General features: G+C 74.9%; 40 protein-coding genes and 1 pseudogene (1 of these 41 running past the window's edge). 15 read left to right on the top strand and 26 right to left on the bottom strand.

Annotated elements, in window-relative coordinates; all coding sequences use genetic code 11:
* The 3 genes from ABT345_RS17890 to ABT345_RS17880 form a co-directional block, all read right to left on the bottom strand.
* A protein-coding gene (locus tag ABT345_RS17890) for an MBL fold metallo-hydrolase (RefSeq protein ID WP_345076791.1) crosses the window boundary here: on the bottom strand, window positions 1–88 show its 5' portion. The gene continues 1,016 nt to the left of window position 1, outside the view; the window shows 88 of its 1,104 coding nt (coding positions 1–88); it begins with the start codon at window positions 86–88; its stop codon lies beyond the left edge, outside the window.
* Between the two features lie 154 nt (window positions 89–242).
* Window positions 243–1,460, bottom strand: coding sequence for an aminotransferase class I/II-fold pyridoxal phosphate-dependent enzyme (locus ABT345_RS17885; protein WP_345077240.1), 1,218 nt, complete (start codon window positions 1,458–1,460; stop codon window positions 243–245).
* A 314-nt stretch (window positions 1,461–1,774) separates the two neighbouring features.
* Window positions 1,775–2,215 (bottom strand): GNAT family N-acetyltransferase, encoded by a 441-nt coding sequence (locus tag ABT345_RS17880; protein ID WP_345076794.1) that lies wholly within the window; start codon window positions 2,213–2,215, stop codon window positions 1,775–1,777.
* Between the two features lie 189 nt (window positions 2,216–2,404).
* Here ABT345_RS17880 and ABT345_RS17875 point away from each other — a divergent pair, with 189 nt between their 5' ends.
* The 3 genes from ABT345_RS17875 (at window position 2,405) to ABT345_RS17865 (ending at window position 5,307) form a co-directional block, all read left to right on the top strand.
* Window positions 2,405–3,889 carry a bifunctional phosphatase PAP2/diacylglycerol kinase family protein gene (locus ABT345_RS17875; protein ID WP_345076797.1) on the top strand — a complete coding sequence of 495 codons (1,485 nt, stop codon included), beginning with the start codon at window positions 2,405–2,407 and terminating at the stop codon, window positions 3,887–3,889.
* Between the two features lie 152 nt (window positions 3,890–4,041).
* A complete protein-coding gene (locus tag ABT345_RS17870) occupies window positions 4,042–4,857 on the top strand; it encodes a class I SAM-dependent methyltransferase (protein ID WP_345076800.1) in 816 nt (271 codons plus the stop codon).
* Window positions 4,858–4,956: 99 nt separating this feature from the next.
* Window positions 4,957–5,307 (top strand): VOC family protein, encoded by a 351-nt coding sequence (locus ABT345_RS17865; protein WP_345076803.1) that lies wholly within the window; start codon window positions 4,957–4,959, stop codon window positions 5,305–5,307.
* A gap of 69 nt (window positions 5,308–5,376) precedes the next feature.
* Here the strand turns inward: ABT345_RS17865 and ABT345_RS17860 are convergent, their stop codons facing one another.
* The 8 genes from ABT345_RS17860 to ABT345_RS17825 form a co-directional block, all read right to left on the bottom strand.
* Window positions 5,377–6,372: a TIGR03571 family LLM class oxidoreductase gene (locus tag ABT345_RS17860; protein WP_345076806.1), complete on the bottom strand. Its 996-nt coding sequence runs from the start codon at window positions 6,370–6,372 to the stop codon at window positions 5,377–5,379.
* 103 nt (window positions 6,373–6,475) lie between these two features.
* Window positions 6,476–7,300: an aldo/keto reductase gene (locus ABT345_RS17855; protein WP_345076809.1), complete on the bottom strand. Its 825-nt coding sequence runs from the start codon at window positions 7,298–7,300 to the stop codon at window positions 6,476–6,478.
* Between the two features lie 29 nt (window positions 7,301–7,329).
* Window positions 7,330–7,674, bottom strand: a complete 345-nt coding sequence (locus tag ABT345_RS17850; RefSeq protein ID WP_345076812.1) for a nuclear transport factor 2 family protein — start codon at window positions 7,672–7,674, stop codon at window positions 7,330–7,332.
* A complete protein-coding gene (locus ABT345_RS17845) occupies window positions 7,671–8,090 on the bottom strand; it encodes a GlcG/HbpS family heme-binding protein (RefSeq protein ID WP_345076814.1) in 420 nt (139 codons plus the stop codon). The genes ABT345_RS17850 and ABT345_RS17845 overlap by 4 nt, the downstream gene beginning before the upstream one ends.
* A gap of 63 nt (window positions 8,091–8,153) precedes the next feature.
* Window positions 8,154–9,401: an MFS transporter gene (locus ABT345_RS17840; RefSeq protein ID WP_345076817.1), complete on the bottom strand. Its 1,248-nt coding sequence runs from the start codon at window positions 9,399–9,401 to the stop codon at window positions 8,154–8,156.
* 264 nt (window positions 9,402–9,665) lie between these two features.
* Window positions 9,666–10,160 carry a VOC family protein gene (locus ABT345_RS17835; RefSeq protein ID WP_345076821.1) on the bottom strand — a complete coding sequence of 165 codons (495 nt, stop codon included), beginning with the start codon at window positions 10,158–10,160 and terminating at the stop codon, window positions 9,666–9,668.
* A gap of 249 nt (window positions 10,161–10,409) precedes the next feature.
* On the bottom strand, window positions 10,410–10,868 hold the full coding sequence (locus tag ABT345_RS17830; protein WP_345076824.1) for an AQJ64_40280 family protein: 459 nt from the start codon (window positions 10,866–10,868) through the stop codon (window positions 10,410–10,412).
* Window positions 10,869–11,056: 188 nt separating this feature from the next.
* Window positions 11,057–11,635, bottom strand: a complete 579-nt coding sequence (locus ABT345_RS17825) for a TetR/AcrR family transcriptional regulator (protein WP_345076827.1) — start codon at window positions 11,633–11,635, stop codon at window positions 11,057–11,059.
* Window positions 11,636–11,733: 98 nt separating this feature from the next.
* Between ABT345_RS17825 and ABT345_RS17820 the strand changes: the two genes are divergently transcribed.
* A complete protein-coding gene (locus ABT345_RS17820; RefSeq protein WP_345076830.1) occupies window positions 11,734–12,696 on the top strand; it encodes an alpha/beta hydrolase in 963 nt (320 codons plus the stop codon).
* 183 nt (window positions 12,697–12,879) lie between these two features.
* Window positions 12,880–13,662, top strand: coding sequence for an NAD(P)-binding domain-containing protein (locus ABT345_RS17815; RefSeq protein WP_345076833.1), 783 nt, complete (start codon window positions 12,880–12,882; stop codon window positions 13,660–13,662).
* A 52-nt stretch (window positions 13,663–13,714) separates the two neighbouring features.
* Here ABT345_RS17815 and ABT345_RS17810 read toward each other — a convergent pair whose 3' ends face one another.
* Entirely contained in the window at window positions 13,715–14,638 is a 924-nt protein-coding gene (locus ABT345_RS17810) for an NADP-dependent oxidoreductase (protein ID WP_345076836.1), read from the bottom strand.
* Between the two features lie 241 nt (window positions 14,639–14,879).
* Here ABT345_RS17810 and ABT345_RS17805 point away from each other — a divergent pair, with 241 nt between their 5' ends.
* Window positions 14,880–15,215 (top strand): DUF6204 family protein, encoded by a 336-nt coding sequence (locus ABT345_RS17805; RefSeq protein ID WP_345076839.1) that lies wholly within the window; start codon window positions 14,880–14,882, stop codon window positions 15,213–15,215.
* Window positions 15,216–15,254: 39 nt separating this feature from the next.
* On the opposite strand, the gene ABT345_RS17800 is transcribed toward ABT345_RS17805, so the two are convergent.
* The 7 genes from ABT345_RS17800 to ABT345_RS17770 form a co-directional block, all read right to left on the bottom strand.
* On the bottom strand, window positions 15,255–15,806 hold the full coding sequence (locus ABT345_RS17800) for a GNAT family N-acetyltransferase (RefSeq protein ID WP_345076842.1): 552 nt from the start codon (window positions 15,804–15,806) through the stop codon (window positions 15,255–15,257).
* 62 nt (window positions 15,807–15,868) lie between these two features.
* Window positions 15,869–17,275, bottom strand: a complete 1,407-nt coding sequence (locus ABT345_RS17795; RefSeq protein WP_345076845.1) for a CoA transferase — start codon at window positions 17,273–17,275, stop codon at window positions 15,869–15,871.
* A 255-nt stretch (window positions 17,276–17,530) separates the two neighbouring features.
* Window positions 17,531–19,315, bottom strand: a complete 1,785-nt coding sequence (locus tag ABT345_RS17790) for a CocE/NonD family hydrolase (RefSeq protein WP_345077243.1) — start codon at window positions 19,313–19,315, stop codon at window positions 17,531–17,533.
* A gap of 283 nt (window positions 19,316–19,598) precedes the next feature.
* Window positions 19,599–21,614: a prolyl oligopeptidase family serine peptidase gene (locus ABT345_RS17785; protein WP_345076848.1), complete on the bottom strand. Its 2,016-nt coding sequence runs from the start codon at window positions 21,612–21,614 to the stop codon at window positions 19,599–19,601.
* Between the two features lie 114 nt (window positions 21,615–21,728).
* Window positions 21,729–23,066, bottom strand: a complete 1,338-nt coding sequence (locus ABT345_RS17780; protein WP_345076851.1) for a M20/M25/M40 family metallo-hydrolase — start codon at window positions 23,064–23,066, stop codon at window positions 21,729–21,731.
* Window positions 23,059–23,892, bottom strand: a complete 834-nt coding sequence (locus ABT345_RS17775) for a M55 family metallopeptidase (protein ID WP_345076854.1) — start codon at window positions 23,890–23,892, stop codon at window positions 23,059–23,061. The genes ABT345_RS17780 and ABT345_RS17775 overlap by 8 nt, the downstream gene beginning before the upstream one ends.
* A 287-nt stretch (window positions 23,893–24,179) precedes the next feature.
* Window positions 24,180–24,812 carry a hypothetical protein gene (locus ABT345_RS17770; RefSeq protein WP_345076857.1) on the bottom strand — a complete coding sequence of 211 codons (633 nt, stop codon included), beginning with the start codon at window positions 24,810–24,812 and terminating at the stop codon, window positions 24,180–24,182.
* A gap of 745 nt (window positions 24,813–25,557) precedes the next feature.
* On the opposite strand from ABT345_RS17770, the gene ABT345_RS33260 reads away from it, so the two are divergent.
* The 3 genes from ABT345_RS33260 to ABT345_RS17750 all read left to right on the top strand — a co-directional run bounded on the left by ABT345_RS33260 (window position 25,558) and on the right by ABT345_RS17750 (window position 32,619).
* Window positions 25,558–26,472 carry a sigma-70 family RNA polymerase sigma factor gene (locus tag ABT345_RS33260; RefSeq protein ID WP_386461462.1) on the top strand — a complete coding sequence of 305 codons (915 nt, stop codon included), beginning with the start codon at window positions 25,558–25,560 and terminating at the stop codon, window positions 26,470–26,472.
* Complete coding sequence (locus ABT345_RS17755) at window positions 26,469–27,833, top strand: hypothetical protein (RefSeq protein ID WP_351322707.1); 1,365 nt, start codon at window positions 26,469–26,471, stop codon at window positions 27,831–27,833. The genes ABT345_RS33260 and ABT345_RS17755 overlap by 4 nt, the downstream gene beginning before the upstream one ends.
* Window positions 27,834–27,981: 148 nt before the next feature.
* Window positions 27,982–32,619 (top strand): FtsK/SpoIIIE domain-containing protein, encoded by a 4,638-nt coding sequence (locus ABT345_RS17750; RefSeq protein WP_351322704.1) that lies wholly within the window; start codon window positions 27,982–27,984, stop codon window positions 32,617–32,619.
* Window positions 32,620–32,687: 68 nt separating this feature from the next.
* Here ABT345_RS17750 and ABT345_RS17745 read toward each other — a convergent pair whose 3' ends face one another.
* From ABT345_RS17745 to ABT345_RS17735, 3 genes are all read right to left on the bottom strand, one after another.
* Entirely contained in the window at window positions 32,688–32,999 is a 312-nt protein-coding gene (locus ABT345_RS17745) for a hypothetical protein (RefSeq protein WP_345076863.1), read from the bottom strand.
* Between the two features lie 56 nt (window positions 33,000–33,055).
* Window positions 33,056–33,364, bottom strand: a complete 309-nt coding sequence (locus tag ABT345_RS17740; protein WP_345076866.1) for a hypothetical protein — start codon at window positions 33,362–33,364, stop codon at window positions 33,056–33,058.
* Between the two features lie 89 nt (window positions 33,365–33,453).
* On the bottom strand, window positions 33,454–34,392 hold the full coding sequence (locus ABT345_RS17735; protein ID WP_345076869.1) for a serine/arginine repetitive matrix protein 2: 939 nt from the start codon (window positions 34,390–34,392) through the stop codon (window positions 33,454–33,456).
* Window positions 34,393–34,671: 279 nt separating this feature from the next.
* On the opposite strand from ABT345_RS17735, the gene ABT345_RS17730 reads away from it, so the two are divergent.
* From ABT345_RS17730 to ABT345_RS17710, 5 genes and pseudogenes are all read left to right on the top strand, one after another.
* On the top strand, window positions 34,672–48,063 hold the full coding sequence (locus ABT345_RS17730) for a hypothetical protein (protein ID WP_345076872.1): 13,392 nt from the start codon (window positions 34,672–34,674) through the stop codon (window positions 48,061–48,063).
* Window positions 48,060–50,717, top strand: a complete 2,658-nt coding sequence (locus ABT345_RS17725) for a right-handed parallel beta-helix repeat-containing protein (RefSeq protein WP_345076874.1) — start codon at window positions 48,060–48,062, stop codon at window positions 50,715–50,717. Before ABT345_RS17730 ends, ABT345_RS17725 begins: the two co-directional genes overlap by 4 nt.
* A gap of 41 nt (window positions 50,718–50,758) precedes the next feature.
* Complete coding sequence (locus tag ABT345_RS17720) at window positions 50,759–51,643, top strand: ricin-type beta-trefoil lectin domain protein (protein WP_345076877.1); 885 nt, start codon at window positions 50,759–50,761, stop codon at window positions 51,641–51,643.
* A 285-nt stretch (window positions 51,644–51,928) separates the two neighbouring features.
* The gene (locus tag ABT345_RS17715) at window positions 51,929–52,819 is read left to right on the top strand and encodes a helix-turn-helix domain-containing protein (protein WP_386461498.1); all 891 of its coding nucleotides are present in this window, start codon (window positions 51,929–51,931) and stop codon (window positions 52,817–52,819) included.
* Window positions 52,820–53,117: 298 nt separating this feature from the next.
* Window positions 53,118–53,795, top strand: a pseudogene (locus ABT345_RS17710) (dioxygenase family protein); the annotation flags it as partial.
* 191 nt (window positions 53,796–53,986) lie between these two features.
* Here the strand turns inward: ABT345_RS17710 and ABT345_RS17705 are convergent.
* The 3 genes from ABT345_RS17705 to ABT345_RS17695 all read right to left on the bottom strand — a co-directional run bounded on the left by ABT345_RS17705 (window position 53,987) and on the right by ABT345_RS17695 (window position 55,975).
* Complete coding sequence (locus tag ABT345_RS17705; RefSeq protein ID WP_030280444.1) at window positions 53,987–54,430, bottom strand: SRPBCC family protein; 444 nt, start codon at window positions 54,428–54,430, stop codon at window positions 53,987–53,989.
* A 314-nt stretch (window positions 54,431–54,744) separates the two neighbouring features.
* Entirely contained in the window at window positions 54,745–55,107 is a 363-nt protein-coding gene (locus tag ABT345_RS17700) for a MerR family transcriptional regulator (RefSeq protein WP_345076889.1), read from the bottom strand.
* A 67-nt stretch (window positions 55,108–55,174) separates the two neighbouring features.
* Complete coding sequence (locus ABT345_RS17695; protein WP_345076892.1) at window positions 55,175–55,975, bottom strand: SDR family NAD(P)-dependent oxidoreductase; 801 nt, start codon at window positions 55,973–55,975, stop codon at window positions 55,175–55,177.
* A gap of 106 nt (window positions 55,976–56,081) precedes the next feature.
* Here ABT345_RS17695 and ABT345_RS17690 point away from each other — a divergent pair, with 106 nt between their 5' ends.
* Window positions 56,082–56,696, top strand: a complete 615-nt coding sequence (locus ABT345_RS17690; RefSeq protein WP_345076895.1) for a GNAT family N-acetyltransferase — start codon at window positions 56,082–56,084, stop codon at window positions 56,694–56,696.
* A gap of 88 nt (window positions 56,697–56,784) precedes the next feature.
* Here the strand turns inward: ABT345_RS17690 and ABT345_RS17685 are convergent, their stop codons facing one another.
* Window positions 56,785–57,393, bottom strand: coding sequence for a HEAT repeat domain-containing protein (locus tag ABT345_RS17685; RefSeq protein WP_345076898.1), 609 nt, complete (start codon window positions 57,391–57,393; stop codon window positions 56,785–56,787).
* Window positions 57,394–57,671 lie beyond the last annotated feature (278 nt).

Genomic DNA, 57,671 nt, shown 5'->3' with positions numbered 1-57,671 from the left:
GCCGGACGGCGGACCGGGCCACGGCGGACGGCCCCGGGGGCGCGGGGTGCGGGGACGCGGGGACGGGGCGCTCGGTCTGTTCGGTCATCGCGGGGCTCCCTTTCGGGTGGGGTGGGGACGACGCGGCCGGAACGGGGGCGGGTGCGTTCGTACGGGCGGCGGTGCGCGGCGGGGCGGGTGCGTTCGTATGGAGCCGGGGGCGTGCGTGCGGGCGGCGGTCCGGGGCGGGTGCTGACGGGGCGTCATCCGATGGCGGTCGTGCCGGTGGTCAGGGCGGTCAGGGCGTGGTCGAGGCGGGCCAGGGAGGCGGCGACCGGGGCGGTGCGCAGCGGGTCGGGGGCGTCCAGGGCGGAGCGGCGGGCGTCCGGGTCGGGGCCGAGGAGCGCCTCGGTGCCGAGGCGGACGCGGAGCGCGCCGGGGTCGTCGCCGAAGCGGTGCCCGCCGCGCGCCTCCCACGGCGCCAGCTCCCGCTCCAGTGCCGCCGCCCCGGTGACCCCGGCGGCGGCCAGCGGGCGGCGGAGCGGTTCGAGGTCGGCGTAGAGGTGGCTGCCGGAGCGCGGCGGGCGGCAGAGCGCCCCGGCGGCGGTGAGGGTGCGGTAGAGGGCGGCGGCGAGGGTGCCGTGCAGCCGGGCGGCGGCCGCGGCGCGGGCGCGGACCGCGGCCGGTTCGCCGAGCGCGTACCCGGCGGCGTCGGCGAGCGGTCCGGGCAGCGGGGTGGCCGCGGCGGTCAGCGCGCCCAGGGCGGCGGCGTGCAGCGCGGCGCCCCGCTCCCCCTCCGGGAAGCGCGCGACGCCGACCGGCCAGGACGCGGGCAGCAGGGTCGCCCGCAGATCGCTGAGCACCACGACGTCCGCGGGCAGCATCTCGGCGGGGCTGAGCACCACGGTGTCGTGCGGATCGTGCAGCAGATCGCGGCGCGTCTCGTCGCTGACCACCCACATCCCCTCCCCCACGGCCGCCTCGCAGACCTCGTGCAGCTGCTCGGGCGGCGGGCAGGTGCCGGTCGGGTCGTCGGCGACGGACAGCACCAGCACCCCGGGCTCCGCCCCCTCCATCCGGGCCCGCCGCACGGTCTCCAGGAAGGCGAACGGGTCCGGCGCGCCGCCCGATTCGGCCGGTACCGGCGCGAGGTGCACGGCCCGGCCGAGCAGCCGGGCGGGCGGCGCGTACCAGGCGGCGCAGGGCCGGGGCAGCACCACCGCGCCGCCCACCGCCGCGTACAGCGCGAGGAGCAGGGCGGGCGCGCCGGGGCCGACCAGCAGGCGGTCGGGGCCGGCGGGCAGACCGCGGCGCCCGGCGTGTCCGGCGGCGGCCGCCCGCAGCTGCGGGGAGCCGCCGGACGGCTCGGGCCCGGCGCGCCCGGCCGCGGCGGCGAGGCGGTCGGCGATCTCGGGGAGCACCGGGAGGCCGGACGGTTCCGGGGCGGGCTCCGGCCGCGGATCCGGGGCGGTCCGCTGCATCCGTACCTCCACAGTGCACACGACGGGACGGTGGGCCGCCGGCGGCCCACCGCGGCGTCGGCGGTGCGCCGACCGGACGTCGGCCGCGTGGGTCGTTCATGGGCCCATCACATGAATCACACCCGGCCCACCTTGGCAGATCCCGCGCCGCACACACCCCCGACACGTCTACGGAGCCCGTGCCACGCCCGCCCGGCCGGATCCGGGGACGCCGTCGCCATCCGAATGGGGCAGTGAGCGGGCGGGGGCGGGGCCCGGATGCCGGTCCGGCGCGCGGGCCGGCGGCGGCAGCCGGGCCCGGCGGCGCAGGCCGGTCAGCCGCGCCGCCCCGCCTCGTAACGGTGGATCACCACCCGCTCCCCCGGCCGCCACTCCTCTTCCTCGGTGGCGGTGCGGGTCCAGCCGTGGCGTTCGTAGAGGGCGACGGCCGTGTGGTCGGTGGCCTTGACCTCCAGGGCCGGGGAGCGGCCGCGGGCGAGCGCCGCGTCGTGGGCGGTGCGCAGCAGCCGGCCGCCGACGCCGTTGCCGCGGGCGGCGGGGTGGACGTAGAGGCGGCTGATCTCGGGGCCGCACAGGGCGGCGTGACCGACGATCACGCCGGACTCCTCGGCCACCCAGGCGGCGGTGAGGCCGTCCGGGGTGAGCCAGCCCGCCGGGTCGGCGGGCCAGTGGTGCGGGTAGCCGCTGCGGCGGTGCACCTCGGCGAGCACCGCCGCGCAGGCGTCGAGATCGGCGGGTTGACGGTTCCTGATCATCCGGGCAGGAAAGCACGGCGGGGCGCGGCGGGCGCCCGGTTTTCCGGGGACCGGTGGCCACCGGTCCCGGCCGGCGCCCCGCAGCGCCCGGCCCGCGCACCGGGGAACGGCGGCCCGGACCCGCCACGGTGACGCCCGTTGCGGCGACCTCCCCGCCCCGCGCCCCCCGCTTGGGGTACAAGGGGCCGCATGCGCTCACTCCTGTCCCGTGTGGACCGACGGCTCTTCGACACCATCGCCGCGCGCGAGTGGCCCGGCGCGCAGCGGGCGCTGCCGCGGCTGACCCGCAGCGCGGACCACGGACTGCTCTGGCTGGGGCTCGCGGCCGGTGCCGCGGCGCTCGGCGGCCGGCCGGCCCGGCGGGCCGCCGTCCGCGGCGTCGCCTCCCTCGCCGTGGCCTCCGCCACCGTCAACACCCTGGGCAAACGCTCCGTCCGGCGTAAGCGCCCGCTGCTCGACCCGGTGCCCGTCATACGCCGTCTGCGGCACCAGCCCTTCACCTCGTCGTTCCCGTCCGGGCACGCGGCGTCCGCGGTCGCCTTCGCCACCGGCGTCGCGTTCGAGAACAGGTGGTGGGGGCTGGCGCTGGCGCCGCTCGCCGCGTCCGTGGCGTTCTCCCGCGTCTACACGGGGGTCCACTACCCGGGCGACGTGCTGGCGGGCGCCGCGCTCGGCGCCGGGGCCGCCTTCGCGGTGCGCGGCCTCGCGCCGACCCGGGCCCAGCTGGCGCCGCCGGCCCGGCCGCGCGCCGACGCGCCCGCGCTGCCCGGCGGCCGCGGGCTGTTCGTGGTGGCGAACCAGGGGTCCGGGCAGCGCGGCGAGGCCCGGCCGGACCGGGCGCCGGAGGTGCACGGGGCGCTGCCCCGCGCCACGGTCGTGACCTGCGGCGGGGCGGACGCCCCCGATCTGGACAAGGCGCTGGAGGAGGCCGCGGAGAGCGCCAAGCGGTGCGGCGGCGCGCTGGGCGTGCTCGGCGGCGACGGCACCGTCAACGCGGCGGCCGCCGTCGCGGTCCGGCACGGGCTGCCGCTGGCGGTGCTGCCCGGCGGCACCCACAACCACTTCGCCTACGACCTGGGCATCGAGACGCTCGGCGAGGCCGCGCGCGCCGTGGAGGACGGCGAGGCGGTCGCCGTCGACCTGGCGCGCTTCCGTACCGCGCCGCACCGCGAGGGGCAGTACTTCCTCAACACCTTCTCGATCGGCGCCTATCCGGAGCTGGTCCGGCTGCGGGAGCGCTGGGCGGGGACGATCGGCGCCTGGCCCGCGGGGGTGCTCGCCGCCTGGCACGTGCTGCGCACCGCGAAGCCGGTGCCGGCCGAGATCAACGGCCGCCGGATGGAGCTGTGGATGCTGTTCGTCGGCAACTGCTCCTACCGCGGCCTGGGGCTGACGCCCGTGCGGCGGCACGATCTGGCCGACGGGGTCCTCGACGTACGGGTGGTGCGGGCCGGGCGGCTGGCCCGCACCCGGCTGCTGGTGGCGGCCCTGACCGGCACCCCGCGCTCCTCCCCCGTGCTCAAGGAGGCGCGGCTGCGCAGCCTGCGGATCGGCGGGCTGCCGGACGGCACGGATCTGGCGTACGACGGTGAAGTCACCGGCGCCCCGGGCCCGTTGATGCTGACGAAGGAGAACGAGGCGCTGACGGTCTACCGCCTGCTGCCCGAATCCTGAGATGCCTCTCTCGTGATGCGAGATCGCGGCGTACGGTGAAGCCACCACGCCGCGAGAGCGGTCCGCGTCGCCGCGGTGCGGACCGCCCCAGGGGCACCCGGGGCGGTCCGCGGCAGCGCGGGTCCGCCGCCCGACGCCGCGAAGGAGACCGCATGCCACAGGAAACCGCCGTCTACACCCACGGCCACCACGAGTCCGTCCTCCGCTCGCACACCTGGCGCACCGCCGCCAACTCGGCCGCCTACCTGCTGGATTCGCTCCGTCCGCACATGACGGTGCTGGACATCGGCTGCGGCCCGGGCACCATCACGGCCGATCTGGCCGCGCTGGTGCCGGACGGACACGTCACCGCCCTCGACCACGCGCCCGGGGTCCTGGACAAGGCCCGCGCCACCGCCGAGGAGCGGGGCCTGACCAATGTCCGCTTCGCGGTCGGCGACGTCCACGCACTGGACTACCCGGACGACACCTTCTGCGTGACCCACGCCCATCAGGTGCTCCAGCACGTCGGCGATCCCGTCCAGGCGCTGCGGGAGATGCGCCGGGTGACCAAACCCGGCGGCATCGTCGCCGTCCGCGACGCGGACTACGCGGCGATGACGTGGTACCCGCAGGTCCCCGGCATGGACGCCTGGCTTGACCTCTACGAGCGGGTGACGCGCGCCAACGGCGGCGAGCCGGACGCCGGACGCCGGCTGCACGCCTGGGCGCGGCAGGCGGGCTTCGCCCCGGAGGCGGTCACCGCGACCGCCGGTACCTGGTGCTACCGCACCCCCGAGGAACGCGCCTGGTGGAGCGGGCTCTGGGCGGACCGCACGGTCTCCTCCGGCTACGCGCGGCAGGCGGTGGACGGCGGCCACGCCACCCCGCGGGAGCTGACGGAGATCGCGGCGACCTGGCGGGCGTGGGGCGCCGAGGAGGACGCCTGGTTCGCGGTGCTGCACGGCGAACTCCTGTGCCGGGTGTGACGCCCCCGGGCCCGCCGCCACGGCCGGCCCCGCCGCCCCGGCCGATCTCCCCCCTCCGGTGATCGCGCACCTCCCGGCCGCTCAACTACCCTGCCCCGTATGGACATTCTGGGGACCTCATTGCGGGTGTGCGTCGGCGATCTGGACACCGCCGTCGGTGTGTACGAGCGGCTGACCGGGACCGAGGCCGTGCGCTTCCAGCACGGTCCGGTCGCGGTCGCGGCGGTGGGCTGCTTCTTCCTCATGAGCGGGCCGGAGGCGGAGCTGTCGGTGCTGTCGAAGGTGACCGCGACGCTGGCCGTCAAGGACGTGGACGAGGCGGTGGCGGATCTGCGGGCGGTCGGCGCGGAGATCATCGCCGGCCCGCTGCCGACACCGATCGGCCGCAACCTCATCGCCCGCCACCCGGACGGTTCGATCTTCGAATACGTCGACCGGCAGGGCGGCTGACACCGCGTCGGTCACCCGGCCGGCCGTGGCCGCCCCGGGGCGCACCGTCCCGTGTCCCGGGCGGCCGGCTCACGCCGCGCGCGCGGGCACCCCGGCGAAGTGCGGCAGGACCTCCTCGGCGAGTTCGTGCAGCACCTCGTCGACGGGCCGCTCGTTGGGGCGGAGGTTGAACGAGACATGGCGGACGCCGAGGCCCGCCATCGTCTCCAGATGGGCGATCAGGGCGGTGCGGCCGGTGCTCAGGCCCAGCCGGATCGCCCGGGCCGGGGCCTCGGGGTCGCCGAGGAGGTCGAGGACCATCGGCGTCAGATACGGCTTGTCCCCGGCCAGCTCCTGCCACTGGCGGATCCGCAGCCGCAGGGCGCCCAGGTCACGCGGGTAGTTGAGCGAGGCATCCGCGTGCTCGGCGATCCACTCGGGGGACTGCTGGGCGCCGCCGGCGACGGCGATCGGGATGCCCGCGCCGTCCACCGGACGCGGCAGCACCTCCAGCTGCCGGTCGGCGGTGAGCCCGAGCGCGGGCAGGGCGAGCGGACCGGGCCGCCAGGCGGCGCGCAGCGTCTCCACACCTTCCCGGAAGGCCGCGCCGCGGGCCTCGAAGTCGCGGCCGAACAGCGGGTACTCCACCGGGCGGTCGCCGCTGGCGACGCCGAGCAGCAGCCGGCCGCCGGAGAGCACGTCGACGGTGGCCGCCGCCTTGGCGACCAGCAGCGGTTCGCGCAGCGGCAGGACGATCGCGGCGGTGCCGAGCACCGCGTTGCGGGTGGTCGCGGCGAGGTGCCCGAGGTGGGTGAAGGTTTCGAAGACGCTGCCGGCGTCGCCGAACCGCGCGGGGTCGTACAGCGGCACGTCACGCAGCCACAGGGCGGCGAACCCCAGCCGGTCGGCGAGTTGGGCGAGACGGGTGTGTTCGGTGAGGTCGGGGACGCCGAACGGCCGGCCGGCGGCCTGGTCGGCGCGCTGCCGGGCGGTGCCCCAGTCGTTGTCAAGGGGCAGTTCCAGGCCGAGGGTCAGCCCGCCGTCGGCGGGGGCGATTCGGGCGAGTGCGGGAGAGAGCGGTGCCATGGGATTCCTCGGACGCCGCGGCCCGGGGGGCGCGGCGGTGGTACGGGCCCGGTCCGGGCGGCCCGGGCGGGCCACCCGGACCGGAACGGCCGGGACGGAAGGGTCAGTTGAGCTGGTCCGGGTGCGGGCCGGTGCGCAGATCGCGGTCGCCGGCGGCGATGGCCGCCATGTCCTCGTCCGTGAGCGTGAAGTCGAACACGTCGAGGTTCTGCCGGATACGGGCCGGGGTGACCGACTTGGGGATGACGATGTTGCCGAGCTGGAGGTGCCAGCGCAGCACGACCTGGGCGGGCGACTTGCCGGTGCGCTCCGCGACGGCCGTGACGGCCTCGTCCTTCAGGACGGCGCCCTGGGCGAGCGGGCTCCACGCCTCGGTGGCGATGCCGTGCTTGGCGTGGAAGGCGCGCAGCTCACGCTGCTGGAGGCCGGGGTGCAGCTCGACCTGGTTGACCGCCGGGACCAGTTCGCTGCTCTCCATCAGCCGCTCCAGGTGCGCGGGCTGGAAGTTGGAGACACCGGCGGCGCGGACGCGCTTCTCGATGACGAGGCGCTCGATGGCGCGCCAGGAGTCCCGGTAGCGGTCGCGGGCCGGGGTGGGCCAGTGGATGAGGTAGAGGTCGACGTACTCCAGGCCGAGCTTGGCCAGGGAGGCGTCGAAGGCGCGCAGCGTGGCGTCGTAGCCCTGGTCGTCGTTCCACAGCTTCGTGGTGACGAACAGTTCCTCGCGGGGCAGCCCGGAGGCGGCGAGCGCACGGCCGACGCCGGTCTCGTTGCCGTAGATCGCGGCGGTGTCGATGCTGCGGTAGCCGGCCTCCAGCGCGCTGGAGACGGCGGCGGTCGTCTCGTCGTCGGGGACCTGGAAGACACCGAAGCCGAGTTGGGGGATCTCGACGCCGTTGTTGAGCTTCACGGTGGGGACGCCGGTCATGGCGGCCTCCTTCAGTCGGTGCGGGTGGGTCAGGTGCGGTCGGTGAGGGTGTACCGGACGGTCTGGGCGCTGATGCGGCCGTCGCGGAAGACGAAGGTGTCGACGCCGTCGGTGACCTGCCGGGACGCGGTGGCGGCGGTCCACTCCAGGAGCAGCACGTCCCCGGCGAAGTGCGGGGTCAGCCGCCAGTCGGCGTCCGGGAGGTCGGCCAGCAGGCGGCCGATCACCTCCCGGACCCCGTCCCGTCCGTGGAAGGCGCCGGCGGGCGTGAGCAGGACGGCGTCCTCGGTGTAGTTCGCGGCGATGTGGTCGAGGTCGCCGGTGGCCAGGCGTTCGCCGTGGTCGGCGAAGACCTCCTGGGGGCTCCGGGTCATCGGGTCAGCTCCTCAAGGGCGGCGGTGGCGAAGGAGTGGTCCTGCTCGGGGGCGCCGCCGCCCAGGCCCAGGGCGCCGATGAGGTGGCCGTCGCGGTGGATCGGCAGGCCGCCGGCGATGAAGAGCAGCGGCTTGTCGAGCGCGGTGGGCAGGGAGTGGAACGGCCCGTCGGGCTTGACGAGGTCGACCAGGTCGGCGGTGGGCGCGTTCAGCTGGAGGGCGGTGTAGGCCTTGCGGGTGCTGGTCTCGCCCGAGATCAGGACGGCCCGCTCGTCGCGGCGGAAGGCCAGCAGGTGGCCGCCGGCGTCCAGCACGGTGACGCTGACCGGGACGCCGGCCGCGTCCGCGGCGGTGCGGGCGGCGACGATGAGGCGCTCGGCCTCGGCGGTGGTCAGCGGGGTGACGGTGGTGGCCACGGTGGTTCTCCTCGGGGTGTGGTGCGGTGTGCGGTGATACGGGACCGGCCGGACGGCCGGGGGTCAGTGCAGGGCCGGGACGCGCGGTGCGGCGTCGGCCGGTGTGACATCGGTCGGTGTGACGTCGGCCGGAGCGGCGTCGGCGGGTGCGGCCGCTTCGGGGCGGCGCTCGCGGCGCTCCAGGGCGGCCGAGAGGACGGCGAGGCCGAGGGCCGCGGCGGCGAGCAGCGCGCCGACCCAGTTGGGGGCGGTGTAGCCGAGTCCGGCGGCGATGACCGCGCCGCCGAGCCAGGCGGCGAGCGCGTTGCCCAGGTTGAAGGCGCCGATGTTGACGGCGGAGGCGAGGGTGGGGGCGCCGTGGGCCTGGTCCAGGACGCGCTTTTGCAGCGGCGGGACGGTGGCGAAGCCGAGCGCGCCGACGAGCAGCACGCTCACGGCGGCGAGGATCTTGTGGTGGGCGGTGACGGTGAAGAGGCCGAGCACCACGGCGAGCCCGCCGAGGGTGGTGAACAGCATCGGCATCAGCTTGCGGTCGGCGAACCGGCCGCCCAGCAGGTTGCCGAGGAACATCCCGACGCCGAACAGCACCAGCAGCCAGGTCACGGCGCCGTCGGAGTACCCGGCGACCCGGGTCATCATCGGCGCGATGTAGGTGATCGCGGCGAAGACGCCGCCGAAGCCGAGCACGGTCATCGCCATCGCCAGGACGACCTGGACGTTGCGGAAGGCGGCCAGCTCATGGCGGATGCGGGCGCCCTCGGGCCGGGGCACCTCGGGGACGAGCCGGGCGATGCCGAGCAGTCCGGCGACGCCGAGCAGGGCGACGGCGACGAACGTGACGCGCCAGCCCGCGGCCTGCCCGACGTAGGTGCCGAGCGGGACGCCGACGATGTTGGCAACGGTCAGGCCGGTGAACATCGTCGCGATGGCGCCGGCCTTCTTGTGCGGGGCGACGAGGTCGGCGGCGACCACGGAGCCGATGCCGAAGAACGCACCGTGGGCGAGCGAGGCGACGATGCGCCCGGTGAGCATGGCGCCGAAGTCGGGCGCCAGCGCGGAGAGCAGGTTGCCGGCCGTGAAGAAGCCCATCAGCAGCATCAGCATCGTCTTGCGGCCGATCCTGGTGCCGAGCACCGTCATCAGCGGCGCGCCGATGACGACGCCGATCGCGTAGCCGGTGACGAGCAGCCCGGCGGCGGGGATGGTGACGCCGTAGTCGGCGGCGATCTCGGGCAGCAGGCCCATGACCACGAACTCGGTGGTGCCGATCCCGAAGGCCCCGATGGCCAGGGCGAGGAGCGCGAGAGGCATGACGCAAACCTCCGTACGATTGCCGGTGCGCCTTACGAGCCTCGACAATAATTGCACGCGCGCTATAAATGCAAACGCGGGCATTCCCTTCGTCTCCGCGGGACCGATCGGATGCGGTGGCGCCCGGCCACGGGCTACGGGCTACGGGCTACGGGCTACGGGCTACGGGCTACGGGCAGCCTCGGCCGGCGGGCGGGCCGCCGGGCGGGTCCATCGGGCGATGCGAGCAGCCCGGCGGCGAGCCGGGAGAAACTGGTCGGCCGGCTAACTGGCGAACCCGCCCATGGGGCGGATGATCTCCAGGTTGGTGCCGTCGGGGTCGTTGAAGTACGCGACCTGGGTGCCGAGCGCCGCGTCCGGGGTGACCTCGCCTTCGAGGAACGTGTAGTCGTCGCCGAGAAAGTCGTATCCGGCCTCCTTCATCCGCCGGTACACCGCGTCGAAGTCGTCGACCCGGAAGCAGAGGTGCATCGAGCCGGGACGGTTCGCCGCCCCGCCCGTGCGCTCCCCCACCGGCTCCTGGAACTGGATGAGGTCGATGCCGAGGCTGTTGTCGAGATTGATCGTGGCGTACCGCAGCTTCGCGGTGGACAGCCCCTGCGATCTGCCGAACGGCACGCTGTGCATGGTCTCGTCGGCGACGACGGGCTCGCGTCCGGTGAGGGCGCGGTAGAACGCGATCGAGGCGTCCAGGTCCGACACCGAGATCCCGACGTGGGCGGCGTGCGTGAGCCCCATCGGCGTACTGGAAACGGCCATGGCGCATCCCTTCGTTTCCCGCCCCGGCGCCGCGGCGACGCCCCCGGACGCGGGCGGATTCGGAAGAAGCAGGTGAAACCGATTCTCCGGGCGTGAGCGGATCGCGCATCTCGCACCCGCCGGACCCCGCCTCCCGCAGGGCGGGGCGTGATCCGGACACGCCGGAGGCCCGCCACGAGCCGCCCGGCGCCTTCGTCCGTGACCGGAAGCCCGGTCCGGCTCCCGGGGAAGACCGACCCGGCGGAGGGCTCAGCCGGCCGACCCCGCGCCCCTCGCGCGGCGGAGAGCCGACCGTGCCGCTTCGCCCACCAGCGCATGGGCCGTCCCGCCGGGCACGGCGGGCAGCTCCGCCCAGTGCGTCACGCGCTCATCGCCGACGACGGCGTACCCCTCCGTGCCGGGCTCGCCGGGGACCGCGGCGCAGTCGTGGCGCTCGCTCCCGTCCTCGTCCTCGGCCTCCGCCGCATAGGCGTACCCGTCGGAGTCGAAGAAGCTGTTGCGGTGGACCACACCCGCGCCGCAGACGCGGCTGGTCGCGAAGACCATCGGCCTGACCAGCCAGTACGCCTGCCCCCCTCCCCGGTCCCGCTCCTCTCGGCTTTCGGGAGGGTAGTGGCCCGCAGTGGCCACGGTCACCGGCCAACCATCCCTGTGCGGCAGGCGCTCGCGGGCGTCGATCCAGGTCACCACGGCTTCGAACTGCGCCATCTCGTCGCTCCTCCGTACGGCGTCGGCAGGCCGCCCGCCGCGCCCCGCACCGTAAGGACCCCGGCGGGGCGACCGGGGTTGCCAAGAAACTCCCGGACGGAAACGACGGCGAGGTCCGCGCCGGCCGGCAAGCCCGCCCGCCCCGCGACGGGGTCGCCGTCCGCCGCCGCCGGATCGTTCCGAAAGGCTCAGCGAGCGGGGTCGAGGCCGTCGGCGAAGTGCGCCGAAACCATCTCGACCAGCGCGCTGACGTCGGCGTCGGCCATGGGCGCACCGGTCATGCCCATCCGGTGCAGCAGGACCCCGACCACGACGTCGATGAAGAACAGGACGCGTTCCTCCGGCTCGCCGAGCGCGTCCTGGAGCGCGAGCCGGTACGGGTCCTGCAACCGCGTCGACAGGATCTCCCGCAGGTCCGGATCGCTGACGGCGTCACTGAACACGCCGGCGAACGCGTCGCCCACCCCGGGCTCGGCGATCTTCGCCGCGATCCAGCGGGTGGTCGAGGCCAGGAGCTCGGCGCGATCGGCGCCCTCCAGCGGCGCCGGGCCGAACGCGTCCAGGAGGCAGTCCACGATCAGCGCGCCCTTCGACGGCCAGCGCCGGTAGACCGTCGACTTCGCGACACCGGCCGCGGCGGCGATGCGGTCGACGGTGGCGCGCGCGTAGCCGAGCTTCTCGACCGTGCTCAGCGTCGCGGCGAAGACCACCTCATGGACGCCGGTGCGCGGGCGACCGGGGGGCCGTGGGGATGTGTGCGACGCCATACCCGGAGGGTATCTGATTTCGGTACCTTGAGTATCGATACCAGAAGTCGCGAAACTCTCCGGGTGAGGAGAGGCCATGAGCGGGATGAGGGGAAACCATGAGCGGGATCACTGATGCCGGGCGGCCGCCGGAGCCGGACTGGACGGCGGTGACGGCCGAGGAGTTAGTCGCCTACCGCGATGCGGAGAACCGCTTCCGGGCGTCCACCGCGGCGCGGGCGCTCACCGGCGAACCGGACCCCGGCGCCACGATCCGGTGGCAGAAACTGGCGCTGCCCGGCCGCGAGCTCCCGGTCCGGGTGCACCGGCCGGCCTCCGGGCGCGAGGCCGAAGGCGCCGGACGGGCCGATCTGCCGCTCGTGCTCCATGTGCACGGAGGCGGATACGTGGGCACGGCGGCGCAGTCCGACTGGGTCACCAGCCACCTCGCCGCCCGGCTGCCCGCACTCGTCGTCTCCGTCGAGCACCGCCTCCTCGCTCCGGATTCCCCGCTGCCGGCGGCCGTCGACGACGGCTGGGACGCGCTCCAGGACGTGGTGCGGCATGCCGCGCGGTGGGGCGTCGACCCGGCCCGGACCGCCGTCTTCGGCGAGAGCTGCGGCGCGTTGATCGGCGCCCTGGCAGCCATCCGGGCCAAGGAGGCAGGCCTGCACCTCAGGGCGCAGGTGCTGGTCAACCCCGTTACCGAGGTGACGGAGACGATGTTCGACCACGCCTCGATCGCCCGGCACGCCCACACGCCGACCCTCACCGTGCCGCAACTGCGCCTGATCCAGCGGCTCGCCGTACCGCCGGGAGGCGACCCCCGCACGCTCTCGCCGCTGTCCGCCGGCGACCTGAACGGGCTGGCCCCGGCGCTCGTGGTCGTGCCGACGCACGACCCCTTGGCCGATCACGGCCGCCGCTACGCGGAACGCCTGCGCGCGGCCGGGACACCCGCACGGCTCGCCGAATACCCCGCGGCGGAGCACGCGTTCCTCAGCCTGCCGGGCGTGGCACGGCAGGCCGAGGCCGCGCGGGCAGACATCCTTGCGTTCCTCCGGACCTCCCTCACCGCGTGAGGCGGACGAAGAGCACCGACGGCGAAGACACGGACACGTCATGAGCGGTGGGCCGGCGGAGAGTTTCCGGGCCGCGGCGCACGGCTCCGCGACGCGGGATCGGCCGGCGCGGGCGGGCCGTCATCGGCCCCGGCCACCACGAGGCACGCTCACCACACACACCGTGGAGAGGACACAGTCACCATGGAGAGGGACGCAGTGAAGCAGCGCATCGGCATCATCGGGGTGGGCGAGATCGGCCGGGCCGTCGTGCAGGGCCTGTGCGACGAGGGCGACACGTCACCGGAGGTGTTCCTCTCCCCCCGGGGAGCCGGCACCGCCGCGGAGCTGGCCGAACGCTACGAGGGCGTACACGTCTGCGCCGGCAACCAGGCGGTGGTGGACCGCTCCGAGATCGTGATCATCGCCGTACGCCGGCAGGACCGGCACGAGGCGCTCGCCGGCTTGCGGGTGGCCGACGACAAGATCGTGATCAACGTGATGGCCGGCGTCGGCAACGACGAGCTGCGCCGGATACTGGCGACCGGCGCCCCGCTGGTGCGGGCCATCCCCCTGCCCGCCATCCGCGAACGCCGCTCGGTCACGGTGACCTGTCCGTCGCACCCGGTGGTGGATGCGCTCTTCGCGCAGCTGGGCGGGGTGCTCCCGGTCGCGGACGAGGCGGCCTTCAACGCCTTCTCCGCGCTGACGGGAACGCTGACCACCCACTACTCATACCTCGCCACCCTCACGTCATGGGCCATCGGCCACGGCATCGCCTCCGACGACGCGGACCGCTACGTTCGCGGTCTGTTCCAGGGCGTCGGGCGCTCCCTGAGCGACGGGACCCGCTCCCTGCAGCAGCTCGCGGCCGATCACGAGACCCCGAACGGAAACAACGAACGCATCCGCACCACGTGGTTCACCCCCGCCAACTCCGAAGCCCTCCACACAGCCCTCGATGACCTCCTCACCGATCTGGGGTGACCGCTGACAGCCGGGCGGGCGCCCGAAGCCGCCCCGGGCGCCCCTCGGCCCGTCACGCCACCTCCAGCACGATCTTTCCGCGGACATGACCGCCCTGGCTGAGCCGGAAGGCGTCGGCCGCCCCGGAGAGCGGGAAGGTGGCCTCGACCGGGACCGTCAGCCGGCCGGCGTCGGCGAGCGCGGCGAGGGCCGTGAGGTCGGCGCTGTCGGGCCGCACCCACACCATGTGCCCGCCGCGGGCGGTGACCTCCCCATCCGCGATCGACGCCACCCGGGAGCCGTCCTTGAGGACCTCCTGGGAGACGGCCACCACGCCGCCGCCGACGAAGTCCAGCGCCGCGTCCACACCGCCGGGCGCCAGCTCCCGCACCCGCTCGGCGAGCCCGGGACCGTAGCGCACCGGCTCGGCGCCCAGGGAGCGGAGGAAGGCGTGGTTGCGCTCGCCCGCGGTGCCGATGACGCGGGCGCCCTCCGCCACGGCGATCTGCACGGCGAGCGAGCCGACGCCGCCGGACGCCGCATGCACCAGCACCGTCTCGCCGTGGCGCAGCCCGACCCGGCGGATCGACTGGTACGCGGTGAGCCCGGCGAGCGGCAGCCCCGCCGCCTGCTGCCAACTGAGCGCCGCCGGGCGCCGGGCGAGGGTGCGCACCGGGGCGGCGACCAGCTCGGCGTAGGTGCCGTGCTGCACGGCGTCCTTGCGGACGTAGCCGATGACCTCGTCGCCGACCGCGAATTCGGTGGCGTCGAGGCCGACGGCCGCCACGACCCCGGCGACGTCCCAGCCGGGGATCAGCGGGAAGTAGGTGTCCATCATCGGATCGAGTCCGCCGGCGACCACCTTCCAGTCGACGGGATTGACCCCGGCGGCGTGCACGCGGACGAGCACGGAGTCGGGGCCGACCTTGGGGTCGGGGCGGTCGGCGAGCGTGAGGACCTCGGGGCCGCCGTAACTGTTCGCAATGATTGCCTTCATGTTCGTCACAACGAGTAACCATCGTGGATGATTCCGTGTCCGGCTGATCTCTCCGGATGAATTTCCGGGTGCGGTGGCGGAGCGGGCGGCGAAGGCCGGGCGCGCCCCGGCGCCGGGAAATTCCCGCGCGGTCGCGGCCTCCGCCCGTCTACGCTGACCGCGCCCTCCCGGCGGCGCCGGGGCGGTACGCACGGCGGGGCGACGCGCGCCCCGCCCACCACGGAAGACGGAAGACGGGCCGATGGCAGCGCAGCACACCTACCGAGTGATCGTCCGCGGCAACTGGGACCGCCTGTCACAGGCCTCCCGCGCCACCCTTCTCGCGGAGGTGGACGACCACGGCATGGCGCAGTTGCGGTTCACACCCGAGGGATCGCTGGTCTACGACACCGCGCTGGTGTCGTTCAGCTACCGCTACACCATCGTCTCGGACGCCGAGGACGGCGAGGAGATGGCCGCCGCGCTCGCCGAGGAGAAGGCGGAGACGGCGCTGCGGGCGGCCGGGCACGGCTACCGCAACCTCCGCGCCAAGGCCACGGACATGGACACGATGAAGATCAACCGCAAGGGCCGCTGACGGCTCCTGCGCTCCCGGGCCCGGCGGCCGCCCGCGTCGTCAGGGCGCCTCGTGTACCGGCACCATCTCGCTGGTGATCGCCCAGCGTTCGTGGTCGCGCCAGGCGCCGTCGATGAAGAGGAAGTCCGGCGAGAACCCCTCCAGGCGGAAGCCGGCCCGGCTCACCAGGGCGAGGGAACGCTCGTTGCCGGGCTGGATGTTGGCCTCCAGGCGGTGCAGCCCGAGGACGTCGAAGGCGTACCGCAGGACGAGCCGCAGGCCCTCGCTCATCAGGCCGCGCCCGGTGGCGTGCGCGAAGCCGCCGTAGCCGATCGCCCCGCAGCGAAAGGCGCCGTGGACGATGTTGTTGATCGTCAGGTACCCGGCGATGCCGCCGCCGTCGCGTTCGCAGATCAAGAAGCCCTCGCGCAGCGGTTCGCGGAGCTTGGCGGTGTACCCGGCGTACGTCTCGTCGTCGGCCGGCGGGGCGAGCCACGGATGGTGCAGCGCGGCGCTCTCCCGGGCCCGGGCGGTGAACTCCGCGCAGTCGTCCGGGGCGAAGGGACGGATGCCCACCCGGGGACCCGTCGCGAGGTAACGATCAGCGGTCATCGGCCGATCGTACGGAGCCGCGGGCGCGCCCGGCCAGGGCATTACGGCCCGTGGCGGGCGGGTCAGTCGCGCCACCGGGGCGCGTCCGCGCCGCACCGGCCGGGCGGGGCGGCCCAGTCCGCGGGCCCGCCGTCGAAGGTGACGGGCGAGGCCGCGTACCGCAGCCGGCCGAGCGGGCCGTCGGTGCTCCGCAGATGGCGCTCGGGGTCGTACGAGCCGTCGGCCGCGGGAGCGGGCGGGGTGTCCGCGGCCGCGCCGTGCACCAGCCAGCGGGCGGTGCGGGCCAGGGAGAGCGTGGTGAGCTGGGCTTCGCCGGTCGTGGCCTGTTCGGTGAGGGAGCGCAGCACCGCCGCGGCCAGCAGATAGCCGGTGCCGTGGTCGAGCGCCTGGGCGGGCAGCGCGCCGGGCGTGCCGTCGGGCGCCGCCTCGACGACGGCGATGCCGGTGGCCACCTGGACCAGGCTGTCGAAGCCCCGGCGGCCGCCCCAGGGGCCGTCCTCGCCCCAGGCGGAGAGGCGGGCGAGGACCAGCCCCGGGCGGCGTTCGGCCAGCGCCTCGGGGGCGAGGCCGAAGCGGTCGAGGGAGCCGGGGCGGTAGCCGGTCACCACCACGTCCGCACCGGCCAGCAGCTCCTCGAAGACGGCCCGGCCGGAGCGGGAGCCCAGGTCGAGGGCGGTGGAGCGTTTGCCGAACCCGGTGTCGTTGTGCGCGTCCTGACTCTCCGGCAGCTGCGGTGCGTCGATCCGCAGCACCTCGGCGCCGAGCAGCGCGAGCGTCCGGGTGGCGACCGGGCCCGCGATGACCCGGGTGAGGTCGAGGACGCGCAGGCCGCGGGCGGGCAGCAGCGGGTCGCCGGCGAGATGGGGCAGGCGGCGCGGCGCCGTGCGCGCGCCGAGGCGCTGGCGGGTGACGAGCGGATGGGTGGCGACGGTCGCGCCCTGGCCGTGGACGGCCCACTCCCGGGGCGTGCGGGCGGCGACCGCCAGCCCGCCCGCCGCGTACACCGTCTCCTGGATCTCCTCGGCGCGCCGTCCGGCGAATTCGGCGGCGACGTCGGTGGCGTCGGCGGTGGCGGGCAGGCCGAGGGCGTGCAGCAACCGTTCGCGGTGGTGCGGGTAGTTGGCGTGGGTGCGGACCCAGCCGTCGGCGGTACGCCAGAAGCGGGAGAGCGGGGCGAAGGTGGCGGCGGCGCGGCCGTCGACGCGCAGATGGCGTTCGCTGACGAAGGCGGTCGCCACCGCGCCGTCGTCGACCCGGACGGCGGGGGCGGGGCGTCCGGTGCGCAGTGCGGTGAGTTCGGCGGCGGCCAGGGCGCAGCAGGCGACCGTGGCGCGGGCCAGCTCCCGCACCGGCAGCCGGGCGGGCAGCAGCCCTGGTGGTCCGGTGTACCGGATACGGTCCGTCAGCTCCGGGGCGCCGCCGAGCGCCGCCCATGCCTGCGCGGTTTTCCCGCCGTGTCGTTGCCCCATGGGCGCAGTCTGGCACCGTGCGGCGGGCGAGGGGTAGCCGGGGGCGTTCGGCGAGCGGAGTACGGCGGCCGTGGTGGGGCGGGTGGGACGGCAGGGGTGGCGCGCGGCGGGCGGGGACGGGGCCGGGCCGGGGCCGGGCGGGCGGCGGTCCGCCGTGGCCGGGGCTCCGCGCCCGGCGCCACGGGTGCGCCGCCCGGCGCCGCCGGGCCGGCAGTGCGGGGCGGCGCGCGCGGTCCGCCGGATGCGCCCTCCCCGCTACCGCACGCTCCCCTGCACGACGGGCAGTTCGAGGACTCCGGTGTCGCCGGGGGCGCTGGTGACCGTCACCGGCTTGATGCCGCGGTTGCCGTGATACGCGCCGTCGCTCGCGGCGATCGTGAAGCGCAGCCGGTGGCCCGGGGCGTAGCGGTGGACGATGCCCGGCAGCTGGACGGTGAACTTCCGGGTGACGTCCGGCACCCGCACCGGCGCCACCAGGCGGTGCACCAGCGTCTGGCTACCGTCCGGCGCGACGTCGTAGAGCTTGGCGAAGAGCACCAGCCGGTCGGCGGCGTCGGCGCTGTTCTGGCTCTGCTCGGCCCGGGGCGAGACGACCTTCAGCGTCGCCCGGGGGATGCCCGCGACGTCGAGCGGGCCGCCGGTGACCGGGTCGGACGTCCAGTCCAGGGCGGTGCCGCGGATGTCGTACGGCGCGGGGTCGGCCATGCCCAGCGCCCCGGCGAGGGAGCTCTCCGAATGGCTGGTGGGCACCAGCCAGTTGCGGTACTCGCGGCTGCCGCGGACCACCTTCGCGCGGCTGTCGACGAGCCGGCCGTCGCCCGAGAGGTACAGCGTGCGCGCGCCGCCCGCCGGGAAGGTGTCCGCGGTGCCGTACGGGTCGGCGTCGGCGGCCCAGTCGCGGTAGTAGGCGAAGGCGGGGCCGGTGTCCGTGCCGGTGCGGTGGTGCAGGTAGCGGTCGAACCACGCCAGGATGCGGCGTCCGACGTAGCTGGTGTCCAGGTTGCCCTTGCCCAGGTCGAGTTCGCCGGGCGCGGGCTTGTCCATACCGCCGCTGTGGCCCCAGGACTGCCAGATCATCTTGGTGTCGGTGCCCTGGCGCTTGAGGGTGCGGTAGGTGGCGGTCGCCTCGTTGAGGTTGAAGAGGGTGTCGGCCTCCCCCTGGACGAGCAGGGTCGGCGCCTTGACCGACTTCAGGTACGAGACCGGGGAGACGCTGCGCGCGTACTTCAGCATCTCGGCGGTGCGGTCGGCGGGGTAACTGCCGGAGTCCAGCAGCCGCTTGGTGCGGCAGACGTCCGCGACGAAGTGCAGACAGCCCGCGCCGCCGGCCCGCGACGGGTCGAAGTTCGGGTGGAGCAGCCCCTGCGCCTCGCCTATCAGGAAAAACCCGCCGGTCCACTCCTTCTTGTACGCACCGGGGACCGGGCCGCTCACGCCATCGGTGCGGCCGGCGTTGTTGGGGTCGAGGGAGTAGGAGAGGTCGTTCCAGGTGATGAGGGGGACGAGCGCGTCGACGCGGTGGTCGACGGCGGCGGTGGCCATCTGGATCGCGCCGCCGTAGGAGCCGCCGATCATGCCGACGCGCGGGTCCGGGGTGCCGTCGGCGGTGCGGTCGCGGGTGACGTAGTCGACGCGGGTGCCGTCGTCCGCGGCGCGGGCGCCGGCGAGGAAGTCGATGAGCTGGCTTGCCGCCTTGCCGTCGATGGCGGGGTCGTCCTGTGAGATGGGGCAGCCGGACTTGCCGAAGCCGAGCCCGGAATAGGCGAGGGCGACATAGCCGCGGGACGCGAACGCCTTGGCCGTCGCGGCGGTCGAGCCGTCGGACTTGCTGCCGCCGAAGCCGTTGGTGGTCAGCACCGCGGGCGCCGGGTGCGCCGCGTCGACGCCGGCCGGGCGGTAGAGGTCGGCGTCCACGGCGCAGGTGCGGTCGCCCGCGGCGACGGTCAGCTTCAGCGCGGTGGTGGTGTACGGCTCGGCGGACGCGGCGGTGGCCGGGGCGGCGAGGGCGAGCGGGGCGGTGAGCGCGGTGGCGGTCAGCACGGTCAGGGCGGTGCGGAGCGCGGGGCGGGCGGTGCGGCGGTGCGCGGGGCGGAAGACGCTGGGCACGGGGACCTCCACGAGACGTGCCGTACCCACCAGTCGGTAACGGCGCGCTCATGCTCCGGTACGTCCGACAGGGGTGTCAACGGCCGGGACGCGAAGGATTCGGGCCTGCCCGGGGGCGGTTGAGGCCCGGGCGCGCCCGGCCGCCGCCCCGCGCGCGGGCGCCGCGCCCCGGGAGCCGCCGGGCCGCCCCCGTCCTCGGGCGGCCCGGCGGCCGGGGTCAAGGCCGCAGGTCGAGCGGGGCCAGGTCCGGGCGCGTCACGCCGAAGGCCTTCGCGTACAGGGCGAGTTCGGACTCCAGGGCGCGGATCATGGTGTCGGCGCGGCGGAAGCCGTGGCCCTCCCCCTCGAAGGCGAGGTAGGCGTGCGGGATGCCGCGCCCGGCGACCTCGGCGAGGAAGCGGTCGCACTGCGCGGGCGGGCAGATGACGTCGTCCAGGCCCTGGAGCAGCAGGAACGGTGCCCGGATGCGGTCGGCGCGGTGCAGCGGCGAGCGGTCGCGGTAGCGGTCGGGGACCTGCGCGAGCGGGCCGATGAGCGACTCCAGGTACTGCGATTCGAAGTCGTGGGTCTCGCCGGTCGCCCAGCCGGCGAGGTCCAGGATCGGGTAGCTGATGGTGCCGCAGGCGTACAGGTCCGTGGTGGTCAGGGAGGCGGCGGTGGTCCAGCCGCCGGCGCTGCCGCCGCGGATGGCGAGCCGGGCGCGGTCGGCGGTGCCCTCGTCCGCCAGCGCCCGGGCGACGGCCGCGCAGTCCTCGACGTCGACCACGCCCCACTGGCCGCGCAGCCGTTCGCGGTACTCCCGGCCGTAGCCCGTGGAGCCGCCGTAGTTGACCTCGGCGACGCCGATGCCGCGGGAGGTGAAGTAGGCGATCTCCAGATCGAGGACGAGCGGGGAGTGGCCGGTGGGGCCGCCGTGGGCCCAGACGACGTACGGCGGGAGTTCCCCGTCGGGCGCGGTGTGGTCCGGGTTGTGCGGCGGATACAGGTGCGCGTGGACGTCGCGGCCGCCGGGTCCGGTGAAGGTACGGGCCTCGGGGCGCGGGTAGTAGGCCGGGTCGACGGCGTCGGTGTGGTGGTGGGCGAGGACGCGGGCGCGGCCGGTACAGGTGTCGAGTTCGACGATCTCGTAGCCGGTGCGCGGGCCGGCGGCGACGCCGATGACGCGGCTGCCGTGGACGGCGAGGGTGGACGCCCACTCCGTCCAGGGGCCGGCGGCGTCGACGAGGTCGCCGCTGACCGGGTCGAGGATGCCGAGGGTGGTGGTGCCGCGGCCGTGGAGGGCGGCGAGGGTGCCGCTCTCCAGGGGCAGGAACCACCGGGAGCCGATGTTCCACAGCGGGCCGCCGAACTCCTCCCGGCGGGCGGCGCACAGCCGCCGCGGCTCCTTGGCCCGGCCGTCGGCGATCTCCGTGCGGTACAGCTCCCACCAGCCCTCGCGGTCGGAGGCGAAGAGCAGGGCGCCGTCCGGGGCCCATTCGATCTGCGCGACGGACTCCCCGCGCCTGCCCGGCTCGAAGACGTCCGGGCCGAGGTCGCCGAGTATCGGGCGGACGGCGGTGAACTCCCCGCCGTCCGTGGTGTCGGCGAGCATCACGAGGGTGCCGTCCCAGGGCATCCGGGGGTGGTCCCAGGCGAGCCAGGCGGTGTGGCGGCCGTCGGGCGAGCGGCGGGGGCCGGTGACGAAGCGGTGGCGGTCGTCGCTCAGCTCCCGCACGGCCGCGCGGTCCCCGGCGGCGGAGCCGTCGAGCGGGACGGCGGCGACGAGGCGGCGGACGTCGGTGGGCCCGTCGCCGGTGAACTCCTCCAGGACGCACCACACCTCGTCGCCGACGAGCACCGGGTCGGCCCAGCGCAGTCCGTCGCCGACGGGCGAGAGCGGGGTGAGGGGGCGGGGCGCGGCGTCGTGGTCGGGGGCGTAGGCGTAGAGGCGCTGGTCGGCGAAGTGGCTGAAGACGACGAGCGGTCCGTGGCCGGTGACGGTGCCGGCCCAGGGCTGGCCGCCGTACTCGTGGACGCGGCTGCGGACGTTCCAGGGCGCGGGGAGCACGGACTCCTCGGTGCCGTCGGCGCGGCGGCGGACGAGCGCGCGGCGGCCGCCCTCGGCGGGGCGCGGCGCGGTCCACCAGACCTCGTCGCCGATCACGCCGACGAAGGCGGGGCGTCCGTCGTGGGCGGCGACGGCCTCGGCGTCCACGGGGGACGTCCAGGCTCCGTAGGGGGCCGTGGTCACCATGCGGGTCTTCCTCCTTGTGCACCGGCGGGGCCGGATCGTGGGTGCGCGGACGACGGGACGTGGCGGGCCCGCGCGGCCGGTCCCCGGGGGCGGGACGCCGGCCGCGCGCGGCGGTCAGGCGCGGAGCAGGAAGTGGTCCAGGACGCGGACGCCGAAGTGCAGGGCGTCGACCGGGACGCGTTCGTCCACGCCGTGGAAGAGCGCCTGGTAGTCGAAGCCCGGCGGGAGCTTGAGCGGCGAGAAGCCGTAGCCGGTGATGCCGAGCCGGGAGAACTGCTTGGCGTCGGTGCCGCCGGACATGCAGTACGGCACGACATGGGCGTCCGGGTCGAAGCGCTCCAGCGCGGCGCGCATCCCCGCGAAGGCGGGCGAGTCGACGGGGGCCTGGAGGGCGATCTCGCCGTGGTCGATCACCCAGTCGACGTCGGGTCCGGTGAGGCGGTCCAAGGTGGCGCGGAACTCGTCCTCGCCGCCGGGCACCACCCGGCCGTCGACCTGGGCGGCGGCGCTGCCGGGGATGACGTTGACCTTGTAACCGGCGTCCAGCATCGTCGGGTTGGCGCTGTTGCGGACGGTCGGCTCGACCAGGGCCGCGGCGGTGCCGAGGCGGGCGAGGAGCGCGTCGACGTCGAAATCGGGTGCGTCCGGGTCGGCGTCGATGCCGTGCAGGGCGGCGAGTTCGCGCAGTGCGGCGCGGACGGTGGGGGTGAGGCGGACCGGCCAGCGGTGCTCGCCGATGCGGGTGATCGCGGCGGCGAGGCGGGTGACGGCGTTGGCGCGGTTGACCTTGGAGCCGTGTCCGGCGCGGCCGTGGGCGGTCAGCTTCAGCCAGGCGGTCCCGCGTTCACCTGCGGCGACGGGGTAGAGGTGCAGCCCGGTGTCGGTGTGGAAGGAGAACGCGCCGGATTCGCTGATGCCCTCGGTGCAGCCCTCGAAGAGCGCGCCGTGCCGGTCTGCGAGGAAGCCGGAGCCGTCCTCGGCGCTGGCCTCCTCGTCGGCGGTGAAGGCGAGGACGATGTCGCGGCGGGGGCGGACGCCGTCGCGGGCCCAGCGGCGGACGGTGGCGAGGACCATCGCGTCCATGTTCTTCATGTCGATGGCGCCGCGGCCCCAGACGACGCCGTCGCGGACCTCGCCGGAGAAGGGGTGGACGCGCCAGTCGGCGGGCTCGGCGGGGACGACGTCGAGGTGGCCGTGGACGAGGAGGGCGTCGGCCGACGGGTCGCTGCCCTCGATGCGGGCGACGACGTTGGTGCGGCCCGCGGTCCGCTCCAGCAGCGCCGGTTCGAGCCCCGCCTCGCTGAGGGCCTCGGCGACGTACTCGGCGGCCGGGCGCTCGCGGCAGGTGCCGTCGCCGTGGTTGGTGGTGTCGATGCGGATCAGGTCCGAGGTGAAGCGGACGACCTCGTCGAGGGCCTTGTCGTCGACGGGCCCGTGGTGCTGCTCAGCCATACTGCTCCTCCACTGCGGACGAGGCGAGGGTGGTGACCGCCTTGAAGCAGCGGATCGCTTCGTACATGTCGTCGCTGGTGTAGGCGACGCGGCGCTCCCCGCAGCGCTCCACGCCAGGGACGCAGGAGGCGGCGCCGACGAGGTGTTCGGCGTCGAACTCCATCTCCACCCGGAACGGGCCGCCTTGCACCGGCTCGTGGCGGACCGCCAGCGCGGTGGCCTCGCGGGCGGCCGCGCGGATGTCGGCGGCGGTGCGGGCCGGGGGCCGGCAGACGGCGGCGTAGCGGGAGACGTAGTCCTTGACCGCGACGGTGCGGGCCTCGGGGGCGTAGCCGCGGGCGTCGGTGCAGGTGCGGTCGTCGCCGGTGACGAGGACGACGGGGACGCCGTACTCGGCGACGACGAGGGCGTTGAGGTAGCCCTCGCTGGCGCGGGTGCCGTTGACCCAGACGCCGGTGAGGGAGTTGGCGAGGTAGGTGTGCGCGAGGACGCCCTCGGTGCCGGCGCCGGTGTGGTAGCCGATGAAGGCGATGCCGTCGACGTCGCCGTGCTGGACGCCCTCGACCATGCTCAGGGACTTGTGGCGGCCGGTGAGCATCTGGACGCGTTCGTCGAGCTGCTCCAGCAGGAGGTTCCGCATCGACCAGTGCGCCTCGTTGATCAGCACCTCGTCGGCGCCGCCGGCGAAGAACCCGGTGGCCGCGGCGTTGACGTCGGAGGTGAACAGATGGCGGCAGCGCTCCCATTGGGGCGTGCCCGGCAGCACGTCGGCGGGCCAGGTGACGCCGGTGGCGCCCTCCATGTCCGCGCTGATGAGGATCTTCATGTGGTTGCGCCCTCTCGCCGGTCGGAAGCGGTCCGTGTCCGTCGCCGGTCGTGGCGGCCGTTCCTCCCGGAGTACCGCCAGGTCCCGTGTTCGACCGACCCATCCAAGCATCCTCACCGCCCGGCCTGCGCCTCCCCTCCCCGTTCGGCGGCGGGCAGGCGCGCCGCGGCACACGGGACGCGGCCGACGCCCGGGCCGCGGGAGGGGCCGGGCCGCGGGGCCGCAGCGGAGCCGCCGCACGCTCGGGGCGGCGCTGCCCGACGGGAGCGCCGCACCGTCCGCCCGCGTCACCCCTCGCCGTCCCGCCCGCCCCGCTCGCGCGCATACCAGGCATCGAAGCCGTCGGCGGTGGTGACCGCGCCGTCCAGCACCGCGCGGTAGACCTGATGGCTCGGCACCCGAGCGCCGGTCCGCCCGGCCAGAACCTGCTTGATCCGCAAGATCGCCGCGCGGTGGTCGTCCGTCAGCCGGAGCGGCAGCGTCCGGACGTGCGCCAGATCGGGCTGCCGGTCGGGCTCGTCGACGAACCAGAGGTCCACGGTCCACTCCCGCCCGGTCCGTGAGCGGTGGCGGATCTTGAGGTAGAGCCCGTCCGGGTAGCGGGGATCGGTGTTCCAGTGCCCCGTGTCGTCCCGGAAGGTCACCTCCCGCACCCGGTCGCGCACCGCCAGTTCGGCGCCGATCGCGGCCACCGCCCGCCGGGTGGCGTCGTCCAGCTCCGGGCAGATCACGGTGATGTCGAGGTCCGGCACCACCATCAGGCCCAGCGCGGCGCTCCCGACCCGCACGGGCTCGCCGCACGCCGGCAGCAGCCGCGCGAGACCGAGGTCGGCGGCGACCTCGTCGGCCTCGGCCTGCAGCTCCTCCTGCCGTGCCGCCGGCTCTCGACTGCCCGGCCCCCTCATCGGCGATGCGTCCACACCCGTCCCCTCCCGAAGCCCAACACCCTCACGGATCAAGGGATGCGGCGAGCCTGCGACCCTACCGGCGCCGCCCCGAGGCCACGGACCACGACGTTCCTGGCGCCCCGCGCGCCTCCCGCCCCGGATTCCCTTCCCCGAGGCGCCGCACCGCCCGGACCACACGGCCGCCGGCTCCGGTCGCTCCTCGCCACCGCCCGCCGCGCCTGCCACCGCGGCCGTCCGCTCGGCGGCTCCTGACGGCACGGCCTACACGTGCGGCGGGCGCGCGGCGTACCGGTGCGGCCGGTATGCGGTGTACGGTCGCCCGATGGCCCGGGGGTGATTGTCGGCCACGGGGTGGAACCGGCCCGCCGGTCGCGAGGGTTGCGGACCGGTCGGTGAACTTCATATGAACATGGCGGAGTTCATTCGCCGATGCCGCAGGCCGGAGGCGTTCCGGCCCGCCGAAGGCGCTTCGGGACGGCCGGTTCGGCACGGATCATGGCTGCAGACTTCACGTATTCTGTGAGAAGTTCAGAGGGTCCCTTGAGGTTGCCGGGCCGGAATTTGCGTCAAGCTCACGACGTATCCGACGCGCTTCCCGGGATGACCGCCCGGGGTGGGAGCAGCTCGCGACCGAACGGGGCCGGGGAGCCCCGCGGACCCCGTCACCTCATGCGCCCCGCGCCGAGAAAACGCCACGTACCGGCGGCACGAGAGATCTTTTCCCGGTTCGTGCCCTGTCCGAGGAGGAGTGCCCGTTTTGCGAACGGCCCACCCGTCCACACCTCGCGCAGACGGCGGCCGCTCCGGCGGGGCGCGCCCGCCCGCCGACGCGGACGCCCTGCTGCGCGGTGCGATGGAGCGCCACCGCCCCGCCCTGCTGCGCTACGCCGCCCGTCTGACCTCCGGCGACCCCTACCGCGCCGAGGACATCGTCCAGGAGACCTTCCTGCGCGCCTGGCTCGCCGCCGACCGCCTCGACCTCACCGACGAAGACCTCCAGGACCTGCGCGCCCCCGAAGAGCGTTGCGGCGCGGGCGCGTTCCGGGAGAGCGGCGCGGCGCGGGCGGGTGAGGCCGGGTGCGCGGCGCCGGAGGTCCGGGTGCCCGCCGCGCGCACCGGTCACGAAGGCGGCTGCCGGCGGGAGGGCGAGGGCCCGCACCCGGACCCCGCGCGCGGCCGGCCGCGCGCCGATGCCGGGCGGGGCCGGCCCCGGCTCGGGTCCTGGCTGTTCACCGTGGCGCACAACCTCGCGGTCGACGCGCACCGCCGGGAGCGGGCCGTGCCGGTGGGCCCGACACCAGCCGAGGCGCTGACCCGTCCCGCGGGCGCCGACATGGCCGACGCCGTCGTGGACCGCCAGGTCATCACCCAGGCGCTGTGCCGCCTCTCCCCCGAACACCGCGACGCGCTGGTCCACGTCCACCTGCTGGACCGCACCGGCGCCGAGGCCGCGCAGGCCATGGGCATACCGCGCGGCACCGTCAAGTCCCGTACGCACTACGCTCTGCTGGCAATGCGGCGCGAGCTCGCCGCCTCCGCCAGGCCCACCGTCCCGCGCCCCCGGCTGCGGAACACGACCCCGAGGACCGCCACGAACGCGCCGCCCCCGCACCCCGCCGACCGTACGACCGCGACGCCCCCTGACTCCCCCGCCGAAAGCGCCGCCGCATGAGCCGTTCCGGCGATCCGTTCGCCTTCATCAACGCCCACCAGAACCTCATCTTCACCATCCTCGGCGTGCTCGGGATGGTCCTGCTGCTCTTCTTCCTGATCCGGATACCCGTACAGCGGGCCGGCGGCTGGAAGGCCTCCAGGAACGCGGTACGCCGGGAGGCCGCCGCCACCGCGCACGCCTTCGGCGCACCGCTGCGTGCGCTGCGCGCCCACCGCAAGGCGCTGCGGCTGCTCATCCGCCATCTGCGCTCCCCGCACACCTGGCGGGACGCCGAGCGCGCCGTGACCGCCGCCCGGCAGGCGGCCGCGCCCGGCGCCGCCGCGGACCGCGCGCCCCGGCCGTACGCGGCGCTGGTCGACGGAGCCACCGTCACCGTGCTGTTGGCCGGTACCGCCGCGGACGCGCCCGGCGCCCCGTGGTCCGAGGACCCGGCGGACCCGCGCCGCTGGACGGTGCGGCGCGAGGACCTGCCCGCCGTCGCGCCGTCCGCGGACGACGGCCCGCCGCTGCTCGTCGCCGTCGGCGTCGGGGAGGGCCGCTGCGCCTTCCTCGACCTGGCGTCGGGGCCCGCGGTCACCGCGGTGGAGGGCGACGCCCGCACCGCCCCCGCCCTCGTGCGGGCGCTCACCGCGCAGCTCGACGCGCGGCTGCCGGAGGGGCTGGTCACCGTCGCCGAGGGCGTCCATCCGCGGCATCCGGGCGCACCGGTCCGGGAGGCGTACCGCGCCGCCCGGGAGACGGAGCCGCGGCACGGCATCGCACCGGTGCTCGCCGCCGCCGAGCTGCCCGATCCGCTGCCCGACGACTTCGGGCACAGCCCCGGCGGCCCGCCCCGGCTGCGGATCGTGGTGCCCGGCCGGCCCCGCGGCCACGCCCGGCGACTGCTGACGGACCGTCACGGTCAGCTGCTGCTCACCGGCACCTCGCTGCTGACCTCGGCCAACGCGCTGGGCCGGGCGCTGTCGCGGGTGCTGGCCGATCTGCCGCCGGTGCTGCCGCCGCCGCCCGCCGCGGGCACCGCCGACGGCCACCCGGACGCGCTGTTCGACGAGGACGCGGCCGAGGCGACCGCGGCCGTCGGCAGCCGGGTCCCGGCGCCCGCCGGGCGACGCCCGGTGTCGACCGCGAAGACCCCGAAGAACATGGAGAACGCGGCGGGCGCCGCCACGGCGGAGGAACCGCCGGCCCCGGGCGCCTCCGCCCGGAGCGGCGCCGCCGGTGCGCCCGGCGTCTCCGCGCGCGCCGCCGCGGCCGACACCGCGCAGGACGCCGCCGACGGCTTCCCCGGCCGGGCCGCGCCCGCCGGCCGGGGACAGGAGGCGACCGGCGGCGCCGCCCGGCCCGCCGCGCGCTCCTGACCCGACCCGCCGCACCGCGGGCGGCCGCCGCCCGGCGGCCGCCCGGCCGTGTCCGCACGCTCCTGCCCGCTCCGGGTGACGGCAGGAGCGGGCGGACACGTCCTCGCCCCGTACCGCCCCTTTGACGGCACCGATCAGTGGGACCCCCGTGAAACTGACGCTCACCACCTCCGACGCCGGACGCCTGACGGACCATCTGCTCGATGTGCCCGAGCAGGCGACCGTCGCCGACCTCGCCGCCTCGCTGGCCCCGGCGCCGCCGGACAGCGACGAGAATCCCCCACCGCCCCCGCAGGTCTACCTCGGTGACCGCCCCCTGGACGGAGCGCTGCCGCTGCGCGGCTCCGGCATCCGGGACGGCGCCGTCCTCGGGCTGGGCGCGCCGTGCGCCGTCGTTCCCCCCTCGCGGGCGTGGGCCCCGGCGCCGGGCGACCCCGTCCTCGTCGAGGTCCGGCACGTCGGCGGGCCCGGCGCGGGCCGGGTCTGGCGGCTCGGCGCGGGCAGCCACGAGATCGGCACCGCCCGCGGCTGCGCGCTGCGGCTGTCCGGCGGCGGCGCCCCCGACCACGGCGTCTGGCTCACCGTCGGCCCGGACGGCGAGGTGACGTATCTGCTGCCGGAGGACGCCGACGAGGACAGCTGCGGGCTGCGCAGCCTGACGCCCCCGCCGCCGGTGGACCCCGAGACGGGCACCCCGCTGACGGCGGAGGAGCCGGCCGGGGTCCGCGACGGCGGCACCGGCGGCCACTCGGTCGCGCCCGGCCCCGACGGGCTGCCGCCGGCCGAGCCGGAGCGGCCCCCGGGCCACCGCCCGCCGCCGAGCGACGGCTCCGCGCAGTGGCCGGCCTTCGCCGACCTCTCCCTGGGGGAGCATCTGCTGCGGCTGACGGCGCCGTTCCAGCCGGACGCGGCGGTCAACCCGTCGGCGGACGGCATGGCGGTCGAGTACAACCGCCCGCCGCGGATCGCCCCGCACCTGGACGCCGAGACGATGCGGATGCAGGGCCCGCCGTCGCGCCCGGGACCGCGCGCCTTCCCACTGCTCTTCGTGCTGGCGCCGCTGATGATGGGCCTGATCATGATGGGCCTCTTCCGGTCCTTCTACTTCATGATCTTCATCTTCTTCAGCCCGATGATGGCGATCAGCAACTGGATCATCGGCCGCCGCACCGGCCGTAAGCAGTACGAGGAGTCGCTGCGCGTCTACCGGCTGCGCCGCGCCTCCCTCGAACTGGAGCTGCGGGAGGCCGCCGTCGAGGAACGGCACCTGCGCAACACCACCTTCCCCGACCCCGCGACGGTGCTGCTGACCGCCACCGGCCCGTCCGGTTCCCTCTGGGAGCGGCGCCGCCGCGACCCGGACCGGCTCACCGTGCGGCTGGGCACGCTGACCCGCCCGTCGCTGCGGCGGATCGAGGACCAGGCGCGGGACTCCAACCACCGCTCCGTGCACTGGCGGCTCGCCGATGTGCCCTACGGCCTGGAGATGGCCGACCTCGGCGTCGTGGGCCTCGCCGGGCCCGGCGCCGTCACCCGCTCGATCGCCGCCTGGACGGTCGCCCAGAGCGCGGTGCTGCACAGCCCCCGCGATCTGCGCATCGTGGTCCTCACCAGCGACGAGAACGCCGAGGCCTGGTCGTGGGTGCGGTGGCTGCCGCATCTGGACACCGGCCGCGGCACCAGCGTCGTCGCGCTCGGCAACGACCCCGAGTCCACCGCGCACCGCATCAACGAACTCGTCGCCGACATCCAGGCGCGTACCGCGGCCGCCGGCTCCGCGCTCGGCCGCACCCTGCTGGACGAGCCGGACGTGCTGGTCATCGCGGACGGCGCGCGGCGGCTGCGCGACGTGCCCGGCATGGTGCAGGTCCTCAAGGCCGGGCCGCCGGTGCACATCTACAGCCTCTGCGTGGACGAGCAGGAGCGGCTGCTGCCGGAGGAGTGCACCTCCGTCATCACCGCGACCGGCAACCACCTCGCCGTGCACACCACCGGTTCGCCCAAGGTCAGCGGGGTGCGCGCGGATCTGGTGGACACCGCCTGGTGCGAGGAGGTCGCCCGCGCGCTCGCCCCGGTCCGTGACGTCACCCTCGACGGCGACTCGGGGCTGCCGGACGGCGTCAAGCTGCTCGGGCTGATCGGCCAGGAGCCGCCGAACGTCGAGGCGCTGCTGCGCTCGTGGGAGAGGCGTCCCGCGTCGACGACGTTCGTGCTGGGCGCCGGGTACGACGGGCCGCTCCGGCTGGACCTGGTGCGCGACGGGCCGCACGGGCTGGTCGCCGGCACCACCGGCTCCGGCAAGTCCGAACTGCTCCAGACCATGATCGCCTCGCTCGCCGCCGCCAACCGGCCCGACGAGCTGGCGTTCGTCCTCATCGACTACAAGGGCGGCAGCGCGTTCCGCGAGTGCGCCGAACTGCCGCACACCCTCGGCATGGTCACCGACCTCGACGGCCACCTCGTGCAGCGGGCGCTGGCCTCGCTCGACGCGGAGCTGCGCCGCCGTGAGCAGCTGCTCGCGGACGTCGAGGCCAAGGACCACGCCGACTACCGCGCCAAGCGCTCCCGCGACCGCGAGCTGCCCGCGCTGCCGCGGCTGCTGATCGTCATCGACGAGTTCGCGACGCTGGTGCGCGAGGTGCCGGACTTCGTGCCGGGCCTCATCAGCCTGGCGCAGCGCGGCCGTTCGCTCGGTCTGCATCTGATCCTCGCCACCCAGCGGCCCGGCGGTTCGGTCTCCACCGACATCAAGGCCAACACCAACCTGCGGATCGCGCTGCGGGTCACCGACAAGAGCGAGAGCCAGGACATCATCGACTCCGGCGACGCGGTGAGCATCTCCTCCGCGACACCCGGCCGCGCCCTGGTGCGCCGCGGCGACCACGCTCCGACGCCGTTCCAGACCGCCTGGGTCGGCGCCGCCCGCGCCGGTCAGGAGCCCGGCGAGGACGACGCGCCCACGCAGCCGGGGGCGGTCACCGCCGCCGCCCGCAACGTCCGCGGCGTCGAGCTGTCCTGGAACCGGCTGGGCCGTCCCGTCGAGCTGTTCGACGAGGACGAGGACGCCGGGGCGGACGTCGCGGCGCCGGAGACCGCGACCGATCTGCTGGCCCTGGTCGAGACGATCCGCAAGGCGACCGCCGCGCTGGCGGACCACAGCGAGCAGGCCAGCCCGTGGCTGCCGGCGCTGCCGGACGTCGTCACCCTCGACGACCTGCCGAAGGCCCCGCCGACCCCGCCGGGCCGCCCCGCGGCCGTGCCGTACGCGCTGCTCGACCTGCCGAGCCAGCAGGAGCGCCGGGTCTGCTGCCTGGACTTCGCCGCCTTCGGCCACCTCTACGTCGTGGGCGCGCCGCGTTCGGGCCGTACGCAGGTGCTGCGCACCCTCGCCGGTTCGGCGGCGCGCACGCTGTCCGCCGCCGATCTGCATCTGTACGCGATCGACGCGGCGGGCGGCGGGCTGTCCGCGCTGGAGGCGCTGCCGCACTGCGGTGCGGTGGTCTCCCGCTTCGACACCGAGCGGCTGGCGCGGCTGCTGGGCCGGCTGATCCGCGAGCTGACCATGCGTCAGGAGAAGATGGCGGCGCACGACTGCGCGAGCCTGACCGAGCTGCGCGCCGCCCTGCCGGCCGCCGAGCGCCCGGCCCATGTGATGCTGCTGATCGACGGCTGGGACGGCATCTCCCAGATGCTCGACGAGTACGACGGCGGGCGGCTGTTCGAGGAGGTCACGCGGTTGCTGCGGGAGGGCGCCGCGGCCGGTATCCATCTGGTGGCGTCGTCCGAGCGCGGGCTGCTCGGCGGGCGGCTCTCCGCGCACAACGACTTCCGGCTGCTGCTGCGCCAGTCGGACAAGGGCGACTACTACCTCGCGGGGATGTCGCCGAACCGGGTGCCGGGCCACATCCCGCCCGGTCGCGGCTGGCACACCCCGGCCGCCGTCGAGACGCAGATCGCGCTGCTGCCGACCGCCGGTGACGGCGTGCCCGGCCAGGGCAGCGCCGATCAGGCCGACGCGCTGCGGGAGATCGGGCGGCTCGCCACCGAGCGGGACGCGGCGCTGTCCGCCGAGCGGCGGCCGTTCCGGGTGGCGGAGATGCCGAAGCTCATCGGCTTCCAGGAGGCGATGGACCAGGTTCCGGAGACCTCGCGCCGCCCGATGTGGGCGCTGCTGGGCATCGGCGGGGACGAGGTGCGGCCGCTGGGCTTCGACTTCCTCTCCGGCGGCGGCAGCTTCGCGGTCGTCGGCCCGCCCGGGTCGGGCCGCTCCACCGCCCTCGCGGCGATGTCCGTCTCGCTGCTCACCGGCGGTACGTCGCTGGTGGTGCTCGCCCCGCGCGAGTCGCCGCTGCGCAGGCTCGCCGACCACGGTCTGGCGCAGGTCATCACGGACACCGACCCGTCGGCGAACACCGTCGAGGAGGCGCTGCGCGCCGTCGGCGACAAGCCGGTGGTCGTGGTCGCCGACGACAGCGACCTGCTCTCCAGCTGCGGTGCGGACAAGGTGCTGCGGAAGATCGCCTCGTCCGGCCGCGACCGCAACCAGGGCATCTTGATCGGCGGTCCGTCGGAGGGCATGAGCTCGATGGGCTGGATCGGCATGGTCCGCCGCTCGCGGCGCGGTCTGCTGCTCGGGGCGCGGACGATCGGCGACGGCGACATCATCGGCGCGCGCATCAGCGCCGAGCACATCCGCACCCGGATGAACCCGGGCCGCGCCTGGACGGCGGGCCCGTCCGGCAGCGTGGTGCCGGTGCAGGTGCCGCTGACGGTCCTGGAGAGCTGACGCACCGTCCCCGGAACGCGAACGGGCCCGGCACCCACGGTGGGTGCCGGGCCCGTTCGCGCGCGGCCTCAGCCCTTGGAGCTGCTGCGGACGCCCGCGGCGATCTGGCTGTCGGAGTCCGTCATCGACTTCACGATGTCGGTGAAGGACTGCGCGAACACCTTGATGTTCGCGGAGGACTCCTTCATCTGCTTGCTGAACGCCTGGTACGCCTCTTCGAGCGCCGGGCTGGACTGCTCGAAGACGAGACCGTCCTTGAGCAGCGCGCTCACCGTGTTCTCCAGATCGCCCAGTTCGTTGGCGATGTCGGTGAACTTGTTCTCCATGGTGTTGGCGACGCGCTTGATGTCGTCGTAGTCGAGAAGGACGTCCTGTGCCATGTGTTCCTCCGGGAAGTGCGGTCGGGTCTGCGGGGTGCCGCCGGGCGGCGGAGGCGTCAGCCGCTGGAGCGGATCTTGTTCGCCATCTCGTCGTCCATGTCCCGCATCGACTGGACGATCTTCTCGAACTGCTCCGCGAAGTCCTTGATGCTCTGCGTCGCCTCGGTGAGCGACTGCGTCAGCTTCTCGTAGGACTGCTGGAGGGCGGGGCTGGAGTTGTTGAACTTCAGCGTGGAGTTGAGCATCGTGTCGACCTCGTTCTTGGCCTCCGTCATCCGGGGCACAAGGGTGTTGTCGGCACTGTTCTTGAGGAGGTTCGAGACGCGCTCGATCTCCGCGAAGTCGAGGCTGATGTTGGCGGCCAAGATCTCTCCTTGGTGACGGGATGTCGTACGGGGGCTTCGGGTTCCGGGGCGGGGCCCCGGGGGCGGACGGCCGGCGCGCGCGGCGCGGCTCAGTCCTCCTTCTCCTTCCATTCGGCGCCGTCGCCGAAGGGGGAGGAGCGGGTGTAGGTCGTGGTCTCGTCGTCCGTGGTGACGGTCATGGTGCCGCTGCCGTCGTCGTTGATGACGTACCGGCTGGTGGTCTCCGAGCCGTCCGGGCCGGTCGTCACCGTGGTGTAGTCACGGGCGTCGAAGGTCTTGCCGTCCTTGAGGGTGATGGGCTGCGGCGCCGAGTCGTACGTCGTCTTGTTGGTGTACTTCTGTTCGTCGTCGCCGGTGCCGATCGTGACGGTGGACTCCTCGGTCATGACGTTGTTGTTCTCGTCGAGGGTCACCTTGACGTGGGTGCTGCCCGATTCGGTGGTGATGGTCTTCTCGGTGGGCGGGGTGTCGCTCGGGCGCTCGCCCTCGGGGTGGTCACCGGGCTGCGAGGGCACGTCCTTGTCGTTGTTGTACCGGTCGCACCAGCCCGGGGCGCCGTCGGCGGAGCACACCTCGTTGATGTCGGCCCCGGGGTGCTCCTTGAAGTAGCCGTCGGCGCCGATCTCCTTCAGGTAGTCGTTCCACGCCTTGGTGTCCTCGTCCCACTGCTCCCAGGCGGCCTTCTTGTGCTTCCAGTCGTCCAGGCCGAGGCTGGCGCCCATGACCCCGGCGCTGTCCGCCATGCCGGCGTCGACCTGGAAGTAGTTGTCGGAGACCGACTCGAAGATGTCGGCGAGCTTGTTGAGGCCGTCCTTCGCGTCCTTCGCCCGGCTCGCGGAGCGGTGCGAGAAGGCGTACATCGCCGCGCCCAGGTCGCTGAAGCCCATGACGCTCTTGGCGTCGTCGGTCGACTCCGTCAGGGTCTTGAGCGCGCCCTTGGCGCCGCCGGAGTCGGCGGTGTCGGCCAGCTGACGCATCCGGGTCTGCACCTGGTTGAGCAGCTCGTAGTCGATGGAGAAGTCGGGCATGGGCACCTCTGGGGCCTGCGGCCGGGCGGCGGGGAAGCAATACCTTGCACTCCTCTCACGCACGGGCGGGCCGGATGGTTCACACCGAAGCGGAATTCGTGCGCCGGGCGGTGAACCTCCCGGGCCCGTGGTGCGTGTTATGCGTACGGGCCCTTCCTCCCGCCGGCCCTCTCGCCGGCGGATCCGGGCCCGAACTGCCCGTACTGCCCGCACCGCACCCCACCCGCACCACCCTGCCGCGCCGCCTGCGGCAGCCGTTCAAGGAAGGCCGGTACGTCGTTGCCCCGCGAAACGGACTGGAGCGCCCTGGGCCTGGACTCGGACCCGACCCCGGGTGACGCGGCCAGGATCCGGGAGGTCATCGCGTCCCAGCAGGAGCTGGTCGATCTCGCCGACAAGATCGACGACGGGCTCACCGAGGTGAAGAACACCACGGACGGCGCCTTCGTCGGCAAGACCGGTGACGCGCTGCGCGAGGTCATCGACGGCAAACTGCGCAACTTCGTCTCGACGTTCCGCGAGGCGCAGGAGGACGTGCAGAACGCGCTGCGGACCTATCAGGCGGTCATGGAGGAGCAGCAGGGCCGGGCGGATGCCGCGCTCCAGCAGGCCAAGGGGCTGGCCGAGGACGACGAGGACGGCCGCGACTCGCTGAAGTCGACGGCGAAGGACGCCGGGGACGTCCAGAAGGAGGCGTCGAAGACGGCGGCGCGGGCGGTGCGGGAGGCCGGGGAGAAGATCGCCTCGCCGATCGACGCCTGCGACGAGATCATGAAGGCGCTCAGCTGGCTGGCGATCATCCTGATCATCCCCGCCATCATCGTCGGCGGTCCGGTGGCGCTGTTCGCCGTCGCGCTGAACGTCGCCATCTTCATCAAGACCGCGGTGGACTTCGCCAACGGCGACGCCAGCGCGCTGGACCTGCTGCTGGCCGGGCTCGGCATGATCGCGCCCAGCACCAAGGGCCTGCAGATCACCAAGGTGTTCTCCAGCCTGCGGGGGCTGGCCGCCAAGGGCATCGGCGGCATCAAGACGGCGTTCACCTCGTTCAAGAACGTCTTCACGGGCCGCAACATCCTCAACATGTCGCTGCATCTGTTCTTCGGCGCGAAGGACTTCGCACGGGGCGCGTCGAGCTGGAGCCGGGGCCTGAACGGCCTGTGGACGCACACGCCGTTCAGCAGGATCCCCGGGTTCGGCGGCCGGATCTTCACCGGCATGAACGGCACCTTCCACATCGTCACGCCGTTCAAGGCGCTGCCGATGATGCTGCCCGCGGGCATCAACGGGCTGCACATCGCCGGGGCGTTGGCGTACGGCGGGATGAAGGGCATCGGCAACGCCGCCAAATGGATCGGCTCCGGGCTGGTCGCCGGCGGCAAGTCGGTCGTGGGCGGGCTGTCCGGCTTCAAGTCGCTGCGGCTGATCCTGCCGGTGGACGCCGCCGAGATCCAGGCGCTGGGCATCGGCAAGGCGCTCAAGATCGGCTTCATCGAGCGCGGCGTGTTCGGCAAGTACCGCTTCGGCGCGGTCGGTGCGGGCGGGCGGCTGCTGGGCGGCGCCGGGCCGATCAACCACCTCGCGGGCGCAGGCGGCGGGGGCATCCCGTCGGTGCACATCGACCCGATCGGCGACCTCGCGGTGATGCGGACCGGGAACTTCGCCGGGCCCGGGACGTTCTCGCCGTCGCTGTCGACGCACGGCGTGAGCGCCCCGCCGGCGATGCACTTCGACGGTTCGGTCGGCGGCCTCGGCACCCCGCATCTGTCGATGCCGAAGCCGGCGGGCATGGGCGGCGGGCTGCACGGCGGGATCTCCATGCCGTCGGTGCAGGGCCTCGGCGGGCTGCACGGCGGGCTGAACCTGCCGTCGATGCAGGGGCTCGGCTCCCTCGACTCGTCGCTGGGCGGACTGTCGAACCTCGGCCACTCCGGGGTGCTCGGCGACCTGCCGACCGCGGGCCCGGTCTCGCACCTCTCGCCGCAGGGCGGACTGTCCGGCGTGACGGCGCCGGGCGGCACGACCGGGCTGGGCGGGCACGGTCTGGGATCCGTCTCGGGCGGGCACTTCAACTTCTCCGGCAACCTGGGCGATCTGGGCAACATCGGCTCGGGCGCGCGGATCGCGGACGTTCCGGCGCTGCGCTCCTTCGACCTGCCGTCGACGTCGGTCGCGGCGCCGCACGGTTCGTCCGCGGGCCTGGTCGACCTGGGCCACGTCGAGACGCCGGGCGCGCCCGCCGTCGGCGCCGTCGACCTGCACACCGGATCCCTCACGCCGGGGTCGATGCCCACCGTCGGGCATCTCGACGTCCCGGCCACCGGGGCGCACACCCCGGTCTCGACGCCGTCCGTCGGCCGGATCGACCTGCCCGCGACCGGCACCGCCGCGCCCGGCGTGACCGCGCCGGGCACGGTCCACCTCCCGGCCACCGGCTCGGTGACGCCGGGTCCGGTGCAGGGGCTGGCCCACACCGATGTGCCGGGCGCCGCCGTCACCGCGGGCGCCGGGAAGATCGCCGACGTCGGCGCGGCCCGCGGCCTCGGCGCCGGGGTGGACGTCTCCGGCATCACCCCGCCGGCCGTCGCCACCCACGGCATCACCCCGCCGGTGACGGGCGCCCACGGCATCACGCCCCCGGCCTCCGCCACTCACGGGATCACCCCGCCCGGCACCGTCACGCACGGCGTCGACATGCCCGCCGCCGGGACCACCGGCGTCACCCCGCCGCCGGCCGCGCGCGGGCTCACGCCGCCGGCCGCCGGGGAGCACCTGGCCCCGCCGGCCGCGGCGCACACCGAGGTGCCCGCCGTGGGCGCTCCGGTGCGCACCCCGCAGGGCGGGTTCGGCGGGGACCTCGCCGGGCTGGGCGAGCGGACCGTACCGGCGCCCGGCCACGGTGCGCCCGACGGGCCGGGCGCCGTGCCGGGCCACCCGGTGGAGACCCCGGCCACCGGCGCGGCGGCCACCGCGGTGCCGGAGCCGAAGCTGCCCGAGGTGCCCGGCGCGGGGACGCCCGGGCACGGCGTCACGGCGCTGGACGGCGCGACCACGCCGGTGGTGTCGCACGCCGGGGGTGGCATCGACGTACCGGGCGCCGGGATCGTCCGCCCGGCCACCGGGCACCTGCCCGCGCCGGGCGCCCCGCACGGGCGCCCCGACGGCGTCGATCTCGGCGGCCCGGACGGCGCCGGGATCGGCGGGAAGGGCAAGGGCAAGGCGCCCGACCCGTTCGCGCAGTGGAAGAACGAGTCGCTCGCCAAGGTGGACGTGTTCCGCAGGCCCGGCGATCTCCCCGGCGACCTGGAGGCGCGGCTGGGCGCCTGGGACCGGGTGCAGCAGGCGCGGATCGACCACGCGGCGGCGGAGAGCCACCTCGACGCGGTCGGCGGCCGGATCGACGGTCCCTCGTCCGGCCCGTCCGTCGGCGACCAGGCGCTGGCCGACTTCCGGGCCACCGAGAAGGCCCTGGGCGACGCCGAGGACGCGTTCCGGGCGCACGGCATGGACCCGCACGACGTGACCCGCAAGCTGGACGCGCTGGATGCCGCCTCGCTGAAGGAGCGTCCGCGGCTGCTGGGCGGTGCGCAGGCGAGCGGCCGGGCCGAGAAGGAGCTGCCGGGTGTGGCGGGCGCGGTGGTGCGCGCACCGCGCGGCGAGGTCCCGGAGATCATCGACGCCGGTCCCCTCGGGGACCGCCTCGTGGTCCGCGGCGGCGCGGCCGACCGGAGTTTCGACGTCCAGCTGCTGGACGCGCCGGGCGGCAGCCCCGTCCGCACCTGGCACTTCAACCGCGGTATCGGGCCGCTCCGGGTGACCGGCGAGGACCTCGTCCTGCGCGGCGGACACTTCGACGGCAGTACGCTGACCACCGCCCTGAGCAAGGCGAATCCCCTCGAAGCGGGCGGGAATGCCTGGCCCGTCAGGATCGACGGGGACGAGGTCACCATCGCCTCGCCGGCCGGACCGCAGCGCTACACCTGGTCCGGCGGCGCGTTCCAGGACGGTCCGCCGCTCCCGGCGCCGCACACCGACCCGCCGCCGGCCGCCGCGGGCCTGACCGGCGACGCCGCCGCGAACTGGGGCAAGCTCGTCGACCTCGCCCGGGCGCACCTGGGCGAGGCGGCGGTCAACAAGTCGGTCGACGCCATGATGAAGAAGATCTACGGAGGCGGATTCACCGGAAAGCGCGGCTACGGCGGTTACGTCGACCCCAAGGCCCTGGAGCGGGGCGACCTGGTCGCCCCCACGAGGGAGTTCCACGACCTCGCCCAGGACCTGGTGTTCAAGAGCCCCAGCCAGCGGATCACCGTCTACCGGGGCATGACGATGGAACCGTCGGGCCAGACCGCCGGCACCTTCATCGAGCGGCTGCCGATCTCCACGTCCAACACCATGGACTTCCAGCCCCACTGGGCGGGGAACATCCCGCGGAGCAACCGCATCGTCTTCAAGATCGACGTCCCCGCCGACCACGGCAAGATGGCCCTGGCGTACCCGCCGCACTACGACCACGCCGGCGCGGGCGCCGCGGCCCCCGTGAGCGACCAGTGGGAGGTCACCCTCCCGCCGACGACGCTGGAGCGTACCGGGGACAACTACCTCGATCCCGACACCGGTTTGACGATCGTCCCGGTCCGCGCCAAGGCGATCTCCCCGGACGACTTCGCCAAGCTCATCTACGAGGAGGGGCCCGGCTTCCCGTCGAGCACCGCCTTCGACGACTTCGGACGCGCCTTCGACCCGCAGACCATCAACCGCTGGGAGGGCCTGGGGGACGCCTCCGCCCGCGCCGAGCTGAGCGGGGACGGCCTGGTGCGGACGGTGACCGTCTCCAAGCCCGGCCGCTCCGGCGACCTCACCATCGGCATCACCCACCTGCCGGAGAAGGAATCCGTCCGTCTCACGTTCACCGACGCCGACGGCAAGGTCCTCTCCGAGCGGACCTTCGGCCCGGAGCAGTTCCGTGGCCTCGGGGCGGACCTGCGGGGAGATGTCCTGTACCGGAACGACATGCTGGAGGCGCTGCCGCTGCCCAAGAGCTGGGACGCCGCCCCGCCCGCGGAGGTCCCGCACGCCCCCGGCGCGGGCGCCGGCGACGCGCACGGCACGCCGGGCCCGGCCGGCGGCACCACCGGTGGCCTCCCGGAGGGCACCGGCCCGCTCGACGTCCGGCTGCCCGGCGCCGGCCGCGGCGTCCCGTCCCGGCCCTCCGGCGCGGAGCTGGACGCGATCTGGGCGCGGGAGTCCGACGCCCGGCTCGACGTCTTCCGCAGCCCCGGCGCCTCCGACGACGTGGTCGACGCGCGGGTCGGCGCCTGGGGTGAGGTGCAGCGCGCACAGCGGGAGTTCGACCAGGCGCAGCTGGACTTCGACATCAACGGCGGCCGCGGGGACGGCGGTTCCGGCGGGCCGAGCGTCGGCGAGCAGGCGCGGGTCGACCTCGATGCGGCGGCCAACCGCCTCGGCCACGCCCGGGACAGCTTCCGGCAGCTCGGCATGGACCCGGACGCCGTGGCGCACGAACTGCGCGCCCTGGACGACCTCTCGCTCGCCGAGCGCCCGCGGCTGCTCGGCGGCGCGCAGGCGACCGGCCGGTTCGAGAAGGACCTCCCGGGTCTGGACGGAGTGGTGGTCCAGGCCCCGCGCCGCCAGGTGCCGACGCTGGCGGGCGCCGAGGAGTTCGGCGACCGGCTCGTCGTCCACGGCGGCGCCGCCGACACCCGGATCAGCGTCCAGCTGCTGGACGCGCCGGGCGGCAGCCCCGTCCGCACCTGGCACTACCAGCGCGGGATGGGGCTCAGCCTCAGCGGGGAGGACATCGCGCTGCGCGGCGGTCCGCTCGACGGCATCACGGTGGAGACGACCTCGAAGCTGGGGAAGTCCACGGCGGCGCCGGTGGACGCGGCCGGTGGCCACGCCTGGCCGGTGAAGATCGAGGACGGCCACATCACCGTCGCCACGCCCTCCGGCCCGCAGCGCTACACCTGGTCCGACGGCGCGTTCCACGACGCCCCGGCGGTCCCCGCGCCGCACACCGGCGCGCCGCCCGCGGCCGCCGGACTGAGCGGCCGGTACGCGGAGAACTGGAACTCCCTCATCGACGTCGCCCGGCTGCACCTGGGGCGGGCCGACGCCGACGGCAAGGTCGCGGCGCTGATGCGGGACGTCATCGGCGGCTCGTTCACCTCCAAGCGCGGCTACGGCGGTTTCGTCATCCCGTCGAAGCTGGAGGACGGCGCGCTGCTCTCGAAGGTGGAGGACTTCCACCGCGTCACGCAGGACCTGCTGTTCGAGGGCCCCAACAAGGAGCTGACCGTCTACCGCGGCGTCTCCATGGATCCGGAGAGCCAGGCGGCCGCCACGTTCACCGAGCGGCTGCCGATCTCCACGTCCAACACCTTCGACTTCCAGCCCGAGTGGGCGAGGAACGGGGTGGTGAGCAACCGCGTCGTCTTCGAGATCCAGGTCCCGGCGGACCACGGCAAGCTCGCGATGGCCTACCCGCCGCACTTCGACCACACCGGGAACCCGGCGCCGCGCAGCCCCGACCAGTGGGAGATCACCCTCGCCCCCACGACGCTGGTGCGCAACGGCGAGCCCCGGATCGATCCGGGCAGCGGCCTGACGATCGTGCCGGTGCGGGCCGAGGCGATCGCGCCGGCCGACTTCGCCGCCGTCATCAAGGCGGAATGGCCCGGTCTGCCCTCGGGCACCGCCTTCGACGACTTCGGCCGCGCCTTCGACCAGTCCTCGATCGTCCGCTGGAGCGGCTTCGAGGACGTCACGGTGCGACCGTCGCTCAGCGAGGACGGGCTGGTGAAGACCTTCACCGTCAGCAAGCCGGGCTCCGCGGACGAGCTGACCGTCACCGTCACCCACCGGCCCGACGCCAACAGCGTCGGCGTCACGTTCACCGGTCCCGGCGGCGAGAAGCTGCTGGACAAGAGCTGGAGCGGCACCGGCTTCACCCATATCGCCGCCGATCTGCGCGGCGGGGTGCTGCACAACGCGGAGGAGTTCAGCAGCCTGCCGAAGCCGGGGAGTTGGGACGGCCCGCCCGCCGCGCCGCACACCCCGGCGGCCGACCTCGCCCGCTCCGTCGACGGCCTCCGCCTCGGCGACGGTCCCACCGGCGGCCTCAGCGCCAAGGCCATGGGCAAGCTCCCCGAGGGCAGCCTCCCCTCCGTCCACGCCTCCCGTCCCACCGGCGCCGAACTGGACGCCGCCTGGATCCGGGAATCCGACGCCCGCCTCGACGTCTTCCGCCGCCCCGGCGACACCGAGGACGCGGTCCAGGCGCGGGTGGACGCCTGGGTGGAGGTCCAGCGGGCGCAGGCGCAGCTGGACCGGGCGCAGTTCCGCCTCGACACCGAGGGCGGCAACCACTCCGGCGGCTCCGACGGCCTGACCGTCGGCGACCACGCGGCGCTCGACCACGGTGAGGCGGCCTCGCGGCTCGGCCTCGCCCGGGACGCCTTCCGGGCGCACGGCCTGGAGCCGGACGAGGTCGGCGCCCGGCTGGACGATCTGCTCGCCGCCTCGCTCAGGGAACGCCCGCGGCTGCCGGGCGGCAGCGGCGGCGACCTGGGGCCGCACCAGAAGGAGCTGCCCTTCGGCGACGGCGCGGTCGTCGAGGTGCCGCGGGGCGCGCACCCGCAGTTCCGCGGCGGGGACGACGCCGGCGGCCGGCTGGTGCTGCACGCCGAGGACTTCGGCCCGCGGAACAAGCAGTTCCGTGTCGATCTGCTGGACGCGCCGGGCGGCGCCACCCTCCGCACCTGGCACTACAAGGTCGGCTTCGGCAACCGGCTCGCCCTGGCCGGTGAGGACCTCGTGCTGCGCGGCGGACCGCTCGACGGCCACACCCTCGCCACCACCACGCGCCTGGACGGGCCCCACCCGGCGCCGGTGGCGGACCCGGCCGGCGGCCACCCCTGGCCGGTGCGGATCGAGGACGGCCGCATCACCGTCGCCACGCCCTCCGGCCCGCAGCGCCATCTGTGGTCCAACGGCGCGTTCCACGACGCGCCGGCGGTCCCGGCGCCCCGCACCGACCTCCCGCCCGCCGCGGCCGGACTCGGCGGCGCGTCCGCGGAGAACTGGACCGCCCTGGTCGACGTCGCCCACCGCCATCTCGGGCGTGCGGCGGCCGACGGCAAGCTGGCCGCACTCATGCAGGACGTCGTGACCGGCGCCTTCACCTCCAAGCGCGGCTACGGCGGTTTCCTCAAGCCCGGGGCGGCGAGCGACAAGCTCCTGGGCAAGGTGCAGGATTTCCACCGCGTCACCCACGACCTGCTGTTCGAGGGGGCCGACAAGGACATCACGGTCTACCGCGGTGTCTCCATGGACCCGGCGAGCCAGCAGGCGGGCACCTTCACCGAGCGGCTGCCGATCTCCACGTCCAACACCTTCGACTTCCAGCCCGAGTGGGCCAAGGGGCTGGAGCTGAGCAACCGCGTCGTCTTCGAGATCCACGTCCCGGCCGGCCACGGCAAGCTCGTCATGGCCTATCCGCCGCACTTCGACCACGTCGCCGCGGGCGCGCCGATTCCGCGCAGCCCCGACCAGTGGGAGATCACCCTCCCCCCGACGACGCTCGTCCGCACCGGCGACACCCGCGTGGAGAGCGGGCTGACGATCGTGCCGGTGCGGGCCGAGGAGATCTCCCCCGACCGGTTCGCCGCCGTCATGCGGGAGGAGTGGCCCGGTCTGCCGTCGGGCACCGCGTTCGACGACTTCGGCCGCGCCTTCGACCAGTCCTCCATCGTCCGCTGGCGGGGCTTCGAGGACGTCACCGTGCGCCCGTCCACCAGCGAGGACGGGCTGGTGAAGACCTTCACCGTCAGCAAGCCCGGCTCGCCCGACGAGCTGACCGTCACCGTCACCCACCAACCCGGTGACAACCGCGTCGGCCTCGCCGTCACCGGCGGCGCGAAGCCGCTGGCGAAGAGCTGGAGCGGGACGGACTTCTCGGCCATCGCCGCGGATCTGCGCGGCGGGGTGCTGCACAACGCGGACGAGTTCACCAACCTGCCGAAGCCCGCCAGTTGGGAGCGGACCACGCCGCCCACCGCGGCGGACGACCTCGCCCCGTCCGTCGACGGCCTCCGCCTCGGCGACGGCCCCACCGGCGGCCTCAGCGCCAAGGCGACCGGCAAGCTCCCCGAGGGCGGCCTCCCCTCCGTCCACGCCTCCCGTCCCACCGGCGCGGAGCTGGACGCCGCCTGGATCCGGGAGTCCGAGGCCCGCCTCGACGTCTTCCGCCGCCCCGGCGACACCGAGGACGTGGTCCGGGCGCGGGTGGACGCCTGGAACGACGTCCAGCGCGCGCGGATCGACCTCGATCAGGCGCAGTTCCGCCTCGACACCCAGGGCGGGCGCGCCGACGGTTCCTCGCACGGCCTCAGCGTCGGCGAGCGGGCCCGCGTCGAACGGGACGCCGCGCGGACCCGGTTCGACCAGGCCCAAGACGCGTTCCGGACGCACGGCATGGACCCCGATGTCGTCCGCGGCAAGCTGGACGACCTGCTGGACGCCTCCCTCAAGGAACGCCCCCGGCTGGTGGGCGGCGCCGGGCGGTCGACCCGGCCGGCCGGCGAATGGCACGAGATGCAGACCCTGGAGCAGGCCGGCGTCCCGGCCGTCCACACCCCGCCGCAGCCTCCGGCGCCGCCCGTGCACGGGGCGCCCCCGCACGGGGAGCAGGCGCCGCCCGCCCCGGCGCCGCACGGCGCGCCGGCAGGCACCGGCGCGCCCCGCGAGGTGTCGCTGCACACCCCGGAGGGGCTGACGCTCTTCCGCACGGTGGTGGAGACCCCCGACGGCCACGTCCTGCGGTTCGGTGACGGCACGCCGGTGCCGGGCGCCCGCGTCGAGGCGTACGGCGAGCATCTGCGCGTCTCCACGGCCGAGGGCCACCAGGTCTTCGACCGGCGGGGCGGCCAGCTGCACGACCTGGTGGAGCTGACCGACGCGGACGGCGCGACGCGCTTCGCCCACCGGCCGCTCGCCCGCCCCGGCGGCGCGGCGCCCGCCCCGTCCGGCCCGCTGCACACCGCGGACGGCACCCCGCTGCCCGGCACGGACATCGCCGCGCACGGCGACGGCTTCCGGGTGACGGACGGCACCGCGGTGCACGTCTTCGACGCCTCGGGCACCCACGAGTTCCGGGCGCTGCGCCTGCCGGACGCCCCCGGCGCCGCCGGGCAGTCGCTGCGGTCCTACGCACACGGCGCCGTGGACGTCCTCGGCGCCGACCTCCGGCGGGCCGAGGGCTTCACCGCCGAGGCGCGGCCCGGCGGCGGCTTCCGCGTCGAGGACGGCGACGGCGGGTTCCGGCTGGTCGCCGAGGACGGCACGGTGACCCGTACCGTCACCGTCGAGGGCAGCACCTTCCATGTCGCGGACGGCGCCGGGACACACCTGTACGACGCCGTGCGGCTCGCCGATGCGCCCGACGGCCGGTTCCTGCGCACGGGCTCCGACGAACTGCTCGACGCCCGCCTCGACGGCACCGGCGTCCACGTCGTCCGGCAGGGCGACGGCGGATTCCGCGTGGACGGCTCCGGGCCACTGCGCGAGGGCGAGTTCACGCTGTACCGGGCGGACGGCAGCCTGGAGAAGATGCGGATCAACGTCGTCCACCACGGCGAGCTGCAGCCCGGCCACCACTTCGAGATCGACCACCCGGCGAAGCCCGCCGACGGCTCCGACGCCGCGAAGGCCACCTGGAAGCGGATCGTGCCCGGCGCCGCGGAGCGGGCCGAGGGTGCCACCGCGAAGTGGTTCGACGCCGGGACCGTCGGCGACAAGGGGATCGCGGGCGGCCGGGTGCAGCTGCTCAGCCACAGCGGCGCCGAGGTCTTCGAGCGGCGCCCGCTGCCCGGCGGCGGCCATCTGGACGCCCAGCGGCCCACCGGCGCCACCGGGTTCGCCCGCTTCGGCCACCAGCGCAGCGACTGGCAGGAGATCCTGCCCGACGGCACCGCCGGGCGTCACGGCCACCGCCACTTCGGGACCAGCGGCCGCAGCTGGTACGACATGGACGGCACCACCCGCGTGCGCCACTGGCGGGAGAACCCCGACGGCGGCCATGTCCTCGCCGAACTCGACCGCGACCCGCTCACCCAGGGCCTGACCAACCGCCCCACCACCTGGCACCGCTACGACGCCGAGTACCGGCACCTCGCCGAGGGCGAGCGGACGTGGAGCCCGGGGCGCGGCTGGACCGACACCCTGACCGATGCGCGGACGGGGCTCACCGAGACCGTCCACGAGCGGTTCGGCCGGCTGCACGCCGACAGCAACCGCCGGTACTTCCAGCGGGAGATGGAGGCGGACGGCACCCTGAAGCGGGACTGGATCTCGCACTCCGCGCACGGCAAGGAGAACGCCGCGGGCACCACCCTCAAGGACGGCGGTTTCCTTCAGACCCACCGCCTCATGGAGCAGCGCCCGCCGTCGTGGGTCCGTCAGCTGCTCTCCTCCGTCGAGCACCACACGTTCGACGGGAAGGGCTGGCTGCGCGCCGACAGCGGCTTTCAGGTGCACACCTGGAAGTACACGCCCGCCGGCGCCGAGGCGCCCGCGACGACCGGCGTGCGGCTGGTGGGCCGGGACGGCTCCACGCTCGACATCGCCTCCGACGGCACCGTCGTCCGCGCCACCTCCACCCTCTCCGACGGCTCCAAGCTGACCGTCGGCGATGTGGAGCTGCCGGCCGGCGCCACCGCTCGGGAGGGGTATCTGCCCTGGTCGGCGGGGGACGACGGGCTCAAGGGCCACCGCACCTTCCACCCCGGCGACTTCACCGGCACCGGCGGCGGCGACCGGGGGCACGGCGCGCTCGTCTGGCAGGACCGCTACCGCCCCGGCGCCGCCGACGGCGACTGGTTCACGCCGGGCGCCGGCCAGTGGCGCGTGGCGCGGGAGGGCTTCGCCGACGGCACCGTGGTGGAGTACCGCACCCCGCCCCGCGCCGCCGCGGCCGACGACGCGGCGGCCGCCGGGCCCGGCGACGACTGGATCCGCACGAACCAGCACGGGGAGATCACGGCGCGCCGCGACACCTGGCCGGGCGGCGACGGCGGCGCGGGCATCGAGGTCACCGCGACCGGCCGCCCCGGCGCCGCCAGGATCACCTGGGAGGCGGGCGGCGAGTCCGGTGTCCGGGTGCAGTCGGCGGGCGGCGGCACCGGACGGTACTGGGACAACGCCTCGTACCAGGACTTCGACGCCGCGGGCCGGCTGATCCGCGATCACCGGGTGCTCGACGACGGCACGTTCGTCGACGCCTGGCGGGTGGCCGGACGCGACGGCGAGCCGCCGGTGTGGCACTGGAACAAGGTCGACAAGGACGGCCACGTCCTGGAGTTCGGCGACGGCGCCGGCGGCCGCATCCGCACCTGGACCGACACCCGCGGCAACCCGCTCGACGACTGGCGCAAGGGCGCGCTGTGGCGCGACAGCGCCGGCGCTGACCTCGTCCAGGAGATCCCGCCGGTGCCGCGCTCCGGCTCGGCGTTCCAGGACCACTTCGGCGATCCGTCGGTCCGGGTCCGCGAGCACCGGGCGACGCCGGACGCGGAGTACAAGGCCGGTGAGTGGCGGGAGTTCGACAACGGCGTGGCGGTGCGCACCCGCACCGCGCTGGACGACGGGACGTTCCTGGAGTCCGACGCGTGGAACAAGCAGTGGCGGCGCTACGGCGGCGCCGACGGCACCACGCTGCTGTCGGAGCGGACGATGGCCGGGTACGTCTGGGAGAAGGACAGCTTCGGCCGGATGACGCTGGCCGGCCGGGAGAACGACTTCCGCGGCTGGGCCGCCGAGTACCGCGGCGGCAGCCGGATGCTGCGGGAGCCGAACCGCTTCGAGTGGTCGAAGAACGTGAACGGCGAATCGCTGTACACGCCGTTCGTCCAGAAGGCCGCCACGCAGGCGCTGGTGGAGTTCGTCCAGGAGTTCACGCTCGACTTCACCGTCGGTCTGATCGTCAACGCGGTCGCGGCGGAGATCTCCGGGCGGGAGTTCAGCTGGACGGACGTGGCCAAGGCGGCGTTCGGCGCGGCGGTCGGCTCCACGGTGAAGATCGGCGTGAGCGGGCTGCACAACATGGCCGGGCGCGGCGGCGCCCTCAAGACCGGGATGAGCAACGTCGATTCCGGCAAGCCGTTCGCCCGCCCGCCGGCCTCCGACGACACCTGGTCGACGGAGTGGGCGGGCAACGAGAAGGTCACCCGCTGGCGCGCCGGAACGTACGACTTCAGCGTCGGCATCGCCTCCGGCCTGGTCTCCGGCTTCATCACCGGCACCGCGAGCGCCGCGATCTTCGGGGTGTACGACGCGAACGGCAACGTCGTCCACCTCTCGGGGACGGACGCGCTGCGCGAGGGCGGTCTCGGCATGGCGTCGGGCCTCGTGGGCGGTCTCACCTTCGGGGCGGGCAAGACACTGCTGCAGCAGTCGGCCGCGGGCAGGTTCTACCATCGGCAGGGCCTGGCGGATCTGTTCCTGGTGGGCGGCATCAGCAAGTTCGCCGACAAGATGTTCGGCGGGCTGATCCTCACGCCCGAGCTGCGGCAGGCCGATCCGCCGTGGTGGCGGCAGCCCGCCCCCGAGCCGTCCGACCCCGCCCCGCACGACCCGCAGGAGAGCACGTCATGACGAACCCCGTGTACCGCGTCGCCGCCCGGGGGCGCGGTGCCCACCGGACGATCTCCGATGCGGTGGCGGCCGTCCCCGCGGGCGCGGTGATCGCGATCGCGCCGGGCGCCTACCCGGAGCACGTGCGGCTGGAGCGCCGGGTGGTGCTCGTCCCCGAACAGGGGCCGGGCACCGTCGAGATCCGTCCGGCCCACGGCCCGGCGCTGAGCGTCGCCGCCCCGGACTGCGCGGTCCGGCAGCTGACCCTCCAGGGCAGCGATCCGGCGGAGGCGCTGGTGCGGGTCGAGGACGCGGCCGGTCTGGTGCTGGAGGAGTGTGCGCTCAGCCACGGCCGGATCGAGGTGCTGGGCCGGCCCGACGCCCCGGACGCGCCGGAGGCCGAGCTGCCCGAGGAGGCCGCGCGGCTGGCGGCGCTGCACGGCGCGCTCACCGCGGATCTGGTGGAGGACCTCCAGGACCCGACGACCGGCGGGGTGCTGCTGTTGCGCCGCACCCGGCTGCACGGCGCCCGCCATGCCGCGCTGCACGTCAGCGGCGACGGCCGGGCGCGTCTTGAGGACGCCGTGATCACCTCGGTCGACGGCATCGGCGTGGTGCTGTCCGGCACCGCGCGGGTGGTCGCCGACGGGCTGCGGATCACCGGGAGTTCGGGTTCGGCGCTGCGCGCCCGGGGCGCGACCCGGCTGGCGGTGCGCGCCGCCCGGCTGACCGGCCCCGGCCGTCACGGGCTGCTGGCGCAGGACACCGCGCAGGTCCTGCTGGACGACTGTCTGGTCGAGGGCGCCGCTGGCTCCGGCGCGCAGGCCGAGCACGGGGCGCGGGTCGATCTGACCGGCTGCCGCATCGCGACGCCGGGCGGCAGCGGCCTGGTCACCGGCGGCTCCGCCCAGCTGGCCGCGCGGGATTGCCGGGTGGTGGCCCCGGCGGCCAACGGCGCGCTGGCGCTGGGCGAGAGCGTGCTGGCGCTGACGGACTGCGCGGTGTCCGGCAGCGGCTTCAGCGCCCTGCACCTGGGCGAGCGGGCCCGCGGTGAGCTGGCCGGCTGCCGGGTGACGGGCAGCGAGGAGCATGCGCTGGTCGTCACGGACGAGGCCCGGGTGCGCGCCGCGGACTGCGTGCTGAGCGACGCCGCGATGTGCGGGGTGCAGGTGGCGGTGGCCGGTGCGGTGGCGCTGACCGGCTGCCGGGTGACGGGCGGCGAGAGCGGCGTACGACTGCTGTCGGCCGAGGAGTCGGAGCTGACGGAGAGCACGGTCGCCGGGCAGCGCAAGGCCGGTGTGGAGCTGGGTCCCGGCGCCCGGGCGCTGCTGACCGGCACCCGGATCGCGGACGTGGGCAGCGCCGGTGTGACGGTGGCGGGCGGCGCCCGGCTGCGGATGGACGGCGGCGGGGTGTTCCGGGCCGGCGGCACCGCGCTGGTGCTGTGGAAGGACACCGACTGCGCGGTGACCGGCGTCCGCATCGACACCGCCGGGAAGAACGGCGTCCTCGTCGGCGACGACGCGTCCGGCACCTTCGAGTACTGCGACATCCGCGCCACCGCCTTCCCCGCGCTGCACATCGGCGAGCGGGCCGAGCCGCGCTTCGTCCGCTGCCGGATCTTCGACTGCGCCCAGGACCTGGGCACCGCCAAGGACGCGGCCCCGGTGTTCGAGGACTGCACGGCGCACGGCGTGGAGCAGTCGGTGCTGCCGACCGCGGGCGCCGCCGGTCCCGGCCCGGCGGCACCCGCCCGGCCCGGCGCGTCCGGTCAGCCGTCCGGCCCGGCGCCCGAGGCGGAGCGGCCCGACGAGACCGGGGAGCTGGCCGACGAGGGCGCGCCCGAGGCGGAGCCGGAGTCGCTGGAGGACCTGCTGACCGAGCTGGGCGAACTGGTCGGCCTGGAGCGGGTCAAGAGCGATGTCGGCGGCATGGTCAAGCTGATGCAGACGGTCCGGCGGCGCCGCGAGGCCGGGCTGCCGGCGCCGCCGCTCAGCCGCCATCTGGTCTTCGCGGGCAACCCCGGCACCGGTAAGACGACGGTGGCCCGGCTCTACGGCCGGCTGCTGAAGGCGCTGGGGCTGCTGGCCGTCGGGCATCTGGTGGAGGTGGACCGCTCCGCGCTGGTCGGCGAGTACGTCGGTCACACCGGTCCGAAGACCACCGAGGCGTTCAACCGGGCCCGCGGCGGGGTGCTCTTCATCGACGAGGCGTACTCGCTGGCCCCGGCCGTCGCCGGGAACGACTTCGGTACGGAGGCCATCGCCACGCTGGTGAAGCTGATGGAGGACCAGCGCGACGAGGTCGTCGTCATCGCGGCGGGCTACCCCGACGACATGGACCGCTTCATCGGCTCCAACCCCGGTCTGTCCTCGCGCTTCTCCCGCACCCTGCTGTTCGAGGACTACAGCTCCGACGAGCTGGTGCACATCGTGGAGCACCATGCCGAGCGGCACGCGTACAAGCTGACCGGCGAGGCGCGCGAGGCGCTGTCGGGCCACTTCGCGGCGATCCCGCGGACCGTCCGCTTCGGCAACGGCCGCACCGCGCGCCAGGTCTTCCAGGAGATGACCGAGCGGCAGGCGATGCGCGTCTCCGAACTGGAGGCACCGGACGCCGATGTCCTGATGCAGCTCTCCCCGCTCGACCTGCCGGAGAGCGCCCTCACCCTCTGAAGCCTTCCTCCCTCCCCGTCCGTTCCTACTCGGAGGTCCCCGTGCCACCGGACAACTCCCGTTCCCCCAACCCCCCGTCGAAGGAGCCGCCCGGCGGTTTCTCCCGTACGTTCGCCCGCGACCCGGGCCGGACGCGGATCGGGCTGCTGCCCGAGCGCCGGGTGTGGATCGCGCTCGGCTCGACCGTCGCGCTCGTCGCCGGAGCCGTGGTGCTCGGGCCGCTGGCCCAGCGCGGGCTGCGGATGAGCGCCGACGACACCCGGGTGGCCGCCGCCGCGGTGGCCAGCCCCTCGCCGGAGGCGTCGAAGAAGGCCGAGCCGTCGCCGAGCGCGACGAAGGAGGCGAAGGCCACCGACGCGCCCGGCAAGAAGGACGACGACGCGCCCCCGGCCGGCCGGCCCGCGCGCGACGTGCCCCCGCCGCGCGGCCAGGACGCCCCGCATCCGCCGCAACAGCCGCAGAACGGCGGCGTGGTGGGCGACGCCCCGTCCACGGGCAAGGCGAAGCACCACCCGGCGCAGCCGCCGAAGGTCACCGGCCCGGCCGGCCCCATCACCGGTATGAACGGCATCTGCCTGGACGTCGCCAACGGCGGCCGCGCCAACGGCACGCCCGTTCAGGTCCACGACTGCAACGGTCTGCCCGCCCAGCGCTGGACGATGGCGTCGGACGGCACGGTGCGCGCGTTCGGCAAGTGCATGGACGTCGCGGACGGCGCCACGTCGGACGGTTCGCTGATCCATCTGTGGGACTGCAACGGCCGTCCGTCGCAGCAGTGGGTCTTCGCGGGCGCCCCGCACGACCTGGTGAACCTGCCGGCCAACAAGTGCCTGGACATCCGCGCCGCCAACGCCTCGAACGGCACGCGCGTCCAGATCGCCAACTGCTCGGGCAACCCCGCGCAGAAGTGGAGCGTGCCGGCCTGATCCGGCCACCGGACGGCGACGTCCGGCCCCCACCGGGCGCGGGGTCCTCCCCCGCGCCCGGTGGCATGTGGTGAAGCCCCAACCACCGTCTTTTTACGTGCTCTTGGCCGAGCAGGGGTGGTTCGTTGGCCGGGCCACGGGCCTTGCGGGGGTTCGTAGGGTGAGGGCGTGCCCAGACGCAGCGAACAGGCCGGGTCGGCGCGCGGGGGCCGCGCGGCGGGCCCCGCACCCGACGTCTTCGTCCCGCGCGGCGGGGTCAACCACGGCCCCCGCCACGACGATCCGGTGCCCCTGCATCGCCTCGACGTGCCCGCGCCGCACCTCCTCCCCTTCGCGATCGGCTCGTTCGACACGATCGGCCCGCTCGCCCGCGCGAACTTCCCGCACCGGCACTCGTTCCACGAGATCGCCTACGTCACCGGGGGCCGCGGCGCCCATGTCGTGGACCTGGTCCGACGGCCGCTGCGGCCGCCGGAGCTGAGCGTGATCGTGCCGGGGCAGGTCCACCACTGGGAGCAGGTGGCGCAGCTGCGCGGCTGGGTCATCCTCTTCACCGAGGACTTCCTGCTGGCGCACCCCGGCGACCGGGACGCGCTGGCGGCCCTCGGCGGCTGTCCGGGGCTGCGGGTGACGGCCGGTGCGGCGCCGCGGATCGACTCGCTGGTGGCGGAGATGGTGCGGGAGCACGGCGAGCGGGCCGACGGCTTCATCTCGGTGCTCCAGGCGCAGCTGCACATCCTGATCGCCCAGGCGCTGCGGCTGCCCGGCGCGTCCGTCCCGGCACCGGCCACCGGCCGGACGCCGCCGGTGGCCCGGGAGTTCGCCGCCCTGCTGGCCCGCCCCGGCGCCGCGGGCCGCACGGTCCGCTCGTACGCCGAGGAGCTGGGCGTCTCGGTGGGCCATCTGACCGAGGTGGTCAAGCGGAGCACCGGCCGCACGCCGGGCGGCCTGATCCGGCATGCGCAGACCGTCGAGGCCAAGCGGCTGCTGTCCGGCAGCGGCCTGAGCGTGGCCCAGGTCGCCGCCCGTCTGGGCTTCGCCGACCCGGCCTATTTCTGCCGCTTCTTCCGCCGCGAGACCGGCGTGAGCCCGGGCGACTTCCGCCGCGCGACGAGCGGTACGGCGCAGGGCCGGACCACCGGCGGCACGACGGCGCTGGAGGGCGCGGAGGCGTGAGCCCGAGGGCCGGGCCCGCTGTGTCCTGGACGGAACGGGGCCGCGGCGCGCCGCAGTCCGTGGCCCCGCCGGGCGGAGCCACGGAATTCACCATGACGCCCGTGTCCAGTCCCTCGAACGCCCCGCGCCTGCTGGCCTACCGTCTGTCGTCACCGGCCCGCACCACTTGGTCCGGACCATGTCGCGGAACGGCGGGGACGCCCGCGGTTGCGCAGCGATCCGTTCCGTACGGGCCCTCCCGCCCGTCACCCCCACCCGAATTCCCCCTTCCCCTCCCTCTCTCCCCCAGGAGCGCGCGATGGAAGACGACCGCAGTCAAGGCCTCCGGCCGGACGCCGCACCGGACGGCGGGGCCGACCGGCCCGCCCGTCCGATCAGCCGGAAGAACGTGCTCAGGGCCGCCGTCGCGGCCGTACCGGCGACGATGCTGCTCGGCGGCGGGGTCGCGCTGGCCCGTGACCACAAGCCCTCCCACGGCACGCTCGCCCCGACGCCCTACTGCGACGACGGGGACGACCCGACGCCGCCGCAGATCGAGGGCCCGTACTTCAAGCCCAACTCCCCGCTGCGCGACTCGCTCGTCGAGCCCGGCACCCAGGGCACGCCGCTGACGGTGAGCGGCTTCGTCTTCGGGCTGTCCTGCACCCCGCTCGCCCACGTCCTGCTGGACTGGTGGCAGGCGGACGACGACGGCGCCTACGACAACACCGGATTCCGTTTCCGGGGACACCAGTTCACCGACGCCCGCGGCGCGTTCACGCTGACGACGATCGTGCCGGGCCTCTACCCGGGGCGCACCCGGCACCTGCATGTGAAGGTCCAGGCACCGGGCGGCCCGATCCTCACCACGCAGCTGTACTTCCCGGGCGAGCCGCGCAACAACACCGACCCGATCTTCGACCCGGCGCTGCTGATGAACGTGCGGGACGCGGGCGGCGGCAAGGAGGCGACGTTCGACTTCGCGCTCCAGGTGTCCGGGGCCGCGCCCCGCCCGCGCGGCTGACGCTCCGGCGGCCGGTCGGCCGGCCGCCGGGTATGAAGAACCGGCGGTGGGTTCCCGCGCCCTGCACGAGGCGTGGGAGCCCACCGCCGGAGCGTGGTGCCCGGCGGGCCCGTGCGCGGGCCCGCCGGATCAGCGGCAGCGTACGCCGCCGGACGCCGCCTCGCTCACTTCTCCGTCTCGGTGGCGAGATTGGCGAGAATCGCGTCGTAGATCCGGCCGAGGCCCTTGGGGGCGAAGGTCCGCTCGAAGAAACCGCCGATACCGCCGGCGCCCTGCCAGGTCGTGGTGACGACGACCTTGGCGCGCTTCTCGCCCGCCGGGGTGACCACCCAGGTGGTGACCATGGAGGAGTTGCGGTCCTTCTCGACGAGCTGCCCGTCGGTCGGCTCGTCGACCTCCAGCAGGCAGTCGCGGACCCGCTTGCTGGTCGCCTGGAGCTTCCAGTGCACCAGCGTGCCCTTGCCGTCGCCGCCCTCGCGGACCTCGTACTCGCTGAACTGCTCGGGCAGCAGCTTGCCGCGGGTGCCGGTGTAGTCGGCGAGCGCGTCGAACACGTCCTCCGGGTCCGCAGCGATCTCCCGCTCGGTGACGGCCTCGACCTGACCCATGTGTGCTGTCCTCCACTTTTCGGCGCGGTCCTGCCCAGCGCGGTCCCGCGATGCGCGCTCAGCCAACCATCCCGGGGCCACCCGCCCAAAATCCGGTGCAACCCGTCCGAACGAAGAGGTGTTCCTTGTGGTGTGAAGGAACCGGCAGGACGGGCGAGGAGGAGAGGCACGATGCACCGGGACCATCCGGGCGCAGGCCCGCCGGCACTGTTCGGCACCGTCCGGCACGGGGAGCACCGGCCGGGCGTCCGGCAGCCCGGATTTCCGCGGGATGACCTTGAGGACGCCTCCGGCGCGGCTGCCCGGCCACGGCGTCATCCGCGCACCGGCTCCACCGCCTCGTCCAGGGCGCGGGCCAGCCGGTCGCGGGCCGCGGTCTGGGCGGCGATCCGCTCGTCGAGGGCGGCCAGCCGTTCCCGGGCGATGCGCAGCCCCTCGGCCGAGGGCGGTGTGCGGGCCAGGTCGCCGTCCAGGCAGCCCTCGAAGCACCACACATCGGCGAGGGTGAGTCCGGCGTCGAGGAGATGACGGATGTTGCGGACGCGTACGGCGGCCTCCGGCCCGTAGTCGCGGTAGCCGTTCGGCAGGCGTTCGGAGGTGATCAGCCCTTCGCGTTCGTAGTGCCGCAGCGACCGCGGTGTGGTGCCGGTCAGTCCGGCCAGTTCCCCGATCCGCATACCATCCCTCCGCTCGCCCGGCTCCTCGTTCTACCAGGCGGCTGCGGAGTTGCGGCCGGCCGGGCCGTCAGCCGACGACCGCCCCGCCGTCGACGGGCAGGACGACGCCGGTGACGAACGACGCACCGGGCGCGGCGAGGCCGGTCACCGCCCAGGCCACCTCGTCGGGGCGGCCGATCCGTCCGAGCGGCGTGTGGTCGGTCTGCCAGGCCCGTACGGCGGCGATCTGCCCGGCGTCCAGGCCCCGGTGTTCGGCGATGGGGGTGTCGATCGCGCCCGGCGCGACCCCGACCACCCGCACCCCGCGCGGTGCCAGCTCCACCGCCCAGCTGCGGGTGAGGAGTTCGAGGCCGGTCTTGGTCGCGGCGTAGACGGCGTTGCCGGGCCAGGCGCGCTGCCCGACGGAGGTGCTGATGTTCACCACCACTCCCCCCGTGCGCTCCAGATGCGGCACCGCCTCCTGCGTCAGCAACACCGGCGCCACGAGGTTCGTCGCCAGCAGCGGCGCCAATCCGTCGGCGGTGTAGCTGCCGAGCCGCCCCTCACCCACGATCCCGGCGTTGTTGACCAGCACGTCCAACCGCCCGTAGGCCGCCGCGACGTGCCGGACGAGGGTCTCGGGGACACCGTCCGCGGTGATGTCGGCGGGGTACGGCACGATGGCGCCGCCGTCGGGAAAGCTGCCCCGTGCGGTCTCCCGGAGCGGCCCGCTCCGGCGGCCGACCGCCACCACCAGGGCGCCACCGGCCGCGAATGCCCGCGCCGTGGCCCGCCCGATGCCGGTACCGGCCCCGGTCACGAGCACCACCCGGCTCTCCCCCGCCGCACCCTGCCCGCGCCCCGCCGTCTGCTGCTGTGTCGTCTCCATGCCGGCAGTCTTCAACCCTGACACCGGCGGCAAGGTCAACCCCGTCCTCGGCCGGGCCACGGAAAAGGACGTGCCCGCCCCCGCCCCGGCGCCCTACCGTCCCCCCATGACGAGAGCGGACGGGGCGCCGGTGCGCATCCGGGAGATGGACGAGGGCGACGCCGAGGCGGTGGCCGCGGTGCGGGTGCTCGGGTGGCGGGTCGCGTACGACGGACTGATGCCGCGGGCGTATCTGGCCGGGCTGAGCATCCCGGAACAGGCGGCGGCACAGCGGGCCCGGCTGCGGCGGCGGCCGCCGGCGGTCCGCGATCTGGTGGCGGAACGGGCGGGCACGGTCGTCGGCTGGGCCTGCGTCGGCCCCGCACCGGCCGCCACCACTCCTCCGGACCGGAACGCCGCCCCCCGGCCCGAACCGGACACCACCGCCCACCCGGCACCGGACGGCCCGGGCCCCGAACCCGCCCCCGTCGGCGAACTGTTCGCCCTCTACGTCACGCCGCAGCTGATCGGCACGGGAATCGGCCACGCCCTCATGACCGCCGCACTGAAGCACGCCCGCGAGGCCGGCTTCGGCGAGCTGCGCCTGTGGGTGGTCCGCGGCAACACCCGCGCCCAGCGCTTCTACACCCGCGCCGGCTTCACCCCGGACGGCACGGAACAGACCGACGAGGTGGACGGCGTCCCCGTCCCTGAGCTGCGGTATCGGCGGACGTTGGGGTGAGGGCGAGGCGGCGTCGTCCCCGGCCCCGGCGAAGCTCGGCCACGGCCCGGGCAACCGCAGCGAGCAACCTCGCCCCTGAGCCCGCCCCTCACCCTCCCCCCGGCTCCCCCAGCCGTGCCAGTGCCGCTGCCGCCGCGGCTGCCAGTCGGGGGTGGCCGGTCGCCGTGGTCAGGGCGGGGACGGCGCGGCGGTCGCCGAGGGCGCCCAGGCCCTCGACGCAGGCCAGGGCAACGCGCCAGTACGGCGTGTGCGGGGCGGTCAGCCGTTCCAGGGTGGCGATGAGCGCCGGGACGGACTGCGGGGCGCGCAGTTCGGCGAGGAGGCGGACGGGGTGCAGGGCGTAGGCGGTGCGCAGCGGATTGGTGGCGAGGGCGGCGGCCGCGCGGGCGGTGCGGGGGTCGCCGAGGCGGGCCAGGGCGTGTGCGGCGGTGGCGCACCGGACCGGGTCGCGGTAGTTGAGCAGCAGGACCAGCGTCTCGAAGGCGCGGGCGTCGCCCGCGCAGCCGAGGACGAAGGCGGCGATCTCCCGGGCCCACAGCGGGCGCTCCACCGCGACCAGGACGGCGGCCAGTTGGTCGTGGGCGGCGGCGTTGCCGCGACGGGCCAGGCCGAGCAGCCGCTCGTAGGCCGCCAGATCGTCCGCGGTGCGCAGCTCGGCGCGTACCCGGTCCGTCAACTCGTGGAACTCTTCTTCCATTTGCCGCCTTCTCTCCCGCCGGCCGGCCGATCGCCCGCCGCGCCCGCCCGCTGTGGCCCGCGCCACGCTACAAGCCCCGCCCTACCCCTGGACCCGCGGTTACCCACCGGTTAACCTCGGGGAACGAGCAGCACCCCTGCTCCGGCGGCCTGGTGACGCAGCCGCCCGTAGTACGTCGGTTCGGTGAGCACCACCCGGTCCGGTCCGCCCGTTCGGTCCGGTATCCGGCACAACACCGTTACGAAGAGCACGGCACGGCCCCGGGACAGGGCCCGCCG

The organism is Streptomyces sp. NPDC000404 (assembly GCF_040300365.1).
GTDB lineage: Bacteria > Actinomycetota > Actinomycetes > Streptomycetales > Streptomycetaceae > Streptomyces > Streptomyces ramulosus.
Note: the sequence above shows the minus strand (reverse complement) of the source record. Positions and strands in the feature narration are given on the sequence as shown.

Excerpts from the sequence above, each read along its gene's own strand:
- ABT345_RS17850 (WP_345076812.1), bottom strand. The coding sequence starts at position 7,674 with ATGACCCGGAGCCCCCAGGAGGTCTTCGCCGACCACGGCGAACGCCTG.
- ABT345_RS17745 (WP_345076863.1), bottom strand. The coding sequence starts at position 32,999 with ATGGCACAGGACGTCCTTCTCGACTACGACGACATCAAGCGCGTCGCC.
- ABT345_RS17880 (WP_345076794.1), bottom strand. The coding sequence starts at position 2,215 with ATGATCAGGAACCGTCAACCCGCCGATCTCGACGCCTGCGCGGCGGTG.
- ABT345_RS17885 (WP_345077240.1), bottom strand. The coding sequence starts at position 1,460 with ATGCAGCGGACCGCCCCGGATCCGCGGCCGGAGCCCGCCCCGGAACCG.
- ABT345_RS17775 (WP_345076854.1), bottom strand. The coding sequence starts at position 23,892 with ATGAAGATCCTCATCAGCGCGGACATGGAGGGCGCCACCGGCGTCACC.
- ABT345_RS17795 (WP_345076845.1), bottom strand. The coding sequence starts at position 17,275 with ATGGGGCAACGACACGGCGGGAAAACCGCGCAGGCATGGGCGGCGCTC.
- ABT345_RS17835 (WP_345076821.1), bottom strand. The coding sequence starts at position 10,160 with ATGGCCGTTTCCAGTACGCCGATGGGGCTCACGCACGCCGCCCACGTC.
- ABT345_RS17810 (WP_345076836.1), bottom strand. The coding sequence starts at position 14,638 with ATGAAGGCAATCATTGCGAACAGTTACGGCGGCCCCGAGGTCCTCACG.
- ABT345_RS17705 (WP_030280444.1), bottom strand. The coding sequence starts at position 54,430 with ATGGGTCAGGTCGAGGCCGTCACCGAGCGGGAGATCGCTGCGGACCCG.
- ABT345_RS17865 (WP_345076803.1), top strand. The coding sequence starts at position 4,957 with ATGGACATTCTGGGGACCTCATTGCGGGTGTGCGTCGGCGATCTGGAC.
- ABT345_RS17780 (WP_345076851.1), bottom strand. The coding sequence starts at position 23,066 with ATGGCTGAGCAGCACCACGGGCCCGTCGACGACAAGGCCCTCGACGAG.
- ABT345_RS17695 (WP_345076892.1), bottom strand. The coding sequence starts at position 55,975 with ATGGAGACGACACAGCAGCAGACGGCGGGGCGCGGGCAGGGTGCGGCG.
- ABT345_RS17840 (WP_345076817.1), bottom strand. The coding sequence starts at position 9,401 with ATGCCTCTCGCGCTCCTCGCCCTGGCCATCGGGGCCTTCGGGATCGGC.
- ABT345_RS17685 (WP_345076898.1), bottom strand. The coding sequence starts at position 57,393 with ATGGAAGAAGAGTTCCACGAGTTGACGGACCGGGTACGCGCCGAGCTG.
- ABT345_RS17860 (WP_345076806.1), bottom strand. The coding sequence starts at position 6,372 with ATGGCACCGCTCTCTCCCGCACTCGCCCGAATCGCCCCCGCCGACGGC.
- ABT345_RS17785 (WP_345076848.1), bottom strand. The coding sequence starts at position 21,614 with ATGGTGACCACGGCCCCCTACGGAGCCTGGACGTCCCCCGTGGACGCC.
- ABT345_RS17815 (WP_345076833.1), top strand. The coding sequence starts at position 12,880 with ATGGAGAGGGACGCAGTGAAGCAGCGCATCGGCATCATCGGGGTGGGC.
- ABT345_RS17870 (WP_345076800.1), top strand. The coding sequence starts at position 4,042 with ATGCCACAGGAAACCGCCGTCTACACCCACGGCCACCACGAGTCCGTC.
- ABT345_RS17800 (WP_345076842.1), bottom strand. The coding sequence starts at position 15,806 with ATGACCGCTGATCGTTACCTCGCGACGGGTCCCCGGGTGGGCATCCGT.
- ABT345_RS17855 (WP_345076809.1), bottom strand. The coding sequence starts at position 7,300 with ATGACCGGCGTCCCCACCGTGAAGCTCAACAACGGCGTCGAGATCCCC.
- ABT345_RS17690 (WP_345076895.1), top strand. The coding sequence starts at position 56,082 with ATGACGAGAGCGGACGGGGCGCCGGTGCGCATCCGGGAGATGGACGAG.
- ABT345_RS17805 (WP_345076839.1), top strand. The coding sequence starts at position 14,880 with ATGGCAGCGCAGCACACCTACCGAGTGATCGTCCGCGGCAACTGGGAC.
- ABT345_RS17725 (WP_345076874.1), top strand. The coding sequence starts at position 48,060 with ATGACGAACCCCGTGTACCGCGTCGCCGCCCGGGGGCGCGGTGCCCAC.
- ABT345_RS17875 (WP_345076797.1), top strand. The coding sequence starts at position 2,405 with ATGCGCTCACTCCTGTCCCGTGTGGACCGACGGCTCTTCGACACCATC.
- ABT345_RS17735 (WP_345076869.1), bottom strand. The coding sequence starts at position 34,392 with ATGCCCGACTTCTCCATCGACTACGAGCTGCTCAACCAGGTGCAGACC.
- ABT345_RS17820 (WP_345076830.1), top strand. The coding sequence starts at position 11,734 with ATGAGCGGGATCACTGATGCCGGGCGGCCGCCGGAGCCGGACTGGACG.
- ABT345_RS17830 (WP_345076824.1), bottom strand. The coding sequence starts at position 10,868 with ATGGCGCAGTTCGAAGCCGTGGTGACCTGGATCGACGCCCGCGAGCGC.
- ABT345_RS17700 (WP_345076889.1), bottom strand. The coding sequence starts at position 55,107 with ATGCGGATCGGGGAACTGGCCGGACTGACCGGCACCACACCGCGGTCG.
- ABT345_RS17825 (WP_345076827.1), bottom strand. The coding sequence starts at position 11,635 with ATGGCGTCGCACACATCCCCACGGCCCCCCGGTCGCCCGCGCACCGGC.
- ABT345_RS17755 (WP_351322707.1), top strand. The coding sequence starts at position 26,469 with ATGAGCCGTTCCGGCGATCCGTTCGCCTTCATCAACGCCCACCAGAAC.